The sequence below is a fragment of the Streptomyces sp. NPDC014995 genome (genome assembly GCF_043080745.1).
GTDB lineage: Bacteria > Actinomycetota > Actinomycetes > Streptomycetales > Streptomycetaceae > Streptomyces.
Genome location: NZ_JBIBVX010000001.1, coordinates 724173 through 780625, shown reverse-complemented (window position 1 = coordinate 780625; position 56453 = coordinate 724173). Strand labels below are relative to the sequence as shown.

Annotated in this window: 50 protein-coding genes and 1 pseudogene (2 of these 51 cut by a window edge); 29 read left to right on the top strand and 22 right to left on the bottom strand. The window is 71.2% G+C overall.

Features of this window, described 5'->3' with window-relative positions:
- Positions 1–1009, bottom strand: partial view of a mandelate racemase/muconate lactonizing enzyme family protein gene (locus ACF1A1_RS03535; protein WP_391644993.1) — the 5' portion only. 152 nt of this gene lie to the left of the window's left edge; only the first 1009 of its 1161 coding nucleotides appear in the window; the start codon lies at positions 1007–1009; the stop codon falls past the left edge of the window.
- Between the two features lie 394 nt (positions 1010–1403).
- On the opposite strand from ACF1A1_RS03535, the gene ACF1A1_RS03530 reads away from it, so the two are divergent.
- From ACF1A1_RS03530 to yjfF, 6 genes are all read left to right on the top strand, one after another.
- Positions 1404–2099, top strand: a complete 696-nt coding sequence (locus ACF1A1_RS03530; protein ID WP_391644991.1) for a hypothetical protein — start codon at positions 1404–1406, stop codon at positions 2097–2099.
- A 549-nt stretch (positions 2100–2648) separates the two neighbouring features.
- The gene (locus ACF1A1_RS03525) at positions 2649–3695 is read left to right on the top strand and encodes a LacI family DNA-binding transcriptional regulator (RefSeq protein WP_391644989.1); all 1047 of its coding nucleotides are present in this window, start codon (positions 2649–2651) and stop codon (positions 3693–3695) included.
- A gap of 135 nt (positions 3696–3830) precedes the next feature.
- Positions 3831–4838 (top strand): ABC transporter substrate-binding protein, encoded by a 1008-nt coding sequence (locus ACF1A1_RS03520; protein WP_391644987.1) that lies wholly within the window; start codon positions 3831–3833, stop codon positions 4836–4838.
- Between the two features lie 95 nt (positions 4839–4933).
- A complete protein-coding gene (locus ACF1A1_RS03515; protein WP_391644985.1) occupies positions 4934–6472 on the top strand; it encodes a sugar ABC transporter ATP-binding protein in 1539 nt (512 codons plus the stop codon).
- Positions 6473–6483: 11 nt separating this feature from the next.
- Positions 6484–7593 (top strand): ABC transporter permease, encoded by a 1110-nt coding sequence (locus tag ACF1A1_RS03510; protein ID WP_391645326.1) that lies wholly within the window; start codon positions 6484–6486, stop codon positions 7591–7593.
- A complete protein-coding gene (gene yjfF / locus ACF1A1_RS03505) occupies positions 7593–8615 on the top strand; it encodes a galactofuranose ABC transporter, permease protein YjfF (RefSeq protein WP_391644983.1) in 1023 nt (340 codons plus the stop codon). The genes ACF1A1_RS03510 and yjfF overlap by 1 nt, the downstream gene beginning before the upstream one ends.
- A gap of 277 nt (positions 8616–8892) precedes the next feature.
- Here the strand turns inward: yjfF and ACF1A1_RS03500 are convergent, their stop codons facing one another.
- Positions 8893–9162 carry a hypothetical protein gene (locus tag ACF1A1_RS03500; RefSeq protein ID WP_391644981.1) on the bottom strand — a complete coding sequence of 90 codons (270 nt, stop codon included), beginning with the start codon at positions 9160–9162 and terminating at the stop codon, positions 8893–8895.
- 441 nt (positions 9163–9603) lie between these two features.
- On the opposite strand from ACF1A1_RS03500, the gene ACF1A1_RS03495 reads away from it, so the two are divergent.
- Together ACF1A1_RS03495 and ACF1A1_RS03490 are read left to right on the top strand one after the other, a co-directional pair.
- Positions 9604–12162 (top strand): M14 family zinc carboxypeptidase, encoded by a 2559-nt coding sequence (locus tag ACF1A1_RS03495; RefSeq protein WP_391644979.1) that lies wholly within the window; start codon positions 9604–9606, stop codon positions 12160–12162.
- Complete coding sequence (locus tag ACF1A1_RS03490) at positions 12159–13310, top strand: serine hydrolase domain-containing protein (protein ID WP_391644977.1); 1152 nt, start codon at positions 12159–12161, stop codon at positions 13308–13310. The genes ACF1A1_RS03495 and ACF1A1_RS03490 overlap by 4 nt, the downstream gene beginning before the upstream one ends.
- A 181-nt stretch (positions 13311–13491) precedes the next feature.
- Here ACF1A1_RS03490 and ACF1A1_RS03485 read toward each other — a convergent pair whose 3' ends face one another.
- Positions 13492–14511, bottom strand: a complete 1020-nt coding sequence (locus ACF1A1_RS03485) for an NADP-dependent oxidoreductase (RefSeq protein WP_391644975.1) — start codon at positions 14509–14511, stop codon at positions 13492–13494.
- A gap of 89 nt (positions 14512–14600) precedes the next feature.
- Between ACF1A1_RS03485 and ACF1A1_RS03480 the strand changes: the two genes are divergently transcribed.
- Together ACF1A1_RS03480 and ACF1A1_RS03475 are read left to right on the top strand one after the other, a co-directional pair.
- On the top strand, positions 14601–15071 hold the full coding sequence (locus tag ACF1A1_RS03480) for a MarR family winged helix-turn-helix transcriptional regulator (protein ID WP_391644973.1): 471 nt from the start codon (positions 14601–14603) through the stop codon (positions 15069–15071).
- A gap of 45 nt (positions 15072–15116) precedes the next feature.
- Positions 15117–15914, top strand: coding sequence for an EI24 domain-containing protein (locus ACF1A1_RS03475; protein WP_391644971.1), 798 nt, complete (start codon positions 15117–15119; stop codon positions 15912–15914).
- A gap of 81 nt (positions 15915–15995) precedes the next feature.
- On the opposite strand, the gene ACF1A1_RS03470 is transcribed toward ACF1A1_RS03475, so the two are convergent.
- Together ACF1A1_RS03470 and ACF1A1_RS03465 are read right to left on the bottom strand one after the other, a co-directional pair.
- The gene (locus ACF1A1_RS03470) at positions 15996–17222 is read right to left on the bottom strand and encodes a pyroglutamyl peptidase (protein WP_391644969.1); all 1227 of its coding nucleotides are present in this window, start codon (positions 17220–17222) and stop codon (positions 15996–15998) included.
- 73 nt (positions 17223–17295) lie between these two features.
- Positions 17296–18252 carry a LysR family transcriptional regulator gene (locus tag ACF1A1_RS03465; protein ID WP_391644967.1) on the bottom strand — a complete coding sequence of 319 codons (957 nt, stop codon included), beginning with the start codon at positions 18250–18252 and terminating at the stop codon, positions 17296–17298.
- 49 nt (positions 18253–18301) lie between these two features.
- Here ACF1A1_RS03465 and ACF1A1_RS03460 point away from each other — a divergent pair, with 49 nt between their 5' ends.
- Positions 18302–18691: a RidA family protein gene (locus ACF1A1_RS03460; RefSeq protein WP_391644965.1), complete on the top strand. Its 390-nt coding sequence runs from the start codon at positions 18302–18304 to the stop codon at positions 18689–18691.
- A 60-nt stretch (positions 18692–18751) separates the two neighbouring features.
- Here ACF1A1_RS03460 and ACF1A1_RS03455 read toward each other — a convergent pair.
- The 3 genes and pseudogenes from ACF1A1_RS03455 to ACF1A1_RS03445 form a co-directional block, all read right to left on the bottom strand.
- Positions 18752–18886, bottom strand: a pseudogene (locus ACF1A1_RS03455) (TetR family transcriptional regulator); the annotation flags it as partial.
- Between the two features lie 169 nt (positions 18887–19055).
- The gene (locus ACF1A1_RS03450; protein ID WP_391644963.1) at positions 19056–20030 is read right to left on the bottom strand and encodes an aldose epimerase family protein; all 975 of its coding nucleotides are present in this window, start codon (positions 20028–20030) and stop codon (positions 19056–19058) included.
- A gap of 15 nt (positions 20031–20045) precedes the next feature.
- A complete protein-coding gene (locus ACF1A1_RS03445; RefSeq protein ID WP_391644961.1) occupies positions 20046–20939 on the bottom strand; it encodes an SGNH/GDSL hydrolase family protein in 894 nt (297 codons plus the stop codon).
- A gap of 278 nt (positions 20940–21217) precedes the next feature.
- Between ACF1A1_RS03445 and ACF1A1_RS03440 the strand changes: the two genes are divergently transcribed.
- The gene (locus ACF1A1_RS03440) at positions 21218–21712 is read left to right on the top strand and encodes a DUF3145 domain-containing protein (protein WP_391644959.1); all 495 of its coding nucleotides are present in this window, start codon (positions 21218–21220) and stop codon (positions 21710–21712) included.
- 94 nt (positions 21713–21806) lie between these two features.
- Here ACF1A1_RS03440 and fabF read toward each other — a convergent pair whose 3' ends face one another.
- The 5 genes from fabF to ACF1A1_RS03415 all read right to left on the bottom strand — a co-directional run bounded on the left by fabF (position 21807) and on the right by ACF1A1_RS03415 (position 26739).
- Positions 21807–23078 (bottom strand): beta-ketoacyl-ACP synthase II, encoded by a 1272-nt coding sequence (gene fabF / locus ACF1A1_RS03435; RefSeq protein ID WP_391644957.1) that lies wholly within the window; start codon positions 23076–23078, stop codon positions 21807–21809.
- Positions 23079–23161: 83 nt separating this feature from the next.
- Positions 23162–23410, bottom strand: a complete 249-nt coding sequence (locus ACF1A1_RS03430) for an acyl carrier protein (protein ID WP_029384719.1) — start codon at positions 23408–23410, stop codon at positions 23162–23164.
- A 101-nt stretch (positions 23411–23511) separates the two neighbouring features.
- Positions 23512–24513 carry a ketoacyl-ACP synthase III gene (locus tag ACF1A1_RS03425; protein WP_391644955.1) on the bottom strand — a complete coding sequence of 334 codons (1002 nt, stop codon included), beginning with the start codon at positions 24511–24513 and terminating at the stop codon, positions 23512–23514.
- Positions 24514–24529: 16 nt separating this feature from the next.
- Positions 24530–25444 (bottom strand): ACP S-malonyltransferase, encoded by a 915-nt coding sequence (locus ACF1A1_RS03420; RefSeq protein ID WP_391644953.1) that lies wholly within the window; start codon positions 25442–25444, stop codon positions 24530–24532.
- Positions 25445–25533: 89 nt separating this feature from the next.
- Positions 25534–26739 (bottom strand): PucR family transcriptional regulator, encoded by a 1206-nt coding sequence (locus ACF1A1_RS03415; RefSeq protein ID WP_391644951.1) that lies wholly within the window; start codon positions 26737–26739, stop codon positions 25534–25536.
- A 96-nt stretch (positions 26740–26835) separates the two neighbouring features.
- Between ACF1A1_RS03415 and ACF1A1_RS03410 the strand changes: the two genes are divergently transcribed.
- On the top strand, positions 26836–27492 hold the full coding sequence (locus ACF1A1_RS03410) for a pirin family protein (RefSeq protein ID WP_391645324.1): 657 nt from the start codon (positions 26836–26838) through the stop codon (positions 27490–27492).
- Positions 27493–27499: 7 nt separating this feature from the next.
- On the opposite strand, the gene ACF1A1_RS03405 is transcribed toward ACF1A1_RS03410, so the two are convergent.
- Both ACF1A1_RS03405 and ACF1A1_RS03400 read right to left on the bottom strand, forming a co-directional pair.
- Positions 27500–29251: a serine/threonine-protein kinase gene (locus ACF1A1_RS03405; protein WP_391644949.1), complete on the bottom strand. Its 1752-nt coding sequence runs from the start codon at positions 29249–29251 to the stop codon at positions 27500–27502.
- A gap of 126 nt (positions 29252–29377) precedes the next feature.
- Complete coding sequence (locus ACF1A1_RS03400; RefSeq protein ID WP_391644947.1) at positions 29378–30196, bottom strand: serine hydrolase domain-containing protein; 819 nt, start codon at positions 30194–30196, stop codon at positions 29378–29380.
- 75 nt (positions 30197–30271) lie between these two features.
- On the opposite strand from ACF1A1_RS03400, the gene ACF1A1_RS03395 reads away from it, so the two are divergent.
- Both ACF1A1_RS03395 and ACF1A1_RS03390 read left to right on the top strand, forming a co-directional pair.
- A complete protein-coding gene (locus ACF1A1_RS03395) occupies positions 30272–30763 on the top strand; it encodes a MerR family transcriptional regulator (RefSeq protein WP_391644945.1) in 492 nt (163 codons plus the stop codon).
- A complete protein-coding gene (locus tag ACF1A1_RS03390; RefSeq protein ID WP_391644943.1) occupies positions 30760–31776 on the top strand; it encodes an aldo/keto reductase in 1017 nt (338 codons plus the stop codon). The genes ACF1A1_RS03395 and ACF1A1_RS03390 overlap by 4 nt, the downstream gene beginning before the upstream one ends.
- On the opposite strand, the gene ACF1A1_RS03385 is transcribed toward ACF1A1_RS03390, so the two are convergent.
- From ACF1A1_RS03385 to ACF1A1_RS03375, 3 genes are all read right to left on the bottom strand, one after another.
- Complete coding sequence (locus ACF1A1_RS03385; protein WP_391645322.1) at positions 31777–32631, bottom strand: DUF4429 domain-containing protein; 855 nt, start codon at positions 32629–32631, stop codon at positions 31777–31779.
- A 57-nt stretch (positions 32632–32688) separates the two neighbouring features.
- The gene (locus ACF1A1_RS03380; protein ID WP_391644941.1) at positions 32689–33906 is read right to left on the bottom strand and encodes an alpha/beta hydrolase; all 1218 of its coding nucleotides are present in this window, start codon (positions 33904–33906) and stop codon (positions 32689–32691) included.
- Positions 33907–33998: 92 nt separating this feature from the next.
- On the bottom strand, positions 33999–34694 hold the full coding sequence (locus ACF1A1_RS03375) for a TetR family transcriptional regulator (RefSeq protein WP_391644939.1): 696 nt from the start codon (positions 34692–34694) through the stop codon (positions 33999–34001).
- A 116-nt stretch (positions 34695–34810) separates the two neighbouring features.
- Here ACF1A1_RS03375 and ACF1A1_RS03370 point away from each other — a divergent pair, with 116 nt between their 5' ends.
- Positions 34811–36430 (top strand): MFS transporter, encoded by a 1620-nt coding sequence (locus ACF1A1_RS03370; RefSeq protein ID WP_391644937.1) that lies wholly within the window; start codon positions 34811–34813, stop codon positions 36428–36430.
- A 283-nt stretch (positions 36431–36713) separates the two neighbouring features.
- The gene (locus ACF1A1_RS03365) at positions 36714–37022 is read left to right on the top strand and encodes a small hydrophobic protein (RefSeq protein WP_391644936.1); all 309 of its coding nucleotides are present in this window, start codon (positions 36714–36716) and stop codon (positions 37020–37022) included.
- A gap of 80 nt (positions 37023–37102) precedes the next feature.
- On the opposite strand, the gene ACF1A1_RS03360 is transcribed toward ACF1A1_RS03365, so the two are convergent.
- Together ACF1A1_RS03360 and aceE are read right to left on the bottom strand one after the other, a co-directional pair.
- Positions 37103–37840: a potassium channel family protein gene (locus tag ACF1A1_RS03360; protein ID WP_391644934.1), complete on the bottom strand. Its 738-nt coding sequence runs from the start codon at positions 37838–37840 to the stop codon at positions 37103–37105.
- A gap of 86 nt (positions 37841–37926) precedes the next feature.
- Positions 37927–40674, bottom strand: a complete 2748-nt coding sequence (gene aceE, locus ACF1A1_RS03355; protein WP_391644932.1) for a pyruvate dehydrogenase (acetyl-transferring), homodimeric type — start codon at positions 40672–40674, stop codon at positions 37927–37929.
- Between the two features lie 419 nt (positions 40675–41093).
- Here aceE and ACF1A1_RS03350 point away from each other — a divergent pair, with 419 nt between their 5' ends.
- The 6 genes from ACF1A1_RS03350 (at position 41094) to ACF1A1_RS03325 (ending at position 45586) form a co-directional block, all read left to right on the top strand.
- The gene (locus ACF1A1_RS03350; protein ID WP_365454746.1) at positions 41094–41531 is read left to right on the top strand and encodes a DUF3052 domain-containing protein; all 438 of its coding nucleotides are present in this window, start codon (positions 41094–41096) and stop codon (positions 41529–41531) included.
- A gap of 171 nt (positions 41532–41702) precedes the next feature.
- Positions 41703–42161, top strand: a complete 459-nt coding sequence (locus ACF1A1_RS03345; protein ID WP_391644930.1) for a peroxiredoxin — start codon at positions 41703–41705, stop codon at positions 42159–42161.
- Positions 42162–42301: 140 nt separating this feature from the next.
- Positions 42302–42877, top strand: coding sequence for a TerD family protein (locus tag ACF1A1_RS03340; protein WP_391644928.1), 576 nt, complete (start codon positions 42302–42304; stop codon positions 42875–42877).
- Between the two features lie 100 nt (positions 42878–42977).
- Positions 42978–43556: a TerD family protein gene (locus ACF1A1_RS03335; protein WP_391644926.1), complete on the top strand. Its 579-nt coding sequence runs from the start codon at positions 42978–42980 to the stop codon at positions 43554–43556.
- A 49-nt stretch (positions 43557–43605) separates the two neighbouring features.
- Complete coding sequence (locus ACF1A1_RS03330) at positions 43606–44751, top strand: DUF475 domain-containing protein (RefSeq protein WP_391644924.1); 1146 nt, start codon at positions 43606–43608, stop codon at positions 44749–44751.
- Positions 44752–44848: 97 nt separating this feature from the next.
- Entirely contained in the window at positions 44849–45586 is a 738-nt protein-coding gene (locus ACF1A1_RS03325) for a Tellurium resistance (RefSeq protein ID WP_391644922.1), read from the top strand.
- Positions 45587–45620: 34 nt separating this feature from the next.
- Here ACF1A1_RS03325 and ACF1A1_RS03320 read toward each other — a convergent pair whose 3' ends face one another.
- A complete protein-coding gene (locus ACF1A1_RS03320) occupies positions 45621–46382 on the bottom strand; it encodes a TerD family protein (RefSeq protein WP_391644920.1) in 762 nt (253 codons plus the stop codon).
- A 196-nt stretch (positions 46383–46578) separates the two neighbouring features.
- Here ACF1A1_RS03320 and ACF1A1_RS03315 point away from each other — a divergent pair, with 196 nt between their 5' ends.
- The 3 genes from ACF1A1_RS03315 to ACF1A1_RS03305 all read left to right on the top strand — a co-directional run bounded on the left by ACF1A1_RS03315 (position 46579) and on the right by ACF1A1_RS03305 (position 51264).
- Positions 46579–47745, top strand: a complete 1167-nt coding sequence (locus ACF1A1_RS03315; protein ID WP_391644918.1) for an HpcH/HpaI aldolase/citrate lyase family protein — start codon at positions 46579–46581, stop codon at positions 47743–47745.
- 94 nt (positions 47746–47839) lie between these two features.
- Positions 47840–50455: a phosphoribosyltransferase gene (locus ACF1A1_RS03310; protein WP_391644916.1), complete on the top strand. Its 2616-nt coding sequence runs from the start codon at positions 47840–47842 to the stop codon at positions 50453–50455.
- Positions 50455–51264 carry an HAD family hydrolase gene (locus ACF1A1_RS03305; RefSeq protein WP_391644914.1) on the top strand — a complete coding sequence of 270 codons (810 nt, stop codon included), beginning with the start codon at positions 50455–50457 and terminating at the stop codon, positions 51262–51264. Before ACF1A1_RS03310 ends, ACF1A1_RS03305 begins: the two co-directional genes overlap by 1 nt.
- 55 nt (positions 51265–51319) lie before the next feature.
- Here ACF1A1_RS03305 and ACF1A1_RS03300 read toward each other — a convergent pair whose 3' ends face one another.
- Positions 51320–51541 carry a zinc ribbon domain-containing protein gene (locus ACF1A1_RS03300; RefSeq protein ID WP_391644912.1) on the bottom strand — a complete coding sequence of 74 codons (222 nt, stop codon included), beginning with the start codon at positions 51539–51541 and terminating at the stop codon, positions 51320–51322.
- A gap of 285 nt (positions 51542–51826) precedes the next feature.
- Here ACF1A1_RS03300 and ACF1A1_RS03295 point away from each other — a divergent pair, with 285 nt between their 5' ends.
- From ACF1A1_RS03295 to ACF1A1_RS03285, 3 genes are all read left to right on the top strand, one after another.
- Positions 51827–53977 carry a transglycosylase domain-containing protein gene (locus ACF1A1_RS03295; protein WP_391645320.1) on the top strand — a complete coding sequence of 717 codons (2151 nt, stop codon included), beginning with the start codon at positions 51827–51829 and terminating at the stop codon, positions 53975–53977.
- A gap of 48 nt (positions 53978–54025) precedes the next feature.
- Complete coding sequence (locus tag ACF1A1_RS03290; protein WP_391644910.1) at positions 54026–55306, top strand: hypothetical protein; 1281 nt, start codon at positions 54026–54028, stop codon at positions 55304–55306.
- A 115-nt stretch (positions 55307–55421) separates the two neighbouring features.
- Positions 55422–56453, top strand: the 5' portion of a protein-coding gene (locus ACF1A1_RS03285) for an amidase domain-containing protein (protein WP_391644908.1). Its footprint extends 144 nt past the window's final position; 1032 of the gene's 1176 nt are visible here — the first part of the coding sequence; its start codon is at positions 55422–55424; its stop codon lies beyond the right edge, outside the window.

Sequence of the window (56453 nt, the reverse complement as noted above, 5' to 3'; positions counted from 1 at the left end):
CTTCCGGCGCTCCCTTGACGACCTTCTTGATCTCCGCGTCCGCGAAGTCGTTGAAGTGCTCGAGGATCTTGAAGTTGGGGGAGGTGAAGCCGACCTGGAGGGAGGCGGCGGTGAGGACCGGGCCGCCGACGTTGTGCGGGGCGACGAGCATGTAGTGGGTCTCGGCGGTCGCGGCGAGCTTCCGGGTCTCCCAGATACCGCCGATGTGGCCGACGTCCGGCTGGATGATGTCGACGGCCTGGCTGTCGAAGAGCTCGCGGAACTCGATGCGGTCGTGGATCCGCTCACCGGTGGCGACGGGGATGTCGACCTTGGCGGCGACCTTCTCCAGCGCCTTGAGGTTCTCCGGCGGGCAGGGCTCCTCGAGCCACGCGGGCTTGAAGGGCGCCATCTCCTTGGCGAGCCGGACCGCGGTCGCGGGCGAGAACCGGCCGTGCATCTCCAGCATCAGCTCGGCGTCCGGCCCGATGGCGTCGCGCACGGCCTCGATGAGGGAGACGGCGTACAGGGTCTGCTGGTGGTCCAGCTCGAAGTGCCCGGTCCCGAAGGGGTCGATCTTGAGCGCCTTGTACCCGCGCTCCATGACTCCCTGAGCGGCCTTGTGGTACGCCTCCGGAGTCCGCTCCGTCGTGTACCAGCCGTTGGCGTAGGCCTTGACCTTGTCCGTCACCTTGCCGCCGAGCAGCTGCCAGACCGGCACCCCGAGGGCCTTGCCCTTGATGTCCCAGCAGGCCATCTCGACGACCGCGATGCCGGACATGACGATCTCGCCGGCCCGCCCGTAGTCGCCGTACTTCATCCGGCGCGTGAGGTCCTCGACAGCGAACGGGTCGGAGCCGAGAATGTGGTTGGCCTCGGCCTCCTTCAGGTAGCCGATCAGTGCGTCGGTGTGACCCAGCATGCGGGTCTCGCCCACGCCCGTGATTCCCTCGTCGGTGTGCACCAGGACGTAGGTCAGGTTGCGCCACGGCGTCCCGACCACATGTGTGCTGATTCCGGTGATGCGCACGGAAGTTACCTTTCGGCTGTTCGAGATTTCGTCACATGTTCGAAATGCTGGGCAGACAGTAAGGACGGCGCCAGGGGAGTGTCAATGGGTCGAACACTTAACGCTTTCGGTACCTTCGCCACCCCTTTCGCGTGCCGACGTGCGGCGGTGTGTGACAGGTCACTCAAGATGCTGCGCCGGTATGGCCGGTTTCCCACACAACTTTCACAGGCGGACCTGGGAACGTGACCGTCCGGGAACCTAGTCTTCCCGCGTCATGGACTACTGCCACCCGTGCCGACGGCACCTCAACGGCGCTCTCGCCTGCCCGGGGTGCGGCGCCCCTGCCGAACCGCCACGCGCGTTTCCGCAGGACGCGTCCGAGGCGGAGCCGTACGGCGACCCCCACGCTCCAGTGGATCACGACGATCACGGTGATCGTGACGATCAGGACGACCACGGCGGCCGCGGTGATCACGAGGGTGACGGCGCCGAGCCGCGGGGCCGCGCGGCGCGCCGCCGCGAGCAGGGCCGGGGCGGACGGCGGGGCCAGACGGGTACGGCCGCCGCGCCGGACGCGAGTCGCCGCGACCGCAAGGCCGCGGTCCACCGCCGGCGCCGCAGACGCACGGTGCTGATCACCGTCGGCTTCGTCCTGGCGGCGGGCGGCCTGAGCCTGGCCGAACTCGGCGTGGACGCGCCGTTCTCCTCCTCCCCGAACCCGGCGCCTGCCGGGGGCGAGTCCTCCGAGATCGACGGCTCGACGGCGGAGCCGACCGCGTCCGGGCGGCCCCTGGACGACGGCACGGACGGGGGCGGCGACACGTCCTCGTCCTCCCCCGGCGCCTCCGCCTCCCCCGACGCCTCGGACTCCGCCTCGCCGTCCCCGTCGGCGTCGGCGTCCCCGGGCGACGACGACGCCTCCCAGACCCCGGACGGGGACACCCAGTCGGCCACCCGACCCGGCTCCGCCGACTCGACGGCCCCGTCGGACGACGACTCCGACTCCGGCTCCGGCTCGGCCCCGACCACCGAGCCGACGCCGTCGGACGCGCCTGCGGAACCGTTGCCGTCGGAGACCTGTACGCGCTTCCTGTGGTGGTGCTCGTAGCGCTCCGGTGGGACGCCTCGCGCTTCTCCCGAGCCGGGAGGGTGCCCGTCGTGTGAGCCGTTGCGCGGGCGGTGGCCCGTCCTGGACGGGCCCGTCCAGGACGGCGCCGGACCCCTCCCGGTACCGCCGGCATCCCCGCCGGGGCGTGCGGTTCGGCACGCCCCCGCCACTGGGCCCGCCGTCGGGCCGCCGGCCCGGCGCGGGCACCTCGAACCGCCGGTGAACGCGGCCCGTACCGGGCGGAATGTGCCGCCGTGGCCGGCCGTGTTCTCAACCCCGGCCGCCGGCCGCGTTATTCAACCGTGACGACGTTCCGGCGCAGACCCCTTGACCGCCATGAATTGTTAGCGCTCACAATGACCTCCGCATTCACCAGTCAGCGTCCAACGCCAGCAGGGGAGGTATGAGCGTCATGTCCGAAGAGCCCCAACCCGCCCTCCCGGCCGATGGCGTCGGGCTTCCCGGACCCCCGGCGTGACGCCGGCGGCGCGGGATCATCCGCCCACATCACAGGCCTTATCGGCAGACGACCGCCAAGGAGGTGCGGCCGTGACCCACGCACAGCTCCGGCCGCCCACCATGGCCGACGTGGCACGCCTGGCCGGCGTGTCCCACCAGACCGTGTCCCGCGTCCTGGGGGATCACCCCAATGTGCGCGAGGAGACAAGGGCCAGGGTGCTGCGCGCGATCGAGGAGATGGGCTACCGTCGCAACTCCTCCGCACGGGCCCTGGCGACCCGGCGCACCCGGACCCTGGGTGTGGTCGCCTCCGACACCACCCTCTACGGACCGGCCAGTACGTTGTTCGCGCTCGAGGAGGCGGCGCGTGCCGAGGGATATCTCGTCTCGACGGTCAGCCTGCGCGAACTGACCACGGAGAAGCTCTCCGAGGCCCTGGACCACCTCAGCGAGGGCGGGGTGGAGGGAGTGGTCGCCATCGCCCCGCAGCGGTCGGCGGTGGACGCCCTGGCCGAACTGCGGTATCCCTTCCCGGTAGTGGTCGTGGGCAGCGGGTCGGGCACGGGCATCCCCGGCGTCGGCGTGGACCAGCACCTGGGAGCACGACTGGCCACCAGTCACCTGCTGGCGGCCGGCCACCGAAAGGTCTGGCACCTCGCCGGACCCGAGGACTGGCAGGAGGCGGCCGACCGGGCCGCCGGCTGGCGGGAGACCCTCGAAGCGGCGGGTGTCGAGCCGCCCATGCTGCTGCGGGGCGACTGGAGTCCGCTGTCGGGCTACCGGGCGGGCCAGGAACTGGCCGGCTGGGTGGGCCGGGGGCTGACCGCCGTCTTCGTCGCCAACGACCAGATGGCACTGGGGGTGTTGAGGGCCCTGCGTGAGGCGGGGGTCCGAACTCCCCAGGACGTCGCGGTGGTCGGCTTCGACGACATCCCGGAGTCGGAGTTCTTCGCTCCTCCGCTGACCACCGTCCGGCAGGACTTCTCGACGGTGGGCAAGCGAGGGATCGCACTGCTGCTGGAACTGATCGAGGGGCGGCCACCCGAGACCGCGCCCCGGATCGCGATCGAACCCCAACTCGTCGTCCGTGCGAGTACCTTCCCGTACGCCGCTCAACCCGAGGGCGTACGCCTCTGACGAACCGACTGGCCGTACTCGCCCAGCAGTGCGGCCGATATGCCGAACGATGATCGACAGGCTGGACGCAGTACGGCCGGTCCCCTCGAGTACCAGCGGGTCCGTCCCCGGGCCGGCTCTTCAAAGGAGAAGAACATGCTCAACAGAAGAAACTTCCTCACCGCGGCGGTCGGCGTGGCGGCCGCGGGTGGCCTGGCGGCCTGCGCCAAGAAGGACGAGGGCGCTTCCAGCTCCTCCTCCGGGGGCGGCAGCAAGACGATCACGCTCGGCTTCTCCCAGGTCGGCTCGGAGAGCGGCTGGCGCAGCGCCAACAGCGACTCGGTGAAGTCGGCGGCCAAGGAGGCGGGCTACACCCTCAAGTTCTCCGACGCGCAGCAGAAGCAGGAGAACCAGATCTCCGCGATCCGCAGCTACATCGCGCAGAAGGTGGACGTCATCGCCTTCTCGCCGGTGGTCGTCACCGGCTGGGACGCGGTGCTCAGGGAGGCCAAGGCCGCCAAGATCCCGGTGGTCCTCACCGACCGCTCCGTCGAGACCTCCGACGAGTCCCTGTACGCGACCCTGGTCGGCTCCGACTTCACGGACGAGGGCCGGCGCGCGGCCAGGATCCTGGAGAAGGTCCTGGCGAAGGCCGGCCACAAGGGCGCCGTGAAGATCGCCCAGCTGGAGGGCACCACCGGTGCCGCCCCGGCGATCGAGCGCGCCAAGGGCTTCAAGGAGGTCATGGACGCCGAGCACAAGGACGACTGGAAGATCGTCGTCAGCCAGACCGGTGACTTCACCCGCGCCGGCGGCAAGCAGGTCATGGCGGCCTTCCTGCAGTCCAACCCGGACATCAACGTCCTCTTCGCGCACAACGACGACATGGCCATCGGCGCCATCCAGTCCATCGAGGCGGCCGGCAAGAAGCCCGGCAAGGACATCCTCATCGTCTCGATCGACGGCGTGAAGGACGGCTTCGTCGCCATGTCCGAGGGCAAGATCAACGCCATCGTCGAGTGCAACCCGCTGCTCGGCCCCCAGCTGATGGAGGTCGTGAAGAAGGTCAAGGACGGCGAGACGGTCGAGCGCTGGATCAAGACCGAGGAGAGCGACTTCATGCAGGACCAGGCCGCCGCCGCGCTCCCGAACCGCAAGTACTGACCGACCGCACCCACCGGCAGGGAGCCTCCGGCCGACCGATCCGTCGGTCCCGGGGCTCCCTGCGGGCCTGAACCAATCCCATGAGGAGCGCTGCCATGGCAGAGCCGCGGCCCGTCCTGGAAATGACGGGCATAGTCAAGGAGTTTCCGGGGGTACGGGCTCTGTCGGACGTCGACTTCCGGCTCTTCCCCGGCGAGATCCACGCCCTGATGGGCGAGAACGGTGCCGGGAAATCCACCCTCATCAAGGTGCTGACCGGGGTCTACTCCCTGGACGGCGGCACCATCACCCTCGACGGCAGGTCCGTACGGTTCGGCAGTCCGCTGCACGCGCAGCAGGCCGGCATCAGCACGGTCTACCAGGAGGTCAACCTCTGCCCCAACCTGTCGGTGGCGGAGAACATCTTCATCGGGCGCGAACCGACCCGCATGGGCCGCATCCAGTGGAAGCGGATGCGCAAGGAGGCGGCGGAGCTGGTGGACCGGCTCGGCCTCGACATCGACGTCACCGCGCCCCTGTCCTCGTACCCGCTGGCCGTGCAGCAACTGGTCGCGATCGTGCGGTCGGTGGGCACCGGCGACAGCGACGGCCAGGGCTCGGGCACCAAGGTGCTGGTCCTGGACGAGCCGACGTCCAGCCTCGACCGCGACGAGGTCCAGGAGCTGTTCCGCCTGATGCGGCGGCTCAGGGACGAGGGCGTGGCGATCCTGTTCGTCTCGCACTTCCTCGACCAGATCTACGAGATCTGCGACCGGATGACCGTCCTGCGCAACGGCACTCTCGTCGGTGAGCACATGGTCGGCGACCTCGACCAGGTCGGGCTGATCCAGCTGATGATCGGCAAGGCCCTGGACCAGCTGGAGGAGCTCCACGACCAGCAGCTGCACGCGGACGTCGGCGAGACGCTGCTGCACGCGGACGGCCTCGGCAGGACCGGCGGCATCGCCCCCTTCGACCTGGAGATCAAGAAGGGCGAGGTGCTCGGACTCGCCGGTCTGCTCGGATCGGGCCGTACCGAGCTGGCCCGGCTGCTGTTCGGCGCCGACCAGCCCGACAGCGGCAAGCTGGCCATCGGCGGCAAGCAGGTCTCGCTGAGCGCCCCCAACGACGCCATCGGCGCCGGCGTCGCGTTCTGCTCGGAGAACCGCAAGACCGAGGGCCTGGTCCCCGATCTGACGGTGCGGGAGAACATCATCCTCGCGCTCCAGGCGGCCCGCGGCTGGACCCGGCCCATCCCGGTCTCCCAGCGCGACGAGCTCGTCGCCAAGTACATCAAGGCGCTGGACATCCGCCCCGCCAACCCGGAGGCCCGCGTCGGCCAGCTCAGCGGCGGCAACCAGCAGAAGGTCCTCCTGGCCCGCTGGCTGATCACCCAGCCGAAGCTGCTGATCCTGGACGAACCGACGCGCGGCATCGACATCGGCGCCAAGGCGGAGATCCAGAAACTCGTGGTCTCGCTCTCCGAGGACGGCATGTCCGTGCTGTACATCGCGGCCGAGCTGGAGGAGGTACTCCGGCTCAGCCACACCATCGGAGTGCTGCGCGACCGCCGGCTGGTGGCGCAGCTCGCCAACGGGCCCGAGATCACCACCAGCCGGATCATGGAGACCATCGCGAGCGGAGAGCACCAGTGAGCACCCCCTCAGTGACCACACCGTCCCGATGGCGAGCACTGACGCACCACCACCTGTTCTGGCCGGTCGCGGTCCTGGTCGTCCTGCTGCTCGTCAACGTTCCCTTCACGCCTGACTTCTTCTCGGTCAAGATGACGGACGGCCACCTCTACGGCAGCCTCGTCTCGATCGTGCTGTTCGGCTCGCCGCTCATCCTGGTGGCCGTCGGCATGACGCTCGTCATCGCCACCGGCGGCATCGACCTCTCCGTCGGCGCGGTGGTCGCCATCACCGGAGCGCTGGCCTGCTCGTACATCAGCGACCAGGCCGACCAGAGCGCCCTGTCCGGGGTGCTGCTCGCCATGGGCCTGGGCCTGCTGGCCGCGGTCGTCTGCGGACTGTGGAACGGCTTCCTGGTCGCCCGGATGGGCATCCAGCCGATCATCGCCACGCTGATCATCATGGTCGCCGGTCGCGGTGTCGCCCAGCTGATCACCGACGGCCAGATCATCACCATCAACAGCGAGCCGTACAAGCTGATCGGCGGCGGCTACTGGCTGACGCTGCCCTTCTCCATCTTCGTGGTGGCCGTGGTCGTGGCCGTCACCGTGGCGCTGACCCGCCGCACGGCGCTCGGGCTGCTCGTCGAGGCGGTCGGCGGCAACGCCGAGGCCAGCCGCCTGGTCGGCATCAGGTCCCGGCGCATCAAGATCATGGTCTACATGTTCTGCGCGCTGTGCGCGGGCATCGCGGGCCTGATGATCAGCTCCAACACCTCGGCCGCCGACGGCAACAACGCCGGCCTGTGGATCGAACTCGACGCGATCCTCGCCGTGGTGATCGGCGGCACGTCACTGCTGGGCGGCCGGTTCTCCATCGGCGGCACGGTGGTCGGCGCGCTCGTCATCCAGACCCTGACCACCACGATCTACACCATCGGCGTGCCGACCCAGACCAACCTGGTCTTCAAGGCCGCCGTCGTCATCGTCGTCTGCCTGCTCCAGTCCCCGAAGTTCCGCGCCAAGGTCTTCGGCGCCAGGTTCGGCGCCGGGTCCGGCGCGAAGGGAAGCGCCAAGCCGGCCGCGGCCCCGGCGGACACCGCCGCGGCGACCGAGCCCGCTCCCAAGATGGAGGTGTCGTGATGACCGCGACCACCCAGAGCCCCACGGCCCCGGACAGCCGTACGACGTCCAAGGCCGCGCGTCTGCTCGGCGACCGGCGCCTGCCCGTCGTGGCGACGGCCCTGCTCTTCCTCGTGATGTACGGCGTGGGCCTGGGCCGCTACCAGTACTACGGGTTCGCCGAACCGCAGGTCTTCCTGAACCTGTTCATCGACAACGGCTATCTGCTGGTCGCCGCCGTCGGTGTCACCTTCGTCATCCTGTCCGGCGGCATCGACCTGTCCGTCGGCTCGGTGATCGGCTTCACGACGATGTTCACGGCGTGGCTGGTGGAGCGCCAGGGGCTGCCGCTCCCGGTGGTGATCCCCATAGCGCTGGCCGTGGGCGCCTTCGGCGGCTTCCTGATGGGCTACGTGATCCAGAACTTCGAGATCCAGCCCTTCATCGTGACCCTCGCCGGTCTCTTCCTCTTCCGCGGCCTGTGCCTGGTCATCAGCAAGGAGTCGATCTCCATCAGCGACGCCTCGGTGAGCAGCATGGCCCAGGCGCAGGTGTCGCTGGGGATGGGCTTCCTGTCGATCGGCGCGATCGTGGCCCTGGTCGTCCTCGCCGTGGCGTTCTACGTCCTGCACTACACCCGCTTCGGACGCCGGGTGTACGCCGTCGGCGGCAACGAGCAGTCGGCCATGCTGATGGGTCTCCCGCAGGGCGGCACGAAGATCGCCGTCTACACGGTGAGCGGGTTCTGCTCGGCGCTGGCCGGACTGCTCTTCACCCTGTACATCCAGTCCGGTGACCCGCTGCACGCCACCGGTATGGAACTCGACGCGATCGCCGCGGTCGTCATCGGCGGCACACTGCTGACGGGTGGCTCCGGGTATGTGCTGGGGACCCTGTTCGGTGTGCTGGTGCTGGGCCTGATCAAGAGCATCATCCAGTTCGAGGGCACGCTCAGCTCCTGGTGGACGAAGATCGCCACCGGTGTGCTGCTGTGCGCGTTCATCCTGATCCAGCGCTTCATGACGAGCCGCAAGAAGACCTGAGCCGACAGGGACGTTCCGGTCGGAGCGGTCCGGCGCACGTACACCCCGTGCGCCGGACCGCTCTTCGTTCTCGTCACGGCGGCGTACGTGACGCCTCGCGCCGGCCACCCCTGGTCCTGCGGCAGCCGGCCACCGCGGCCCGGGACACCGGGTGGGCGATCGGCCCTCCTGTCCCGCACGTCGACCAGGCTCCCGCGATCCGCTCCCGAGTGTCCTTCTCCCGGTGCGCGTCGGTCTCCGTTCCGGCCGAACCCGCCGAGACGGACGCGCTGTGCGGCTACCTGACCGGCGTGACCGGCGTGACCGTCGTGACCGTCGTGACCGGCGTGACCGGCGTGACCGTCGTGACCGTCGTGACCGGCCCCGGCCCGGCGCCGTCCCCGGACCCGTCCCCCTGCGGGGGCCGGGCGCCGAGGAGCGTGAGCGGGCGGCCCGGCGACCGGACGCGGCCGGCGCGTCGCCCCCGGAGCAGCGACTGCTGCGCGTCCTGGGCGACGACGACCGGCAGGCCTCCGACGAGGCTCCGGCGGACCGGCCCGTCGAGCACCGCGAGGGCGTGGGAGCCGGCCCGGAACCCAGGAGCCTGCCGCCGGTGGGTCTCCTCACCCCGCCACCCCGGCCCACGGTTGGCGGGTGGGCGTCCGCTCCGGATGTCCGCCGGAGGCCGTGCTGCGCATGCCGCGGCGGTACGCGTGAGGTGCCGTACGGGAAGCGGGGCCGGGCGGCGCGGTCACCGTGGCCGGCGGGCGCCCGCCTCGGCGCGGGCCCGATAGGCCTGACTGAAAGTCAAGTGACGTCGGGCAGTCATGAGTTGGGTCGGGTCCCGGCCTGTCGAGTGCCGCGCCGGCCGCCCCGCTCCCGTCGGCCCCGTAGGCCATCCGGGCTATCGGTGACACCAACCCCCTCTTGTTGCAGTTGAGTCGAACAGGTACACCTCGCCGTACCGATCTCCGGCAGCACCGATCGCAGGAAGTCAGAGGAGGTACGCGTGCATTCCACGAGAACCACCCCGGCCCGACTCGTCCTGATCGCCGCCCTCGCCCTCACCACCACGGGCGCTCTCCCGCTCGGCCCCCACACCGCCACCGGCGCCGAACCCGGCCCCGCCACCCGCGACCGCGACACCACGGCCACCCCCGCCCACCACCCGGCGAGCTCCGCCCGCCGGGCCCTGACCGCCCCCACGCCCGAGTTCACCGCGCCCCGCGGTTACCCCCGGCAGCAGGTCCTCGCCCCCGACCCCGAGAACCCCGCCGACACGTCCCTCAAGCTCGGCCTCACCCCGTACCACGCCCTCGCCCCCAAGCTGAACGCCCTCCAGGCCCTCGGCGACCGGGTGAGCGTCGAGGTCGCGGGCCGCTCGGCGGGCGGACACCGGCTCTACCTCGTCACCGTCACCGCCCCGGAGACCGCCCCGCAGGCCCGCCAACAGGAGCGGATGCGCGAACTCATCGAGAACGCGCCCGCCGTCGCCGCCAAGGACCCCTTACTGAAGGCGGCCTACAAGACGCCCGTCTTCTTCAACAGCAACATCCACGGCAACGAGTGGGAGGGCACCGACGCCTCCCTGAAGCTCATCGAGCAGCTCGCCACCGCCGGCGACCGGAAGACCAGGGACCTCCTCGCCCACAGCCGCCTGTACTTCAACATCACGGCCAACCCGGACGGCCGTATCGCCGGCACCCGCGCCAACGCCAACGGCTTCGACCTGAACCGGGACTTCGTCACCGCCTCGCAGCCCGAGGCGCGCACGATCCGGCGGATCGGGATCGACAAGCAGCCGGCCGTCATGCTCGACCTGCACGGCTACGTCAACGGCACCCTCATCGAGCCGGCCACTCCGCCGCACGGCGAGAACTACGAGTACGACCTCTTCCTGAAGAACACCTACGCCAACGCCCTCGGCATGGAGGCCGCCGTCAACGGCCTCGGACACACCGCTGAGAAGGACGGCGTGCGGCCCGCGCAGATCCCGTTCCGGGACCAGGAGGAGGGCTGGGACGACTGGCCCCCGATCTTCACCCCGCAGTACGCGGCCTTCCACGGCACGGTCGCCGCGCACACCGTGGAGATCCCGCTCCAGGTGAACAACGCCGCCTACACCGGCCTGCCGGAGAGCGAGCTGCGGCGCCGTTCCGCCATCAACGTGGAGGTGGCGGGGGCCGCCCTCCGCGCCACTCTGGACTTCGTCCGGACCAGGCGGTCCGCCCTCCTCGCCGACCAGATCGAGGTGTTCCGGCGCGGGGCCGCCGGCGCCGCGCAGGTGCCGGTGTCGGCGCGGACCGTCCCGGGGGTCCCGGGCATCGGGCCGGAGGACGTCTACACGACCACCTTCCCGCGCGCCTACGTCCTCCCGGCGGGGACCACCGCCACCGCCCGCCTCGTCGACCACCTCCTCGCCAACGACGTCCGCGTCACCCGCGCCACCCGCCCCTTCCGGCTCGCCGGACGGACGTACCCGAAGGGCTCCTACGTCGTGGACATGCGCCAGCCCAAGCGGGGGCTGGCGAACGCGCTGCTCGCCGACGGGCGGGACATCAGCGACAAGGTGTCGGTGATGTACGACATCTCGGGGTGGAGCCTGGGACGGCTGTGGGGGGCGGAGGTGGTGGCCGTCCAGGGCGGCTCCCCGGCCGCGCTCCCACTGCGGCCGGTCACCGAGGCCGCACCGGTCGGCACGGTCCCCGCACGGGGCGACCTGCGGCTGCGGCTGGACGACCCGAACGCGGTCGCGGCCCTCAACTCCCTCCTGCGGCAGGGAGTTCGGGTGCAGCGGGCCGCGGACGGGAGCGTGCGCGTCCCCGCGTCGGCACGCCGGCAGGCCGCCGGGCTCGCCCGTACGTACGACGTCCTTTTCACGGCGGCCCCGGCCTCCGCCACCGGTACCACCCCCCTGCACCGCGTCCGGGTCGCCGCGGCCGTCACGCCGGGTGAGCTGTTCGCGCTGCGCGAGATGGACTTCGACGTCACACCGGTCTCCACGGCCGTCCTCAACGCCGGCTTCGACTGGTCGTCGGTGGACGTGCTGTTCGTGTCGACCGGGCTGAACCGGGCCGCCCTGAACGGCACGGCCCGGACCGCCCTCGACACCTTCCTCGCCGGGCACGGCCTGGTCGGGCGGGGCGCCACCGGGGCCGCGCTCGGCACCGGTGCCGGGCTGCTGGACGTGACGGTCGTCGAGGGCAACGAGGACGCCAACGGCGTCGTCCGGACGGTGAACTCGGGCCCGGTGACGGCCGGCGCCCCGGACCACGGCTTCGTCTACGCGCCGGTGTGGTTCACCGGGCTGGGGCCCGGGGTGCGCGTGGAGCGGTCGTACGCCGCCGGGAACCCGCTCGTCTCCGGCCACTGGCGGGCCCTGGCCGACGGCTCGGGCGGTCCCGCGGCCGCCGCCGGACGGCCCGCGGTCGTGAGCGGCCCGCACGCCGTCCTGTTCGGCACGGAACCCCTCTTCCGGGCCCATCCCAAGGGGGAGTTCCCGCAGGTCGCACAGGCTTTGATCACCATGGGACACGCAAGCAGCGGTCTTGTTGAGGAGAGCGGATGACGCAAGAGATCCACGGCACCGTCGCGGACGGTTTCGAGGCGGTGCGGGAGGAGTTCGCCGCGTTCGTCGCGGAGGAACGGCCCGACTACGAGGGCCAGTTGTGCGCGTACGTGCACGGCCGCCAGGTCGTCGACCTGTGGGCCGGGGACGGCGCGGGCGCCGACTCCCTCTACGGCGTGTTCTCCTCCACCAAGGGCGCCGCGTACCTGGTGGCCGCGCTCCTCGTCCAGGAGGGCACCCTGGAGCTGGACCGCAAGGTCACCTACTACTGGCCGGAGTTCGCGTCCGAGGGCAAGGGCGCGCTGACCCTGCGCGAGCTGCTCGCGCACCGGGCCGGGGTGGTGGGCGCCGACACCGGGTTCTCGGCGCGGGAGCTGGCCGACGACCGGCAGATCGCCGAACGCCTCGCCGACCAGCGACCGTTCTGGCGACCGGGCACCGCCTTCGGCTACCACGCGCTGGTCATCGGCGCGCTCATCGGCGAGGTCGTGCGGCGCGCGACGGGCCGTACGCTCCAGGAGGTGTACGAGGAGCGGGTGCGCGCCCCGTACGGCCTGGACTTCTTCCTCGGCCTGCCGGCCGCGCACGAGCCCCGCTTCCGCAGCGCGCGGCCGATGGCGCCGACCGCCGAACAGCGGGCGCTCCTCGACTCCCTGCCCCGGGGGCCGCACACGCTCACCGCCATCGCCTTCAACCGGCACGGCGCCGAGCCGACCGACCTCGAACTCCTGCCGAACGATCCCCAGGTCCGCGCCAAGGGCCCGGCGTCGGTGGGCGGGGTGGCGTCGGCCCGCGGGCTCGCCGGGATGTACGCGGCGGCGATCAGCGAGGTCGACGGGAAGGCGCCGCTGCTGAAGGAGGACACGGCGGCGGAGCTGGGACAGTTCCACTCCGTCGGCTACGACCTGGTGGCCCGCGCCCACAGGTCGTACGGGGTGGGGTTCCAGGCGACCGCGGACGCCTGGTACCCGTTCCTGGGCGCCGGGGCGTTCGGGCACAGCGGGGCGGGCGGCTGCCAGGCGTTCGCGGACCCGCGCAGCGGACTCGCCTACGGCTACACCCGGCGCCGGTTCGCCTTCCCGGGCGGTGCGGCACCGGAGAACGACCGGCTGGTGGCGGCGGTGCACACGGCGGCGCTGGCGAGCTGATGGCCGTACGGACGACGGCGGTCACGGGTGAAGGCCGCACCCCACGTCCAGGGGTGCGGCCTTCGTCGTGGGCAACGAGCGCCGTCGGACGGGCGTCACGGTGATGCCGCCGCGGGCCGCCCTCGAGCGGGGGCGGACCTGGTGGGTCCGCCCGACCACCGCGGGGAAGCCCTCCGCCGTCCTACAGCTTGACGATCATCTTGCCGGTGTTGTCGCCGCGCAGGACCCCGAGGAACGCCTCCAGGTTGTTCTCGATGCCCTCGACGACCGTCTCGCGGTACTTCAGCTCGCCGGAGCGGACCCAGGCGCCGACCTCCTGGACGAACTGCGGCTGGAGGTCGTAGTGGTCGCCGACCAGGAAGCCCTCGATGCGGCCGCGGGTCTGGATGAGGCGGGCGAGGTTCTTCGGCCCGGGCGCGGGCTCGGTGTTGTTGTAGACCGAGATCATGCCGCAGACCGCGATCCGGCCGCCCTGGTTGAGGCGGCCGATGGCGGCCTCCAGGTGGTCGCCGCCGACGTTGTCGAAGTAGACGTCGACGCCGTCCGGCGCGGCGTCGCGCAGCTGCTCGCTCACCGGCCCGTTCCGGTAGTTGAAGGCGGCGTCGAAGCCGTACTCCTCGACGAGCAGCTTGACCTTCTCGTCGGAGCCGGCGGAGCCGACGACCCGGGAGGCGCCCTTGAGCCGGGCGATCTGGCCGACCTGGCTGCCGACGGCGCCCGCGGCACCCGACACGAACACCGAGTCGCCCTCCTTGAAGGACGCGGTGCGCAGCAGCCCGGCGTAGGCGGTGAGACCGGTCATGCCCAGGACGCCGAGGTAGGTGGATAGGGGCGCGGCCTCGGGGTCGACCTTGACGGCCTGCTTGGCGTCGAAGGTGGCGTACTCGCGCCAGCCGCCGAAGTGCAGGACGTGGTCACCGGGGGCGATGCCCTCGGCTTCGGAGGCGACGACCTCGCCGACCGCGCCGCCCTGCATGGCCTTGCCCAGCTCGAAGGGGGCCACGTAGGACTTGGCGGCGCTCATCCGGCCGCGCATGTAGGGGTCCACGGAGAGGTACTCGTTGCGGACGAGCACCTGGCCCGGGCGGGGCTGCCGGATCTCCGCCTCGGCCAGCTCGAAGTCCTCGGGCTTCGGCCAGCCGACGGGGCGGCTGAGCAGACGCCATTCGCGGCTGGTGGCGGGGAGGACCGAGTCAGTCATGGAGGGCTGCCTTTCTAATGTTTCACTACCTGAAACAACCATGCTCCTGAATATTTCAGGATGTCAAGCAAGCCGGGTACCCTGAGACCATGGCCACCTCACAGCGGACCGCCCTCCCCGACACCCTGACCATGGAAGTCGTCGAACTGATCGGCGAGGTCGTGGCCCGCTTCCACGAGGACTACGAGGAGGCCGCCGCCGGCTACGCCCTCACCGGCGCGCAGGCCCGACTGCTCAGCCTGCTCTCCCTGGAACCGCTGCCCATGCGGAAGCTGGCGAACCGGCTGAGATGCGAACCGTCCAACGTGACCGGCATCGTGGACCGCCTGGAGGCCCGGGGCCTGGTGGAGCGCCGCCCCGACCCGGCCGACCGCCGGGTGAAGCTCGCGGCGGCGACCGAGGAGGGGCGACGGGTGGCCAAGGGGCTGCGGGTGTCGCTGCGGTTCGCCCGGGAGCCGCTGGCGGGGCTCGCGGAGGAGGAGCGCGTGGTGCTGCGGGGGCTGCTGCGGCGGATGCTGGGGGTGCAGGCGGGTGCGGACGCGGGTGCGGCGGACGCCTGACCGTCCGTGACCGGGGGAGGCGCGCCCGCCCGATAGAGTTCCCCCATGCGCGATCTCGGGGCGGGTTTCAGGTTCCTCCTGGAGGGCCAGCGGTGGGTGGCCCGGCACGGTAAGCAGTACGGCTTCGGGCTTCTGCCCGGGCTGATCACACTCGTCCTCTACGTGGGCGCGCTGGTGGCGCTCGCGGTGTGGGGCGCGGACTTCGTGGCCTGGGCGACGCCGTTCGCCGACGACTGGTCGAGCCCGTGGCTGGGCCTGTTCCGCGGGTTCCTCACGGTCGTGCTGTTCGCCCTCGGCCTGCTCCTGTCCGTGCTCACCTTCACCGCGGTCACGCTGCTCATCGGGCAGCCCTTCTACGAGAACCTCTCCGAGACGGTCGACCGGGACGTCTCGCCCGACGGCACGGCACCGGAGTCGGGGCTGCCGCTCTGGCGCGAGCTGTGGATCTCGGCGCGGGACAGCCTGCGCATCGTGGGCCGGGCACTGCTGTGGGCCGTGCTGCTGTTCGCCCTCGGGTTCGTGCCGTTCGTCGGTCAGACGGTCGTCCCGGTGGTCGGCTTCTTCGTCACCGGCTTCTTCCTCACCGAGGAGCTCACCGCCGTCGCCCTCCAGCGCAGGAACGTCGCCCTGCGCGACCGCCTCGCCCTCCTGCGCTCCCGCAAGGCCCTGGTCTGGGGCTTCGGCACGCCCTTGGGCCTGGCCTTCCTGGTCCCCTTCGTCGCGGTGTTCCTGATGCCGGGCGCGGTCGCGGGCGCGACGCTCATGGCGCGGGAGCTGCTGGGGGAGGAGACCGGGGACGGCGACAGCGCCGGCGGCCGGGAGAAGGAGAACGCCGCACCGTGACCGGGACGCCCGCCGTGACCGTCATCTGATCCGGTCCCGGCCGGCCGCCCCGGGCCCTCGACCGCGCCGAGGTGTTTTCGCCTACTCGCCGGCGGCCACGGTCAGGATCGCCCGCACCTGCGCGACGATGTCCAGCCGGTTGCGCACGAACTCCGGATCGCTCACCTCGCCGGTGTTCCCGGCGCCGAACTGCAGCACGGGCGTGTGCACATGCCCGCCCGGCAGGCTGTCGTGGAGGCCGAGCCGGTCACGCAGGAGGGTCGCCCGGTAGGCGATCTCGTTGGACAGGTAGTTCCCGCCGCCCCCGGCCCGCGCGGTGGACCCGGGCGTGGGCCCGTCCGGCCGCACCACGGGGTCCGTCCCGCCCGCGGGGATCTCGGTCACGCTCGTGTTGTCGTACACGGGGAACCGGCCGGTGTCCGCCGCGACGATCTCCGCGTACGGCAGGGTCGTGGTCGTCCACTGCGGCTGCGAGGCCGGGTCGGTGACCGGGATCGTCTCCGTGCGGCCGATGTTCTCGTTGTCGGGGAAGCCGCCCCGCCAGGCCCCGTTGGCGCGCTCCACGTCGAAGCGGCCGACGCGCCCCTGGCTGACGGTCGCGAACAGGTCGACGTGCGGGAGATACGGCCGCAGGGTGCGCTCCACCGTCCCGTCCGCGAAGTCCTCCCAGCGCACCGGGAACACGGCGGTCTCCACCCGGGCGGGCCCGTCGGCCGTCTCGATCACCGTGCCGTCGAGGGCGAGGGCACTCGCCCCGGAGGGATTGGAGATGCGGATGTCCCGGTCCAGGGTGAACGGGTCGAAGCCGGTGACCAGGACGCGCTTCAGCCCCTTGGCCGCGTGCGGGTGGCCGATGTCGGACTGGCCGCGCGAGGCGCGCTCCAGGGAGTCGAGCAGCGCGGTCCGCTGACGGTCGCTGATCGCGAACTCCGGCGTCCAGGTGCGTACTTCGCGCGTCATGCCGAGCCGCGCCCAGTACAGCGGCCGGTCGTCGTCCCGGCTCAGGTCACCGCCGGCCGGGCCCCGCCCCTGCGCCCGGTCCACGGCCCGCCGCCACAGGGCGGCGCCTTCGCGGACGACGACCCGGTGGGCCTGCGCGTAGGAGTGAGCGGCCGTCAGCAGCCGGGTGAAGCGCGGGGTCACCGTGTCGAACCCGGAGCGGGCGAGGATCTCCCGAGGGACCGCCCGGTCGAGCCGCTGCTCCTCGACGGTGGGCGCGGGGGCGGCGTCGGCCGCGGCCGCCGGAGCCGAGAGGCAGGCCGTCAGGGCCATGCCGAGGACGCCGACGCGAACGCGTATCGCGGACATGGGGGATGGGGTCCTTCCGTCGCTGTGGGGCGCGTTGGTGCGGAAGGCGGAAGTATCGCGTGCCGGGTGTGGTCTACGCCATGGGGCGCGGTACCGTCCCGGCCGCTTCCCGCAGGGCGGTGACGAACGCGTCCTCCGCGGGTGTCGGCGACCGTCCGGGCAGGGTCGCCGCGTACACCGCCCGCGCCGGCGCCCCCTCGTCCAGGACCGGCAGCAGGACGACGTCCGGCCGGACGGCCGTGGCGGCGAGCGCCGGGACCAGGGTCACGCCGAGACCGGCGGCCACGTACCCCTGCTTGGCCGTCCACTCGCCGACGACGTGCGCGACGCGCGGCCGGAAGCCCGCCCGCAGGGCCGCGTCGAGCAGGGTGCCCTCGGGCCGGGCGCCGCCGGAGATCCAGTCGGCGTCGGCGAGTTGGCCGAGCCGGACCGGTCCGTGGTGGCCGGCCAGGGGATGGGCGGCCGGGACGGCGACGTACAGGGACTCGTCGAGGAGGTGGTGCAGGGCGTACGCCTCCAGCGGGGCGCGGCCCGTCGTCGACACCACGGCCACGTCCAGGTGGCCCGCGGCCAGCCGGTCCAGCAGGGCGGGGGTGAGGCCCTCCTCGCGGATGAGGCGGACGCCGGGACGGCGGGCGCGGAAGGCGGCCAGGGCGTGCGGCACCAACGCCGCGTCGGCCGTCGCGAACGCCCCGAACCGCAACCGGCCCCCGGTCCCCTCCCGCAGCGCCGCCAGGTCCCGCCCGGCTCCGCGCAGCGTCCCGGCGACGGACTCCGCGTACGGCGCCAGCACCCGCCCCGCCTCCGTCAGCCGCACGCCCCGCGGCAGCCGGTCGAAGAGCGGGCCTCCGCCCAACGCCGCCTCCAGCGAGGAGATCTGCCGGGAGACCGCGGACTGCGTCCAGCCCAGCCTGCGCGCGGCGACCGTGAACGAGCCGTGCCGGGCGACCTCAAGGAACGCGCGCAGCCAGACCGTGGACAGGTCGGGCACGGCGGAGAGGTCGTCATGCGGTTTCGGCATGACGGCCATGCTAGACATTCGCTTGTCGCATCACGGAGGCGGTCCTAGCGTCGACGGCATGGAGATCACCCTCGGCAGCCCCGCCTCCGCGCCCCAGCCCCTGAGCCCGTACTACTCCCAGGTCGCCCGCGTCCAACAGGCCGACGGCGGCGCCCTGTTGTTCCTCTCCGGTCAGATCGCCGAGGGCGACACCCTCGCCGAGCAGACCCGGGGCGTCTTCGAGACGATCGACGCCCTGCTGAAGGCCCACGGCGCCACCCTGGCCGACGTCGTCAACATCCGCACGTACCTCACCGACATCACCGGCCTCGGCGAATACGCCGCCGTACGCGGCGAGTTCCTCACCGGCACCCCGCCCACCAGCATGACCTTCGAGGTGCCGCGGCTGTTCCGGCCGGAGGCGCGGGTGGAGGTCGAGGTCGTGGCGGCGGTGGCCGCCCACGGGTGACACGCGCCGCTCGGAGTGCCGGGACGCCGAAGCGTGAAGCGGTGGCCCTCGGTCCACCGGCTCGCCGAGCAGTCGCCGGAAGTCCCGGAACGCGCCGGGCATGTCCACCGGCTCCGGATCCAGCGGCCCCTGGTACCGCAACCCGTCCATCACCGCCACCAGCAGGGGAGCGGACCGCTCCGGAGTGAGGCCGCCCACCGTTGGTTCTTTGTGAAGGGTTCGTACGAAATCCAGGTGGGTAGGTCGATCGCGGACCGCAGGATCACCGCGACGGTTACCGTCTGACGCGGGACTCCTCGCCCCACGAGCAGCCCCGGTCCGGGACCTGACCCCTGGACCGGGGCTCATCCCTTCCCGCCGGTGCCTACCGCACCGAGAACGCGTACACCGTCTCCGACCGGTACACCCCGCCCGGCCGCAGCTCCGTGCTCGGGAACTCCGGGCGGTTCGGGGAGTCGGGGAAGTGCTGGGTCTCCAGCGCGATGCCGTCGCCCGGCGCGAAGGGCTCGCCCAGGTGGTCCGCCGTGTACACCTGGAGGCCCGGCTCGGTCGTCGCCACCGTCAGCACCCGCCCGGACGCCGGGTCGTGCAGCTCGGCCACCTCCACGGGCCCGTCCGTGACGCCCTTGTCGAGCACGAAGTTGTGGTCGTAGCCGGCGCCGACCTCGCGGGCCGTACGGAAGTCGAAGCGGGTGTCCGCCACCTCCGCCACCCCGGTCGGGATCAGGTCCGCGTCCACCGGTGTGTACCGCGAGGCCGCCAGCCGCAGCTCATGGCCGCCCGCGCCACCGCTGCCGGGGCCGCCCAGGCCGAAGTAGCTGTGGTTGGTCAGGTTCACCACCGTCGGCGCGTCCGTGACCGCCTCGTACGCGATCCGCAGCGCCCCCGACGCCTCCAGCGTGTACGTCGCCGAGACCTCCAGGCGGCCCGGGAAGCCCTCCTCGCCGTGCGGGCTGACCCGGGTCAGCCGCAGCCCGTGCGCGACCGGCTCCACCTCCCACACCCGCTTGTCGAAGCCGCGCTCACCGCCGTGCAGGGAGTTGGGCGCGTTGTTCGGCGCGAGCGGGTACGTCACCCCGTCCAGCGCGAAGCGGGCGTGCGCGATCCGGTTCGCGTACCGCCCGACCAGGGCACCGAGGTAGGGCCCCGGATGCGCGAGATAGCCGTCCAGGTCCGCGAACCCCAGCACCACGTTCGCCGTCCGACCTGCGCGGTCCGGGACCTCCACCGACTGCACGATCCCGCCGTACGACAGGACCCGGACCCGGACGCCCGCCCGCTCCAGGGTCCAGCGGCGCACCGGGGTGCCGTCGGAAAGTGTTCCGAAGTGTTCGCTCATGGGCGAAACCCTAAGTCACGCGCCGCGGGCCGTGATCTTCCGGTAGGCGATCTCCGCCAGTCGCGCCTGACCGTTCTTGCTCGGATGGAACCAGTCCCAGGGGCTCAACTGGTCGGTCCCGAACCGGTACTCGTACACCGCGCCCCCGTCGAAACGGCACCGCAGGTCCTTCGCGCAGACCTCCCTCAACACCGTGTTGTAGTCCTCCACCCGCTTCCGCACCGTCTCGCGGCGCAGGTTCGCCGCCGAGTCCAGCGCGTCCGCGTCGCCCAGCATCGACGGGCAGATCCCCAGCTTCCACACCTGCTTGCCCAGCACATTGGTCCGGCCCTGCGACCACAGCCGCTTCAGGTTCGGCACGCTCGCCACGTACACCTGCGTCTTCGGCGCCGCCCGGCGCAGCGTGCGCATCGCCTCCTCGAACTCCGCGCGGAAGTCCGCCACCGACGTCATCGCGTCCGTGGAGTCCCGGCACGCGTCGTTCGCCCCCGCCATCACCGTCACCAGCTCCGGCCCGCGCGCGGCCGCCTGCGACATCTGCGCCGGCAGGTCCGCCATCCGCGCCCCGGTCGCCGCGTAGTTCCAGCTGTGCGTCACCGCCTTCGACGCCCCCAGCAGCCGTACGGCCAGACTCCTCACCTCGGCGCTGGCACCGGTCGCCCAGGACACCTCCGGGCAGTCCGTCAGGACCGAGCAGGCGTCGAAGCCACGCGTGATGGAGTCGCCCACCGCGGCGATCGAGGCCGGGCTGCTGTCCCACACCGGCGTCGGCGAGGGTGTCGCCCGGCGCGCCTGCGAGGCCGACGCCTCGGGGCCGTCCCCGCCCACGACGTCACAGCCGGCCGCGCCCAGCACGGCGGCAGCCGTGACCGCGACGACGGCCCGCGAGCGGTGGCCTCGCTTCCGCATCCCCTGGTGTCCCCTCGGTCGTCCGGCACGCCTGCGGCCGGACGAGTCGCCGGCCCCACCCATGACAACGTCCGGGAGTTCCCGAGCCCCACAAGAAGCAACTGAACGTACCCGCACAGGCGTCCTGCCGGGTGAATGGCGGGCGTTTCGCGGCACCGGGACCGACGGTACGTCACACTCCTTGCGCCGCCGCACGGTAGCCTCGCCATCAACGTGGCTGCCCTGCCACCGCCGCCATGCCAGCCCGCCAGCCTGTCCCGCTCTGCCCGGAGGTCCCGGTGACGACACGTGGAGTCCTGTACGTGCACTCCGCGCCGCGCGCGATGTGCCCGCACGTCGAGTGGGCCGTCGCCGGGGTGCTCGGCACGCGCGTCAACCTCGACTGGATCCGGCAGCCCGCCGCCCCCGGCACCTGGCGTTCGGAGTTCTCCTGGCAGGGCGAGGCCGGCACCGCCTCCAAGCTCGCCTCCGCACTGCGCGGCTGGCACCTGCTCCGCTTCGAGGTCACCGCCGAACCCTGCGCCACCGCCGAGGGCGAGCGCTACAGCTGCACCCCCGACCTCGGCATCTTCCACGCCGTCACCGGCATCCACGGCGACATCCTCATCCCCGAGGACCGTCTGCGCGCGGCCCTGCTGCGCAGCCAGCGCGGGGAGACCGACCTGGAGGCCGAACTCTCCAAGCTCCTGGGCAAGCCCTGGGACGACGAACTGGAGCCGTTCCGGTACGCGGGCGAGGGAGCGCCGGTGCGCTGGCTGCACCAGGTGGTGTGAGGTCCGTCCGGCACACCGAAGGGGCCCCCACCGATCGGTGGGGGCCCCTTCGGGTACGCGGCCAGGTGCGTACGGACGCTCTCCGGCAGGTCTCTCAGACCGTCCGGAACGCCAGCACCACGTTGTGCCCGCCGAACCCGAACGAGTCGTTCAGGGCCGCGATGCGGCCCTCGACCGGCAGCTTCCGGGCCTCGTCGCGCACGATGTCCGCGTTGGCCTCGGCCTCGGGGTCGAGGTTCTCGACGTTGATGGTCGGCGGGGCCACCCGGTGGTACAGCGCGAGGACCGTCGCGACGGACTCGACGCCGCCCGCGCCGCCCAGCAGGTGACCGGTCATCGACTTGGTCGCCGAGACCGCCATGTGGTCGGCGTCGTCGCCGAACACCTTGCGCAGCGCCTTCAGTTCGGCCACGTCACCGGCGGGCGTCGACGTCGCGTGCGCGTTGACGTGCACGATCTCCGCCGGGTCCAGGTCGGTGTGGTCCAGCAGGTGCTGGAGGGCGTGCGCGATGCCGCGGCCCTCCGGCTCCGGCTGCACGATGTCGTGGCTGTCGGCGGAGATGCCCTGCCCGACCGCCTCGGCGTACACCCGCGCCCCGCGCTTGGCGGCGTGCTCGGCGGACTCCAGGACGATCACGCCGGCGCCCTCGCCGAGGACGAAACCGTCGCGCGCGGTGTCGTAGGGACGCGAGGCGCCCTGCGGGTCGTCGTTGTTCTTGGACATCGCCATCATGTTGCCGAACGCGGCGATGGGCAGCGGGTGGATCGCCGCCTCCGTACCGCCGGCGACGACGATGTCGGCACGGCCCGTACGGATCATCTCGATGGCGTAGCCGATGGCCTCGGCGCCCGACGCGCAGGCGGAGACCGGCGTGTGCACGCCCGCGCGGGCGCCCACGAGCAGGCCCACGTTGGCGGACGGGCCGTTCGGCATCAGCATGGGCACGGTGTGCGGGGAGACGCGGCGGACGCCCTTCTCCTTCAGCACGTCGTACTGGTCCAGCAGGGTCGTCACACCGCCGATGCCGGAGGCGATGACCGCACCGAGCCGGTCCGGGTCGACGGAGGCGTCCTCACCGGCCCTGCCTTCGAATCCGGCGTCCTTCCACGCCTCCTGGGCCGCGATCAGCGCGAACTGCGCCGAGCGGTCCAGCCTGCGGGCCTGCGGCCGCGGAATGACCTCGGTGGGCTCCACGGCGACCGGGGCCGCGATACGGACGGCCTGCTCGGCCGCCCACTCCTGCTCCAGGGGCTTGACACCGGACTTGCCGGCGACCAGACCCTCCCAGGTAGAGGCTGCGTCGCCACCCAGCGGTGTGGTTGCGCCGATACCGGTGACGACCACGGTGCGATTGGTCGGGCTCACGGGAATTCTTTCTCCAACGATCGGGATTCAGCGGCGCCACCGCCGGGTGGCGGGGCCGGTCAGCGTCCGGCCCGAGCAGGGACTCAGGCCTGGTGCTTGAGGATGTACTCGGTCGCGTCGCCGACCGTCTTGAGGTTCTTGACGTCCTCGTCCGGGATCTTGACGTCGAAGCGCTCTTCGGCGGCGACGACGACCTCGACCATGGACAGGGAGTCGACGTCCAGGTCGTCGGTGAAGGACTTGTCCAGCTGGACGTCCTCAACCGGGATCCCGGCGATCTCGTTCACGATCTCCGCGAGACCGGCGACGATCTCTTCCTGAGTGGCGGCCATGTGGCGCTCCTTCGTTGGTGTTCCAGAGGGTGTGGCGCCCACCGCGGCAGCGGCAGGTGGTGCATTTCGCGCGCCGGACCGGATGATCCGGCACGGAGTGCCTAGGGGAGGGTAACGACCGTCGCGGCGTACACGAGACCCGCCCCGAATCCGATGACGAGCGCGGTGTCGCCGCTCTTCGCCTCGCCGGTCGCCAGGAGCCGCTCCATCGCGAGCGGAATCGAGGCGGCCGAGGTGTTGCCGGTGGTGCGCACGTCACGGGCGACCGTGACGGACTCCGGCAGCTTGAGAGTCTTCACCATCGAGTCGATGATCCGCTCGTTGGCCTGGTGCGGGATGAAGACGTCCAGGTCGCCGGAGGTGATCCCGGCCGCGTCCAGCGCCTGCTGGGCGACCTTCGCCATCTCGAACACGGCCCAGCGGAAGACCGCCTGGCCCTCCTGGGTGATCGCCGGGAACTTCGCGACCTCGCCGGTGCGGTAGTCCGTCCACGGCACGGTCTGCTTGATGGTCTCCGACTTGTCGCCCTCGGAGCCCCAGACCGTCGGGCCGATCGCCGGCTCCTTCGACGGGCCGACCACGACCGCGCCCGCGCCGTCGCCGAACAGGAAGGCGGTCGCCCGGTCCTCCAGGTCCGTCAGGTCGGACAGCCGCTCGACGCCGATGACCACGACGTACTCGGCGGAACCCTCGACGACCATGCCCTTGGCGAGCGTGAGGCCGTAGCCGAAGCCCGCGCAGCCGGCCGAGATGTCGAAGGCGGCGGCCCGGTTCGTGCCCAGCTTGTCGGCGATCTCGGTGGCCACGGCCGGCGTCTGCTTGAAGTGCGAGACGGTGGAGACGACCACGGCGCCGACCTGCTCGGAGGTGATCCCGGCGTCGGCGATCGCCTTGCCGGCCGCCTCCACCGACATGGCGGCGACGGTCTCCTCGTCGTTCGCCCAGTGCCGGGTCTCGATGCCGGAGCGCGAGCGGATCCACTCGTCGGACGAGTCGATCGTCTCGAGGATCACCTCGTTGGGCACCACACGGGTGGGCCGGTAACCGCCCACGCCGAGGATGCGCGCGTACGGGGCGCCCTTGCTGGGCTTGATCTTCGACATGACCGTCGGCTCCTTGTCAGGCACTGTGCTCGGCGATGACCTCGCGGGCCGCGTCGAGATCGTCGGGGGTCTTCAGCGCGAGCGTCCGCACACCGGGCAGGGCGCGCTTGGCGAGACCGGTGAGGGTGCCGCCGGGGCACACCTCGATCAGCGCGGTGACGCCGAGCTCCTTGAAGGTCTCCATGCACAGGTCCCAGCGGACCGGGTTGGCGACCTGGCCGACGAGACGCTCGAGGACCTCGGCGCCGGTGGCGACGGTCCGCCCGTCCTTGTTGGAGACGTAGGGGACGGTCGGGTCGCCGGGCGTGAGCTCCTTGGCCGCGGTGGCCAGCGTCTCGACCGCGGGGGCCATGTGGTGGGTGTGGAAGGCGCCGGCGACCTTCAGCGGGACGACCTTGCGGACGCCCTCGGGCTTGTCCTCGTTCAGCGCGGCGAGCTGCTCCAGCGTGCCCGCGGCGACGATCTGGCCGGCGCCGTTGACGTTCGCCGGGGTCAGGCCCAGCTTCTCCAGGTGCGCCACGGAGACCTCGGGGTCGCCGCCGAGCAGCGCCGACATACCGGTCTCGGTGACGGCGGCGGCGTCGGCCATCGCCAGGCCGCGCTTGCGTACGAGGGTCAGCGCGGCGGTGTCGTCGAGCACACCGGCGAAGGCGGCGGCGGTGATCTCACCGACGCTGTGCCCCGCGACCGCGCCGGGCGCCATGTCACCGAGTGCCGCGGCGGACAGGATTCCGGCGGCGACGAGCAGCGGCTGGGCCACCGCGGTGTCCCGGATGGCGTCCGCGTCGGCCTGCGTCCCGTAGTGGGCGAGGTCCAGTCCGATGGCGTCCGACCACGCGGCGACGCGGTCGGCGGCGCCGGGCAGTTCGAGCCAGGGGGTCAGGAAGCCGGGCGTCTGGGCGCCCTGGCCGGGAGCGACGAGTACGAGCACTCTCACACTCTCTCTTGAGGGCGGCCCGCGCCGCCCGTGGGGACAAGGACGAAGAACGGCAGGGGGTTTTGTGGGCCCCCGACAAAACGTTAGCTCTGGGGATCTCCATCGACCAGACGCCCCAGGATCAGCGCGATGCGCAAGGTGAACGCCGAGCGTACATCCGAAGGCGACCAGCCGGTGACGTCAGTCACACGTCGAAGCCGGTAGCGCACGGTGTTGGGATGCACGAACAGCATCCTGGCCGCACCCTCCAGACTGGACGCCTGTTCGAGATAGACGGAGAGCGTTTCCAGGAGCGCGGACCCCGCCTCCTCCAGCGGTCTGTAGATCTCCTCCACCAACTGCTCGCGCGCGCTCGGGTCACCGGCGATGGCGCGTTCCGGAAGCAGGTCGTCCGCCAGGACCGGCCGCGGGGCGTCCTGCCAGGCGGAACACGCCTTCAGCCCGGCCGCGGCGGCCTGCGCGGACCGGGTCGCGGCGAGCAGGTCGGGCACGACGGGCCCGGCGACGACCGGCCCCGCGGCGAACGGCCCGATCAGCGACTTGGCCACGGCGAGCGGATTGTCGCTGCCCCCCGCGATGACCACGAGCCGGGAGCCGAGCACCCCGGTGAGCACCTGGAGCTTGGCGTGGCGCGAGGCCCGCCGGATGGCTTCCACCGTCAGCTCGGAATCCCCGTCCGGAGCGGTCCCGAGGACGACGCAGACATGCTCGGGCGAGTTCCAGCCGAGCGCCGCGGCCCGGCTGACGGCCCCCTCGTCGGCCTCCCCGCTGAGCACGGCGTTGACGACGAGCGACTCGAGGCGGGCGTCCCAGGCACCGCGTGCCTCGGCGGCCTGGGCGTAGACCTGGGCGGTGGCGAAGGCGATCTCACGGGCGTAGACGAGGAGCGCCTCGCGCAGCACCCTCTCGTCGCCCGGAGCGGCGACCTCGTCGATCGCGGACTCCATGACCTCGATGGTCGTGCGCACCATCTCGACGGTCTGGCGGAGGGTGATGGCCCGGGTCAGCTCGCGGGGCGCGGTGCCGAAGACGTCGGTGGAGATGGCCTGCGGGGCGTCGGGACGCCGGAACCACTCCGTGAAGGCGGCGATACCCGCCTGGGCGACCAACCCGATCCAGGAGCGGTTCTCCGGGGGCATCGCCCGGTACCACGGCAGGGTCTCGTCCATGCGCGCGATCGCCTGGGCGGCGAGGCTGCCGGAGGACTTCTCCAGTCGCTTCAGCGTCGCGGAGTGCGCGTGGACGGCGTGTGCTGCGGCTGCGGTGTTGCGGGCTTCGGGTTGGGGCACGGGGACAAGACTGCCTTATCGGGACGGGAGCATGCGTGGGCGGGTCGCAGGTGGGGGCTCCGCGCGGGCGGCCGCGGGTCTACCGTGGTCTGCGTGATGGACGTACGGCGCGCCGACGAGCGCTACCGCGGCGGGGACCCGGCGGCCGGGATCGAGACCCGTCACGCCTTCTCCTTCGGCCCCCACTACGACCCCGGCAACCTCCGCTTCGGCGCGCTGATCGCCTGCAACGAGGAACGCCTGGCCCCCGGCGCCGGCTTCGACGAACACCCCCACAGCCACACGGAGATCGTGACGTGGGTGGTCGAGGGCGAGCTCACCCACCGCGACACCGGGGGCCACGAGACCCGGGTGCGCCCCGGCGACGTGCAGCGGCTCAGCGCGGCGGCCGGCGTGCGGCACGTCGAGCGCAACGACGGCGACGCGCCCCTGACCTTCGTGCAGATGTGGCTGGCCCCGCTGGAGCCCGGCGGCGACCCCGCCTACGACCTGGTGCGCGGCATCGCCGACTCCACGCCGTACGCCGTCCCCGGGGCGGGCGCGATGCTGCACGTGCGGCGGCTGGCCGCGGGGGAGCGGAGCGCCGTGCCGGACGGCGCCCACGTGTATGTGCACGTGGTGCGCGGCACCGTCCGGCTCGGGCCGTACGAGCTGCGGCCGGGGGACGCGGTGCGCGCCGCGGACGAGAAGGACCTGGAGCTGACCGCGGCCGCCGACCCGGCCGAGGTGCTGGTCTGGGAGATGTCGGCGTGAGTGACGCTCACCCCTCGGAGCTGGGATCCTCCGCGTTGCGCCAGATCGTGAGGTCCAGCGAGACGTAGTCGCTCGGGTCGCTCTGCGCGGCGGTGCCCCGGAAGGTGACCAGGGCGATGTGGCCGGAACCGGTGTGCACGCAGAACTGCGAGCCCTTGGACAGCTGGGAGAGCGAGACGCTCTCGGCGTACCGGGTCTCCTCGCGGCAGGTCTTCAGGGAGCCCTGCTGGGCGTTGTTCAGCAGGACGATCTTGTCATCGGAGCTGCGCAGCTGGTCGTCGTAGTAGTACAGGTCGCTGTAGTAGATGTCGACGTCGTCGTTCAGCGGCTTGGGCGGGGAGTCCGCGAACTGCACGTAGTAGCCGTCGGGGATGTTGATGCCCTGGTAGCTGACCGGCTTGGGGTCGGGCAGCGGCTCGGCGCTCGCGGAGCCCGAACCGCCGCCGGCGGCGTTCGCGGAGCCGGCCGACGAGTCGTCGAGGCCCCTGATGAACGAGGCGCAGCTGCCGAGCCAGAACAACCCCATCACCACCCCGACCGTCACCCCGATCCACTTGCCGACCTTGTTCTGCTTCGGCGGCTGCACCGGGTGCGGCCGCCAGCCGGGCTGCTGGACGAAGGGCGGCCGGGGCACGGTCGGCGGCCCGTACGACGGCTGGAACGGGGGCTGCGGCCGGAGCGGCGGCTGGGGCGGCGGGACGGGGGGCCCGAACGAGGGCGCCGACGGGAGGTGGGCGGCCGCCGCCGTGGGCGCCGCGTGCATCGGCGCCGACGGCGGGGTCACGTCGGGCCGGGTGACCGGCGCCGTGGGCGAGGGGGCGGCCGGAGCGACCGTCGGGGCCGCCGCCAGCGCGGCCGAGGCCGACACCCGCTGCGTGATCTGCGCGGTGATCGCCTCCGGCAGCCACGATCCGGACTGGCGCAGCGGCGTGGGCGACGCCTCTTGGCACAGGGAGATGATCTCGGCGGGGGAGGGACGCTCGGCCGGGTCCTTGGCCAGGCAGCGCGCGATGAACCCGAGCTGCGCGGGGAGGCCGGTGAGATCGGGCTCCTCGTGGACGATCCGGTACAGCACCGCGTGCGACGGCCCGTCCCCGTACGCTCCGGTGCCGCGCCCCGCGAACACGGCGACCTGGCCGAGCGCGAACACGTCCGACGCGGGCGTGACCGGCTTCCCGGCGGCCTGCTCCGGCGACATGAAGGCGGGGGTGCCGATGGAGACGCCGGTGCCGGTGAGCGCCGTGGCGTCGGCGGCCCGCGCGATGCCGAAGTCGATGACGCGCGGGCCGTCCGAGGCGAGCAGCACGTTGGACGGCTTGAGGTCGCGGTGGACGATGCCCGCCCCGTGGATGACCGACAGCGCCTCGGCCATCCCCGCGAGCAGCAGCAGGACCGACGGCACCGGCAGCGGCCCGTGCTCGGCGACGGCCGAGGACAGCGAGGGGCCGGCCACGTAGGCGACGGCCAGCCACGGCTGGGTGCCCTCGGTGTCGTAGTCGATGACCGGGGCGGTGTAGAGGCCCTGCACACGCTGGGCGGCCTTGACCTCCTGCTGGAACCGGCGGCGGAACTCGGGGTCCTCGCTCAGCTCCGGCCGGATGGTCTTCAGGGCGATCGGGTGCCCGCCGGGCGTGTACGACAGGTACACCGTGCCCATCCCGCCCGCACCGAGCCGCGCCGCCAGCCGGTAGCCCGCCACCGCCGTCGGGTCGCCGCTCTCCAAGGGGCGGAACTGACCGCCCGGTTGTGCCCCTGCCATGCTCTCCCCCGAGATCCGTATGGGTGGTGTGGAAGGGGAGGTTAGCCGAGGGGGCCGGCACCCCGGCGCCCGAGCCCCCTCGCCCCGGGTCCGCCGTCCGGATCAGGCCGCGGGAATCGACAGCCCCTAGGGCAGCTCCGCGAGCACCGCGTCGGTGAATCCGGGCCACGCCTCGATCGCCCACGGCCCGAACGCCCGGTCCGTCAGCGCCACCGCGGCGACCCGGACGTCGGGGTCGACCCACAGGAACGTACCGGACTGCCCGAAGTGCCCGAACGTCCGCGGCGAGGACGAACTCCCGGTCCAGTGCGGCGACTTGGAGCCGCGGATCTCGAAGCCCAGTCCCCAGTCGTTGGGGTTCTGGTGCCCGTAGCCCGGCAGGACGCCCTTCGTACCCGGGTACTGCACGGACATCAGCTCCGCGACCGTCCGCGGATCGAGCAGCCGCGGCGCCTGCACCTCCGCGGCGAACCGCAGCAGGTCCTCGACCGTCGACACCCCGTCCTTCGCCGGGGACCCCTCCAGCGAGGTCGCCGTCATGCCGAGCGGCTCCAGTACGGCCTGCCGCAGGTACTCCGCGAAGGGAATGTCCGTCGCCTTCGCGATGTGGTCCGCGAGCTGCTCGAACCCGGCGTTGGAGTACAGCCGCCGCTCCCCGGGCGGAGCCGTCACCCTGTGCTCGTCGAAGGCGAGCCCGGAGGTGTGCGCGAGCAGATGACGGACCGTCGCCCCGGGCGGCCCGGCCGGCTCGTCCAGCTCGATCGCCCCCTCCTCGTACGCGACGAGCGCGGCGTACGCGGCGAGCGGCTTGGTGACCGAGGCCAGCGGGAAGCGCTGCCCGGCCGGGCCGTGGGTGCCCAGGACCGTACCGTCGGCCCGGACGACGCCCGCCGCGGCGGAGGGAACCGGCCAGTTCTCGATCAGCGCGAGACTCTTCAGCGACATGCCATGAGCCTACCTTCGGACTTCTTACCGTTTTCGCTTGCTTGGAGCGCACTCCAAGGTCCTAGCGTGGAGCCCATGACGGTGTTGCAGACCACGCCCGTGACCCCCGGACAAGCCCCCAGCCCCGCAGACGTCTGCTCCGCCCCGCCACGGCGGCACCCCCGCCCCGACGGGCAGGACAGCTACACGATCAGCGAGGTGGTCGCCTTCACCGGCCTGACGGCGCACACCCTGCGCTGGTACGAGCGGATCGGGCTGATGGCCCACGTCGACCGCTCGCACACCGGCCAGCGCCGCTACAGCAACCGCGACCTGGACTGGCTCGACCTCGTCGGCAAGCTGCGGCTGACCGGCATGCCGGTCGCCGACATGGTCCGGTACGCAGAGCTGGTCCGCGAGGGCGAGGGCACGTACCACGAGCGGCGCGAGCTGCTGGAGGAGACCCGCCGGGACGTGCGGGCACGGATCGCCGAACTCCAGGACACGCTCGCGGTACTCGACCGGAAGATCACGTTCTACTCGGACGCCACGCGCGTCCACCCCCTGCAAGCGGAGAGGACCCGATGAACGACAGCAGGATCCCGACGGCACGACTCGGCGACGGCGGACCGGAGGTCGGCGTCCAGGGCCTCGGCTGCATGGGCATGAGCTTCGCCTACGGCCCCTCCGACGCCCGCGAGTCCCGGGCCACGCTGGACCGCGCGCTGGAACTGGGCGTCACCCTGTACGACACTGCGGACGCGTACGGCGCCGGCGAGAACGAGCGCTTCCTCTCCCCGTTCTTCAGGGCGCACCGCGACGAGGTGGTCATCGCCACCAAGTTCGCCCTCTCCATCCCGCCGGACGACCCGACCCGGCGCGTCATCCGCAACGACCGCCCCTACATCCGCCAGGCCGTCGAGGCGAGCCTGAAGCGCCTGGACGTCGACGTCATCGACCTCTACTACATGCACCGGCGCGATGTGGACATACCGATCGAGGACACCGTCGGCGCGATGGCCGAGCTGGTGCGCGAGGGCAAGGTCAAGCACCTCGGCCTGAGCGAGGTCACCGCCGCCGAACTGCGCGCGGCCCAGGCGGTCCACCCCATCGCCGCCGTGCAGTCGGAGTGGTCGCTGTTCAGCCGGGACATCGAGGACCGGGTCGTCCCGGCCGCCCGGGAACTGGGCGTCGCGCTCGTGCCGTACTCCCCGCTCGGCCGCGGTTTCCTCACCGGTTCCTTCGCCGACGCCGACCAGGACCTCACCCCCGACGACTTCCGCCGTCAGCAGCCCCGTTTCACCGGCGACAACGCGGCCGCGAACGCCGCCCTGCTGGAGCCGATCCGCGCGGTGGCCCGCGCCCACGACGCGACGCCGGCCCAGATCGCCCTGGCCTGGGTGCAGCGACAGGCCCGCGTCCACGGCCTCCCGGTCGTCCCGATCCCGGGCACGCGCAAGCCGGGGAGGGTCGAGGAGAACGCGCGGGCGGCGGCCATCGAACTGACGGAGGAGGAACTGTCCCTGCTGGAGCCGATCGCGGGCAAGGTGTCGGGCGACAGGTACGCGGACATGACGTTCACCTCCGCCGGACGCGAGTAGCTACAGCTCCGCGAGCAACTCGGCCTTCTTCACCGAGAACTCCTCGTCCGTCACCAGCCCGGCTCTGTGCAGCTCACCGAGGTGCCGGATCCGCTCGGCGACATCCGCGGGGTCCCGGCGCGGCGCGGCCGCGGCCGGGACGGCCGCCACCGCCCCGCGCGAGCGGACCGCGGCCAGGACGGCGGCGGCGAACGGCAGCGACTCGTGAACCGCCCCGTACCCCAGCCCGAACACCACGGCAGCCGGATCCTGGTCCGGCTGCTCCGGTGCTTCCCCGCCGCGGAGCAAGCGCAGATGCCCCTCGAAGACCTCCGGTGACCGCCACTCCACGCCGCTCAGCCCGGACACCGGAAAGCTCTGGTCGCCGGCCTTCCACTTCGCCGAGGACGCCCCCGTCCAGAACCACCGGAACCGCACGGTCCGCCCGTCGAAGGACGCCTTCGCGTCGTACGCCTTGAACGACAGCGGAGCCTCGGGCGCGGCCACCAGGAACCTCTCCGCCGGACCGGACTCGCTCAGCCCCGCCCGCAGCTCGTCGGCGTAGTACTCCGCGAGGATCTCCCGCTCCGCGGGCAGCACCAGCCGGTACGGGTCGCTCGTCTCCCGCAGCTGCCCCGCCGCCGCCTCGATCAGCGGATCGGCCCCCGGCCGCGGCTCGACGCGCAGCACCACGGTCCCCCGCTTGCCGGGCTCGAGCGTCACACCCGCGATCGCCGCCAGCGGGATCCGGCGCTCCCCGAGCGCCGAGAACAGCTTGGATGTGCGCATGCCCCGTTCGTAGCGGATGAGGACGGAGTCGGACTGGAACTCCCAGGCGGCATGAAATCCGGCCAGTACGTCACCCATGCGGCTCATCGTATGCGGCACACGCTCCTTCGTCCCCTCCTCGCACACGCCGCGGTTCCCGCGCCTCTACGCGCGTCCGCCCGCCGTCGCGTCGGACAGACCGGTCCGGCAGGCGCCGATGCCGTCGGCACACCGCACCGCCAGGTAGGCGCCGGTGCCGATGCCGGCGAAGTTGCGCAGGCTGTCGGTGCCGGGCTCGAAGTAGCCGCCGTGCCCCCTGGCGTCCCGCGCCGACAGCACCCGCGCGCCGAACGCGGCCGACACCGGGTCCGCGCCGTGCCCGAGGCCACCGAGCTCCAGGTAGGGCACGTCCTGCACCCAGTCGTCGGCGTCCCGCATCGCCCACACCCGGGCGGAGGTGCGCAGCTGCGCGGCACTCTCCACCCGCATGCCGGGGCTTCCGGCGACGGCTATGTCCGTCACCCGCAGCGGCAGCGCGTGCGCGGCGACCCCGCACACCACCGAGCCGTAGCTGTGGCAGAACAGGGAGACGGGCGCGCCGCCGGGCAGGGCGCGCAGCAGCGCGGTGAGCCGTACGGCGCCGTACTCGGCGCGCATCGCGGTGGCCGAGTCGATGCCGAGGCCGGCCGGGGAGGTGTAGTCGGCCCAGGCGATCACGGCCGTCCTCGTCGAGGGGCTCACCTCGTGCTCGGCCGCGTACAGGGCCTCGGCCATGCCGACGGGGGCGGAGTACTTGCGCTGGGTGCGCTGGAAGGTGAGCAGCGCGGTGTCGACACCGGGGACGACGACGGAGATCCGCTCGGCCCGGCCGAGGTCGCCGAAGACCTCGGCGGCACGGCCGGAGCCCTCCGGGTCGAAGGCGAGGATCTGCCGCTGGGCGCTGCTCATGGCCTCGAAGCGCTGCATGCGCCGGCCGGCCTCGTGCTGTCCGGCGGGCGAGAGCCGGCGGTCGCGCATGCGGGTGCGTTCGATCGTCGCCTGCTCGCGGAGCGCGATGCGGTTGGCGCGGTAGCGCAGCTCGACGGGGGCGCCGTTCATGTTGCCGACCGCGAGCGGGTAGCGATCGGCGAGCTCGGTGCGCTGCGGTGCGGACAGCGAGGCGAAGAACCGGGCGAGCCGGGCGGGCGCCGTCTGCGGGTCCGGCAGCCGGTGTCCACCGATCCGGCCGTCCTTCCAGGCCGAGAGCGAGGCGCGCAGCGGGCTGCTTCCCCGGTCCTGGCGTACGGCGGTCCACCCGGTGGTCGCCAGCATCACGAACACCACGGCCAACGCGAGCAGCGCGCGCCACGCGTTCAGTTGCGGGGAGGTGTCGAAGGAAGTCACTGGGAGGACACACTAGGAGAACGGGAAGGTCTCAAGTGGCCTGAGTGACAGGGATCACGTTTCGATAACCGTGGTGATGGTCATAGGACTCCTTACGGCCCAGTCCCCGGACCCTCGGTCGAGCGCCAGCTGCCCAGCAGGGCCGGCCCCACCTGGTCGAGATACCGGGACGTCAGCGCGTGGATGCCCGCCACGCTGAAGTCCTGGCCCAGGCTCCACTGCCGTTCCGTCACCCGCATCACCCCGCCGAAGACGGCCACCGCCACCCGCGGCCGGGGGTCGGCGTCCACGTCGAGCCCCTCGCGCTCCGCGAGCACCCGCGCGACCTCCTCCTCGGTCTCCACCGAGCGCCGCAGATGGGCGGCGAGCAGGACCGGGGTCGACTCGATCACCCGGTACATGCGCAGATGCACGTCGATCGGCACCACGGACTCGACGACCTGGTTGATCGAGTACCAGCCCTCCAGGACGGCCTGGCGCAGCGCCTCCATCGGCGCCTCGTGGGGCGGGCGGGCCCGCACCGCCTCGACGAACCGCTCCACCGTCATCTCCACCAGGGCGAGCGCGGCCTCCTCCTTGCCGGCGAAGTAGCGGAAGAAGGTGCGCTGCGAGACGTCGACGGCCTCGGCGATCTCGTCGACGGTGGTCTCCTCGTACCCCTGCGAGGTGAACAGTTCCAGGGCGGCCCGCAGCAACGCGTCATGGGTGCGCCGCTTCTTCCGTTCGCGCAGACCCGTCCTCGGGCCCGTCGTCCGCAGGCCCGGCGTCCCTGGCGTCTTCGTCTCCATGGACACCCTCATTCCTGCCGTTTCGCCCAGCTCGTGCCGAGCGGCGAATGACGTGACAGTTACCGACTAGTGAATTGGTTTGTCAACTGTCAGTGGCTGTCACTAGCCTCGAACGCATGACTAGTCAGACCACCATCGACACGACGGGGCCGGGGGGCAAGCCGCCGCTCACTCCGCCGGACCAGCCGCCGGCCAAGGGGCTGCGCGGCCACCCGTGGTTCACGCTCATCACTGTCGCCGTCGGGGTCATGATGGTGGCCCTCGACGGCACCATCGTGGCCATCGCCAACCCGGCGATCGCCAGCGACCTGGGCGCCACCTTCGCCGAGGTGCAGTGGATCACCAACGCGTACTTCCTCGCCCTCGCGGTCTCCCTGATCACCGCGGGCAAGCTCGGTGACCGCTTCGGCCACCGCCAGACCTTCCTGATAGGCGTCGTCGGCTTCGCCGCCGCCTCCGGCGCGATCGGTCTGTCCGACAGCATCGCGCTGGTCGTCACCTTCCGTGTCTTCCAGGGCCTCTTCGGCGCGCTGCTGATGCCGGCCGCGCTCGGCCTGCTGCGCGCGACCTTCCCGGCCGAGAAGCTGAACATGGCCATCGGCATCTGGGGCATGGTCATCGGCGCCTCCACCGCCGGCGGCCCGATCCTCGGCGGAGTCCTCGTCGAGCACGTCAACTGGCAGTCGGTGTTCTTCATCAACGTGCCGGTCGGCGCCGTCGCCCTCGTCCTGGGCGTCCTGATCCTGCTCGACCACCGCGCCGAGAACGCCCCGCGCTCCTTCGACCTGCTCGGCATCGCTCTGCTGTCGGCGGCGATGTTCTGCCTGGTCTGGGCCCTCATCAAGGCCCCGGAGTGGGGCTGGGGCGACGGCAAGACGTGGGCGTTCCTGCTCGTCTCCGTCGTGGGCTTCGCCCTCTTCGCCGTCTGGGAGACGAAGGTCAAGGAACCCCTGATCCCCCTGGCGCTGTTCCGCTCCGTCCCGCTGTCCGCGGGTGTCGTGCTGATGGTGCTGATGGCCATCGCCTTCATGGGCGGCCTGTTCTTCGTGACGTTCTACCTCCAGAACGTGCACGGCATGAGCCCGATCGACGCCGGTCTGCACCTGCTCCCGCTCACCGGCATGATGATCGTCGGGTCCCCGCTGGCCGGCGCGATGATCACCAAGCTGGGACCGCGCATCCCGCTGGCCGGCGGTATGGCGGCCACCGCGATCGCCATGTACGGCATGTCCACGCTGGAGACGGACACCGGCAGCGGCATCATGTCCGTCTGGTTCGCCCTCCTCGGCCTCGGCCTCGCCCCGGTCATGGTCGGCGCCACCGAGGTCATCGTCGGCAACGCCCCCATGGAGCTCTCCGGTGTGGCCGGCGGTCTCCAGCAGGCCGCGATGCAGATCGGCGGCAGCCTCGGTACGGCCGTCCTGGGCGCCGTGATGGCCTCCAAGGTGGACAGCGACCTGCCCGTCAACTGGAAGGACGCGGGCCTGCCCGAGCTCACCCCCACCCAGCTGGACCAGGCCGCCGAGGCCGTCCAGGTCGGCGTGGCGCCGGTGGCGAAGGGCACCCCGGAGCCGGTCGCCGCGCAGATCACGGACGTCGCCCACGACACGTTCATCTCCGGCATGAGCCTCGCGTCGCTGGTCGCGGCCGGTGTGGCGGTCGTGGCCGTCTTCGTCGCCCTGCTCACCAAGCGCGGGGAGAACGCGGAGACGGGCGCGGGGGTCGGTCACATCTGAGGGGCCCGCAGAGCCTGGTGGAGCCGGTCGGAATCTGACGAGATTTCAACCGGGTTCCCCTATCAGGGTGACAACGCTAAAGGTCCCTCGCCTCCGGCACGCGCCACAGGTCACAGTGGGTCAAGTCCTCCGGATGGGAGGACGGCCAGGGCTGCGGCGCGCTGCCGGAGGGGGACAGCGCGCCGACGGCCCGGGCCGGTCGCAGGCATAACCGCCGCACGTGGGGTACCCGGAACACCGAACCCCGAGTCACCTTCAACTAACCCCGGGGTTCAGGGAGTTGATGATGGCGGGCTTCGGACACGGAACGCGCAGGTACCCCCGCTCACGTGGCCGGATGGGGTCACGGACCGGGCCGGATCGCGCGACGCTCGGAATCATCGGAGTCATCTGCGCGATCGCCGGGTTCTTCGTGCTGGGGATCATCCTCGGCCCGGTGGCGATCGTCTGCGGCTGGCTCGCCATGGGCCGCACCTGGGCGGGCGACCGCCCGGTCCCGGCCCTGGTCGCCTTCGTGCTGGGCGCCATCGACACGCTGCTGGCGCTCATCTGGCTGACGGGGACGGCCGGCCCCGGCAACGGCTTGCTGTAAGCCGTCGATCCGCGGGCAGGCGTGCCGCTGGGGTGCGCGACACACACCCCCAGCGGCACCCCCGATCACTTCTGGGCCGATCACTTCTCGGCGGGGTGTCGCCGCAGCGCCGCCACCTCGGCACGCAGCGCCCGCACCTCCTCGGTCAGCGCCAGGATCGCCTCCGTCTGCTGCCGCTCCTCCGCGTCGTCCTTCTCGAACCGCTCGATGAACCAGGCGGCGATGTTCGCGGTCACGACACCCAGCAACGCGATCCCGGAGAGCATCAGCCCCACCGCGATCACCCGCCCCAGGCCGGTCGTCGGCGCGTGGTCCCCGTACCCCACGGTGGTCATCGTCGTGAAGGACCACCACAGGGCGTCACCCAGCGTGCGGATGTTCCCGTCCGGCGAGTCCCGCTCCACCGACAGCACGGCGAGCGACCCGAACACCAGCAGACCGAGGACCGCCCCCGCGACGTACGTCGTCACCTGGATCTGCGAGGCCATCCGCGCCCGCTGCCCCACGAGCAGCAGCGTCGACACGAGCCGCAGCAGCTTGAGCGGCTGGACCAGCGGCAGCAGGACCGCGCACAGGTCCAGCCAGTGCGTACGGACGAAGGCCCGCCGGTCCTGCGCCAGAGCCAGGCGCACCCCGTAGTCCACGGCGAACGCCGCCCACACCGTCCACTCGACCGCCACGCACACGGCGGTCAGCGACCGCCCGGCCGACGTGTCCACGATCGGCACGGCGTAGGCGACGGCGAACACCACGGCGAGTGCCAGCAGAGGCCGCTGCGTCCGCTGTTCCCACCGCTCCTGAGCCGTTGGTTCACGCATGCCCGCATCGTAAAGAACCTGTGTACGCCGAAGGGCGGCGAGGCCGAACCCCACCGCCCCTCGAGCGCGGGCCGAGACCCGCGGAACTACGCGTCGCCGCCCGCCGCCCCGGGGTCGGCCGCCGCGACGTCCAGCAGCCGGTACCGGTCGACGGCCTGCTTCAGCGCGGACCGGTCGACCTTGCCCTCCTTCGCCAGCTCGGTCAGCACCGCCACGACCACCGACTGCGCGTCGATGTGGAAGTACCGCCGCGCCGCCCCGCGGGTGTCCGCGAAGCCGAATCCGTCCGCGCCCAGCGACTGGTACGTCCCCGGCACCCAGCGCGCGATCTGGTCCGGCACCGACCGCATCCAGTCCGAGACGGCCACGAACGGCCCCTCTGCCCCGGCGAGCTTGCGCGTCACGTACGGCACCCGCTGCTCCTCCTCCGGGTGCAGCAGGTTGTGCTCCTCGCACTCCACGGCCTCGCGCCGCAGCTCGTTCCAGGAGGTCGCCGACCAGACGTCGGCGCGCACGTTCCACTCCTCGGCGAGGATCTTCTGCGCCTCCACCGCCCACGGCACCGCGACGCCCGAGGCGATGATCTGCGCCGGGATGGAGCCCGACGTGCCCTCGCTGAAGCGGTGGACGCCCTTGAGGATGCCCTCGACGTCCACGTTCTCCGGCTCCGCCGGGTGCTGGATGGGCTCGTTGTAGACCGTGAGGTAGTAGAAGACGTCCTCACCCGGCCTGCCGTCGGCGGTCTCGCCGTACATCCTCCGCAGACCGTCCTGCACGATGTGCGCGATCTCGAAGCCGAACGCCGGGTCGTAGGCGACACAGCCCGGGTTCGTGGAGGCGAGCAGCTGCGAGTGGCCGTCCGCGTGCTGGAGGCCCTCACCGGTCAGCGTCGTACGGCCGGCCGTCGCACCCAGCACGAAACCCCGCGCCAGCTGGTCGGCCATCTGCCAGAACTGGTCACCCGTGCGCTGGAAACCGAACATCGAGTAGAAGACGTACACCGGGATGAGCGGCTCGCCGTGCGTGGCGTACGCCGAGCCGGCCGCGATCAGCGAGGCGGAGCAGCCGGCCTCGGAGATGCCGTCGTGCAGCATCTGCCCGGTCGGCGACTCCTTGTACGCGAGCAGCAGCTCACGGTCGACCGACTCGTACTGCTGGCCCAGCGGGTTGTAGATCTTCGCGCTCGGGAAGAACGAGTCCATGCCGAACGTGCGGTACTCGTCCGGTGCGATCAGCACGAACCGCTTGCCGAGTTCCTTGTCCCGCATGAGGTCCTTGAGCAGCCGCACGAACGCCATGGTCGTGGCGATCGACTGCTGGCCGGAGCCCTTCTTCACGCTCGCGTACGTCTTGTCGTCGGGCAGCGGCAGCGGTTTGGCGCGCACGACCCGGGTCGGCACGTAGCCGCCGAGCCCCTTGCGCCGGTCGTGCATGTACTGGATCTCCTCCGAGTCCCGGCCCGGGTGGTAGTACGGCGGCAGGCCGGACTCCAGCTCCTTGTCGGAGATCGGCAGGTGCAGCCGGTCGCGGAAGTGCTTGAGGTCGGCGACCGTCAGCTTCTTCATCTGGTGCGTGGCGTTGCGGCCCTCGAAGTTGGGGCCCAGCGTCCAGCCCTTGATGGTCTTGGCGAGGATGACCGTCGGCTGGCCCTTGTGCTCCACGGCCGCCTTGAACGCGGCGTAGATCTTGCGGTGGTCGTGACCGCCGCGGCCCAGGTGCAGGATCTGGTCGTCGGTCATGTTCTCGACCATCGCGCGCAGCCGCTGGTCGTCGCCGAAGAAGTGCTCGCGGATGTAGGCACCGGACTCGGTGGCGTACGTCTGGAACTGGCCGTCCGGGGTGGTGTTCATCTTGTTGACGAGGATGCCGTCCCGGTCCTGCGCGAGCAGCGGGTCCCAGGTGCGGTCCCAGATCAGCTTGATCACGTTCCAGCCGGCGCCCCGGAACACCGACTCCAGCTCCTGGATGACCTTGCCGTTGCCGCGCACCGGGCCGTCGAGGCGCTGGAGGTTGCAGTTGACGACGAAGGTCAGGTTGTCCAGGCCCTCGCGCGCGGCGATGGTCAGCTGGCCGAGCGACTCCGGCTCGTCCATCTCGCCGTCCCCGAGGAACGCCCACACGTGCGACTTCGAGGTGTCGGCGATCCCGCGCGCGTGCATGTAGCGGTTCATCCGCGCCTGGTAGATCGCGCCGATCGGGCCGAGGCCCATCGACACGGTCGGGAACTCCCAGAAGTCCGGCATCAGCCGCGGGTGCGGGTAGCTGGACAGGCCGTGGGGCGCCTTCGACTTCTCCTGGCGGAACGCGTCGAGGTTCTGCTCGCCGAGCCGGTCGAGCAGGAACGCGCGCGCGTAGATGCCCGGGGAGGCGTGGCCCTGGAAGAAGACCTGGTCGCCGCCGTCGCCCTCGTCCTTGCCGCGGAAGAAGTGGTTGAAGCCCACGTCGTAGAGCGACGCGGAGGAGGCGAAGGTGGCGATGTGGCCGCCGACGCCGATGCCCGGCCGCTGGGCGCGCGAGACCATCACGGCCGCGTTCCAGCGGGTCGCGTTCAGGATCTTCCGCTCGATCTCCTCGTTGCCGGGGAAGAACGGCTCGCTCTTGGTGGGGATGGTGTTGACGTAGTCCGTGCTGCGCATCTCGGGCACGGCCACGCGCTTCTCGCGGGCCCGCTCGATCAGGCGCAACATGAGATAGCGGGCCCGCTCGCGGCCGCGCTCGTCGATGGCGGCGTCGAGGGAGTCGAGCCACTCCTGGGTTTCCTCGGGATCGAAGTCAGGAACCTGACTCGGAAGGCCGCCAATGATGATCGGGTTGCGATCGGATCCGGAAGCCACGCTGTTCCTTACCTGTCAGAGGGCTGTGTGGGGCTGGGTGTGGGACTGTGTCTCGCTGGGTGTTCCGCTCGGTGTTCCGCTGGGTGTCGCGCTGCGTTCTCCGTCTGCCTGCACCGATCCCCATCGTGTACCTCGGACGCGCAAACGTCATCTCTACCGAGAGGTAACCGGTATCTGTTCGAAACTCGTACCCGTACACGGTTCCCAAATACACAAACCGGGCAGATGGGTGTGGTGCACGTCACCTATGACCCGGATTGTGCGCCAGGAGTTGCGTCGACACGGCCAGGATCGTCACCGTTTCGGCGGTCTGAAACGCCGGGTACTTGCGCGATCCGTCCCGCCCGTGTGGACTACGGCCAATGCTTCGCGCACGCGCGTGGCTGAGTTATTCCCGAAACATGATCAGGAGGCAACCCGTGAGCGCGACCGCGGACCACGCGGAGGAGCGGACTAGCCCTGCCGTCAGGCTGGGGTTCCAGCCCGAGCAGGTGGTCCAGGAGATCGGCTACGACGACGACGTCGACCAGGAGCTCCGCGAGTCCATCGAGGAAGTCATCGGCAGCGACCTGGTGGACGAGGACTACGACGACGTGGCCGACGCCGTGGTGCTGTGGTTCCGCGACGAGGACGGTGACCTGACGGATGCGCTGGTGGACGCCACCACGTACATCGAAGAAGGCGGCTCGATCCTCCTCCTCACGCCCAAGACCGGCCGTGCGGGGTACGTGGAGCCGAGTGACATCTCTGAAGCCGCGACGACGGCGGGTCTGTCGGCCAGCAAGAGCGTCAGCGTGGGCAAGGACTGGAGCGGCAGCCGGCTGGTGACGCCCAAGGCCGCCAAGTCCAAGAAGTGACCCCGTCGGGGTAGAACCCCGGTCTCATCACCGCGGACGGGCCGATCGGTCGGCCCGTCCGCGAGTGCGTCGTGATCGCTGCGTAGGGTGTTCCCCGGCGTTCCCGGGCGGTGTTCTCACCCGAACGTCGTAACGGCCCCAGCGAAGCCCCAGCGAAAGGGTTCCACGACGATGGCGATCCAGGTCGGCGACAAGGCCCCCGACTTCGAGCTCAAGGACAACCACGGCGCCACCGTGAAGCTGTCCGACTTCCGCGGCGGCAAGAACGTCGTCCTGCTCTTCTACCCCTTCGCCTTCACCGGTGTGTGCACCGGCGAGCTGTGCGAGGTGCGGGACAATCTGCCGAAGTTCTCCGACCGCGACACCCAGGTGCTCGCCGTCTCCAACGACTCCATCCACACCCTGCGCGTCTTCGCCGAGCAGGAGGGCCTGGAGTACCCGCTGCTGAGCGACTTCTGGCCGCACGGCGAGGTCTCCCGCGCCTACGGCGTCTTCGCCGAGGACAAGGGCTGCGCGGTGCGCGGCACCTTCGTCATCGACAAGGAGGGCGTCGTGCGCTGGACCGTCGTCAACGCGCTGCCCGACGCGCGTGACCTCAACGAGTACGTCTCGGCACTCGACACCCTCTGACCCCGAGCCGGCCCCGACACCCTGTGATTCTTCGGCTCCAGGGCCTGCGTGGGGCGGGAACCCGTCACTAGGATCGACTCGTTGATCCGATATCCAACGCACGACGGGGCTCCCCGCCCCTGGACACCAATGGAGGACTCGTGGGAGTCAGCCTCAGCAAGGGCGGCAACGTTTCGCTGACCAAGGAGGCCCCGGGCCTGACCGCGGTCATCGTCGGTCTGGGGTGGGACGTGCGCACCACGACCGGCACCGACTTCGACCTGGACGCGAGCGCACTGCTGCTGAACAACTCGGGCAAGGTCGCGAGCGACGCGAACTTCGTCTTCTTCAACAACCTCAAGAGCGCCGACGGCTCGGTGGAGCACACCGGTGACAACCTCACCGGTGAGGGCGAGGGCGACGACGAACAGATCAAGGTGAACCTGGCGGGCGTCCCGGCGGACGTCGAGAAGATCGTCTTCCCGGTGTCGATCTACGACGCCGAGAACCGCCAGCAGTCCTTCGGCCAGGTGCGCAACGCGTTCATCCGCGTCGTCAACCAGGCCGGCGGCACCGAGATCGCCCGGTACGACCTCAGCGAGGACGCCTCGACGGAGACCGCCATGGTCTTCGGCGAGCTGTACCGGCACGGCGCGGAGTGGAAGTTCCGCGCCATCGGTCAGGGGTACGCCTCGGGCCTGCGCGGCATCGCGCAGGACTTCGGCGTCAACGTCTGATCCGAGCCGACCCGCTCACCGTCCGGCGCCGCACCGTTTACGGGCGGCGCCGGACGCGCAGGACAACCGAAGAAGCAAGACCTAGGGGAGGACCAGCATCATGGGCGTCACGCTCGCCAAGGGAGGAAACGTCTCCCTGTCCAAGGTCGCGCCGAACCTCACTCAGGTGATGGTCGGCCTCGGCTGGGACGCGCGCTCCACCACCGGAGCCCCCTTCGACCTCGACGCCAGCGCGCTGCTGTGCGGCGCCGGCAACCGGGTCCTGGGCGACGAGTGGTTCGTCTTCTACAACCAGCTCAAGAGCCCGGACGGCTCCGTGGAGCACACCGGCGACAACCTCACCGGCGAGGGGGACGGCGACGACGAGTCGCTCCTGGTCGATCTCTCCGCGGTCCCGGCCCACTGCGACAAGATCGTCTTCCCGGTCTCGATCCACCTGGCCGACGAGCGCGGCCAGACCTTCGGCCAGGTCAGCAACGCCTTCATCCGCGTCGTCAACCAGGCCGACGGCCAGGAACTCGCGCGTTACGACCTGAGCGAGGACGCCTCCACCGAAACGGCCATGATCTTCGGCGAGCTCTATCGCTACCAGGGCGAATGGAAGTTCCGAGCGGTCGGACAGGGGTACGCGTCGGGCTTGCGGGGCATCGCTCTAGACTTCGGAGTCAACGTTTCGTAAAGCCGAGTACGGCGCGGGGGAGACCCGTACATACAGGATTGGGTAGCCAGTGGTTCTGAAAACCTTCGGCTGGTCGTTCGCGGTCACCGCGCTCGGCCTCGTCGCGGCGGTTCTCTACGGGGGGTGGACCGCTTTCGGTATCGTGGCGATCCTCTCCATCCTCGAGATCTCGCTGTCCTTCGACAACGCAGTGGTCAACGCCGGAATCCTGAAGAAGATGAGTGCCTTCTGGCAGAAGATCTTCCTCACGATCGGCATTCTCATCGCCGTCTTCGGCATGCGACTGGTCTTTCCCGTCGTCATCGTCGCGGTCAGCGCCTCGATGGGCCCGATCGAGGCCGTCGATCTCGCCCTCACCGACAAGGACCGCTACCAGCAACTGGTCACGGACGCCCACCCGTCGATCGCCGCGTTCGGTGGCATGTTCCTGTTGATGATCTTCCTCGACTTCATCTTCGAGGACCGGGACATCAAGTGGCTGGGCTGGCTGGAGCGGCCCCTGGCCAAGCTCGGCAAGATCGACATGCTGTCGGTCTGCATCGCGCTGATCGTCCTGATGATCTCCGCCATGACCTTCGGGGCCCATGCCCACCAGCACGGCGGCACGCACGCCGACAAGGCCGAGACGGTCCTCCTCTCCGGTGTCGCCGGTCTCATCACCTACATGATCGTGGGCGGCCTCTCGGGCTTCTTCGAGGACAAGCTCGAAGAGGAGGAGGAGCGCGAACACGAGGCGGAGGAGGAGGCCGTGCGGGCCGGCAAGCCCCGCTCGGCGGTCGTCCTGGCCGGCAAGGCCGCGTTCTTCATGTTCCTCTACCTGGAGGTCCTGGACGCGTCCTTCTCCTTCGACGGTGTGATCGGCGCCTTCGCCATCACCAACGACATCGTGCTGATGGCCCTCGGCCTCGGCATCGGCGCCATGTACGTCCGGTCGCTCACCGTCTACCTGGTGCGCCAGGGGACCCTGGACGACTACGTCTACCTGGAGCACGGCGCCCACTACGCCATCGGTGCCCTCGCCATGATCCTCCTGGTCACCATCCAGTACGAGATCAACGAGATCATCACCGGCATGATCGGCGTCGTCCTGATCGGCTGGTCCTTCTGGTCCTCGGTGCGCCGCAACCGCGCCCTGGCGGCCGCCGAGGGGAAAGCGGACTCGGACGACAAGAGTGAGGTCTCGTCCGGGGTGTGATCAGCTTTCCGATGAGGAACGCTCTGTGCGGGGCGGCCGTCGAGGACGTGTCCTCGGGCCGCCCCGCCGGTCTTTGTCAGCGCAACTGGGGGCGGGAATGGGCTTTTTCGACGGACTCCGGCCCGGTCGGGCCGCCGACTTCGACTCGGGCAACGCGGCGACCAACGCGATCGAGCTGACCAAACGGCACAGCCAGGTCTCCCTCACCAAGCAGGACGCCGCCACCGGGCACCTGCGCGTCAACCTGGCCTGGCGGATGCGCACGTCCGACATCGGCGGCGCCCACCGGGAGAGCCTGCTGCGCCACCCCTTCAAGGCGCTGCGCCCGCCGGAGGTCATGGGACACAGCCAGAGCATGGTCAACGTCGACCTCGACCTCGGCTGCCTGTACGAGCTGGCCGACGGCACGAAGGGCGTCGTACAGCCGCTGGGCGGACTGCTCGGCGACGTCAACGCACCGCCGTACGTGAAGCTCAGCGGGGACGACCGGTTCGGGTCGGGGTCCGGGGAGACGATGTACGTCAACCTCGACCACCGGGAGGCCATCAAGCGGCTGCTGGTGTTCGTCTACATCTACGACCAGACGCCTGCGTTCGACCGTACGCACGCGATCGTCACGCTGTACCCGAGCAACGGGCCGCGGATCGAGATAGGTCTCGACGAGCGGCATCCGCAGGCCCGGTCGTGCGCGGTGGTGATGATCGAGAACGTGAAGGGGGAGATGGTGGTGCGGCGCGAGGTGAAGTTCGTGTACGGGTTCCAGGCGGAGCTGGACCGGCTGTACGGGTGGGGGCTGCAGTGGGGACGCGGTTACAAGACGAAGGCGCAGAAGTAGCGCCCGCCCGCTTCCCGCGCCCCGGTGACCCGTTCTAGCGCCCGATGAACTGCGGCCCCTGCGGCGGCATGCGGAACTCCTGGGCGGGCGCCCCTGTGGGCTGGGGCGCGTCCGGGTAGCCGTAGCCGTACGTCGGGAGGTTCGCCGGGTAGCCGTAGGACGCGGGGGGCTGCGGGGGGACCGCCGTGGTCGGCTGCTCCGGGGGGAGGGGCTGGGAGAGGCTGGGCGTGGGGTCGGGGGTCCGGGCCTCCTCCGACTCGTCCACCGAGATGCCGAAGTCGGTCGCCAGGCCCTTGAGGCCGTTGGAGTAGCCCTCGCCGAGGGCGCGGAACTTCCAGCCCTCCCCGCGGCGGTACAGCTCGCCGCAGATCAGCGCCGTCTCCTCACCCGTCTCCGGGCGGATGTCGAAGGTGGCCAGGGGCTCACCGTCGGCGACCGCCGCGTCGTACAGCAGGATGCTGAGGGAACGTACGCGGTCGAAGGCGACGCCGTCCGCCGAAGCGACCAGGAGAATCTGGCTGACGCCGGACTCGACACCGGCCAGATCTGTCTGGATCGTATCGGTGAGGCCCTCGGCGCCCCGTTTCTTGCCGAGCCGCCAGACCTTCCCGGAGGGATGCCGGGGCTGGTTGTAGAAGACGAAGTCCTCGTCGGAGCGCACACGACCGTCGGGGCCGAGGAGCAGCGCGGAGGCGTCGACGTCCGGGACCCCCTGCCCGGGTGTCCAGCGCAGCACGGCGCGCACCGTGGTGGCCTTCAGCGGGACGTTCGACCCCTTCAGCATCGCGTGCGTCATGCGGCCATCCTGCCCTCTCGGTTCTGCTCACGACAACGCGGGGTACACGGGGTACCGGGTGGCCAACCCCGCTGTGCCGCCCCGCGTTACCTGAAGTTCATGACCGGTGGGAACCCCGGACACGGGTCTCTACGTACTATTACCGGCCACCTCTTGCCGAAATCCACAGCCCTACCTCGCTCCACGGGGGAGTTTCATGCGTCATTTCGGGCACCTCGCCCCTGAGGTGCGGGAGCGCCTCTTCCACCGGGAGCCGTGCGTGTTCGACGCCGACTCCCCGGCCCGTCTGCTCTCCGCGGCCCTGGGGGCCACGCTCTACAGCCCGGCCACCCGGTCCCGGCTGGCCGACGACATCCTCAAGCAGGCCGGACGCGGCGTGGTGTCCATGGTGCTGTGCCTGGAGGACTCGATAGGTGACGAGGACGTCGCGGAGGGCGAGGAGAACCTCGTCCGGCAGTTCACCGACCTCGCGGGGCGCACGGGCGCGGAGCCGCCGCTGCTCTTCATCCGGGTCCGCGCGCCCGAGCAGATCCCCGACCTGGTCCGGCGTCTGGGCCCTGCCGTGCGGCTGCTGAGCGGGTTCGTGTTCCCGAAGTTCACCGAGGAGAGCGGCATCCCGTTCCTGGAGGCGCTGGCGGGTGCCGAGGTGGCGAGCGGGCGGCGGCTGTTCGGCATGCCCGTGCTGGAGACGCCCGAGCTGATGTACCGGGAGTCGCGGGTCGACGCCCTGGAGGGCATCGCCCGCTCGGTCGAGAAGTACCGCAGCCGGGTCCTCGCGCTGCGCCTCGGGGTGACCGACTTCTGCTCCTCCTACGGCCTGCGCCGGGCCCCCGACATGACCGCCTACGACGTGCAGATCGTCGCCTCCGTGATCGCCGACGTGGTGAACATGCTGGGGCGGGCCGACGGCAGCGGGTTCACGGTGACCGGGCCGGTGTGGGAGTACTTCCGGGTTCCGGAGCGCATGTTCAAGCCCATGCTGCGGCACAGCCCCTTCCTGGAGGGACAGGCCGTCGAGCTGCGTGAGAAGCTGATCGAGCACGCGATGGACGGGCTGCTGCGCGAGATCTCCCTCGACCACGCGAACGGCCTGCTCGGCAAGACCTGCATCCATCCCTCGCACGTGCCGGCGGTGCACGCGCTGTCCGTCGTCAGTCACGAGGAGTACAGCGACGCGGCGGACATCCTGCGGCCGGAGCGCGGCGGCGGGGGAGTGCTGAGGTCGGCGTACACGAACAAGATGAACGAGGTGAAGCCGCACCGCGCCTGGGCCGAGCGGACCATGCTGCGGGCGGAGGTCTTCGGCGTCGCACGGGAGGACATCAGCTTCGTCGATCTGCTCGCCGCGGGCCTGCCCGCCTGATCACCTCACCACACAGGGCTTCACGACACAGGGCTTCACGACACAGGGCCTCACGACACAAGGCACCGCACAGGGCCTCACGACATAGGGACGCATGAACAACGCAGTGAACAACGGGGTCTGGTCAGGGAGCTGGGTCGCCGAGCGGCTCGGGGTCCAGCTCGCGGGCGACGACGAGCTGACGGACCTGCTGGGGCTGGCGCTGCGCCGCAACCCCAAGCGGGCGCACCTGCTCGTCTCCAACGTGCTGGGCAAGCACGTCCCGCAGTCGCCGTCCGTGGTGTACGGCTACGGTTTCGCCCTGGGCCGCCGGGTGCGCGACCTGCTGGGCGAGGAGGCCGGGACGGCGGTCGTCCTCGGGTACGCGGAGACCGCCACCGGGCTCGGCCACTCCGTCGCCGACGGCGTCGGATCGGCCCCCTACCTGCACTCCACCCGCCGCCCGGTCCCCGGCGTCGCCCAGGCCGGCGGCTTCGAGGAGTCCCACTCGCACGCCACGTCCCATCTGCTGCTGCCGGAGGACCCGGCGCTGCTGGTCGGCGACGGCCCGCTGGTCCTGGTCGACGACGAGTTCTCCACCGGCAACACGGTCCTGAACACCATCCGCGACCTCCACGAGCGCTACCCCCGGCGCCGGTACGTCGTGGTCGCCCTGGTCGACATGCGCTCCTCGGCCGACGCGGGCCGCCTGGAGGAGTTCGCCCGCGAGATCGGCGCCCGAGTGGACCTGGTGGCGGCCGCCTCGGGCACGGTGCTCCTGCCGGAGGGCGTCCTGGAGAAGGGCCAGGAACTGGTCGCGCGCCACGAGTCGCCCACGACCGGCGCCTCCGGGGGCGCGGCACCCGGGGACTCCGGGGCGCCTTCCGCGTCCGGTGACACCGCGGGCGCCGGGCCGGCCGCGGCACGGGGCGCCGAGGTCGCCCCGGCCGACGGCGGCCGAACGCCTGACGGGACCGCGGAGGCCCTCCCCGCCGCCGGGGCGGCGCAGGCCGCGCCGTCCGCGGCGGCCGGCCGGGTGGTCCGCGTCGACCCCTGCTGGCCCCACGGGCTGCCCGACGGCGGCCGGCACGGGTTCACGCCCCGTCACCGGGCCCGGCTGGAGGCGGCCCTGCCCGCGATGGCCGCCCGGCTCGCCGAGGCGATACCCGAGGGCGCCCACCGCGTGCTCGTGCTCGGCTTCGAGGAGCTGATGTACGCGCCGCTGCGGCTGGCGCGCGAGCTGGAGCAGGTCGTGGCGGCCGAGGTGCGCTACTCCACCACCACCCGCTCGCCCGTCCTCGCGGTCGACGACCCCGGCTACGCGATACGCAGCCGCATCGTCTTCCCCGCGCACGACGACCCGGCCGACGGCCCCGGCGAGCGCTATGCCTACAACGTCGCGGGCGGAGGCTTCGACGCCGTCGTCGCCGTCGTGGACTCCGTCGCCGACACCGGGGAGCTGCACGCCCCGGGCGGCCTCCTCTCCCAGCTCGCCGCCCACACCCCGCACGTCGTCCTCGTGGTCGTCCCCTCGTACGTCCCCGAGCCCCTGTACGTACCCGAAAGGCCAGCCATGCTGCCCGAGCCCCTCCGTGGTCCCGCCTTCTCCTCGTACGCGCCGGAGGAGGTCGGCTGGCTGCTCCAGGACCTCTCGGAGGTCACGCTGGAGGCGCCGACCGAGGAGCGCGAGGAGGCCATCCAGAGCGGCGGCGCGCACTACGCGGAGTCGCTGCCGGTGGAGTACCAGCCCAGCGAGCAGTACCAGGAGCTGTTCCACACGGCCCTGGAGATGTCCGCGGCGCGGCTGGCGCAGGCGGTGGGCGTGGTCACGGAGACCGTGATCGCCGAGTGCTCGCCCCGGCCCGTGCTCGTCTCCCTCGCCCGCGCCGGCACCCCGGTCGGCGTGCTGATGCGGCGCTGGGCGCGGTTCCGGCACGGCCTGGACCTGCCGCACTACGCCGTCTCCATCGTGCGCGGCCGCGGCATCGACGCCAACGCGCTGCGCTGGCTGGCCGAGCACCACGACCCGCGGGACGTCGTCTTCGTCGACGGCTGGACCGGCAAGGGCGCCATCAGCCGGGAACTGGCCGTGGCGATCGAGGAGTTCGAGGCGGCGGGCGGCGCGGCCGGCTTCAACCCGGAGATCGCGGTGCTGGCCGACCCGGGCTCCTGTGTGCGCACGTACGGCACCCGGGAGGACTTCCTCATCCCCTCCGCCTGCCTCAACTCCACGGTGTCGGGCCTGATCTCGCGGACGGTGCTGCGCGCCGACCTGGTCGGCCCGAACGACTTCCACGGCGCGAAGTTCTACCGCGAACTCGCCGGGACGGACGTCTCCAACGTCTTCCTGGACGCCGTCGCCGCCCGCTTCCCGGAGGTGGCGGACGCGGTGGACGGCGCGGTCAAGGAGCTGCTGGCGAGCGACCGCACGCCGACCTGGGAAGGCTGGGCGGCGGTGGAACGCATCAGCGAGGAGTACGGCATCCACGACGTGAACCTGGTCAAGCCGGGGGTCGGCGAGACCACCCGGGTGCTGCTGCGCCGGGTCCCCTGGAAGATCCTCGCGCGGGCCGGGGCGGGCGCCGACCTGGACCACGTCCGGCTGCTCGCCGACCAGCGAGGGGTTCCGGTGGAGGAGGTCGCGGAGCTGCCGTACACCTGTGTGGGGCTGATCCACCCGCGCTACACGCGCGGTGCGACGGGTGCCGACGGCAAGGCGGTGGCGGTCTGATGCCGGTCATGGTGGCGAGCGACCTCGACCGTACGCTCATCTACTCCGCGGCGGCCCTCGCGCTGACCATGCCGGACGCGCGGGCGCCCCGGCTGCTGTGCGTGGAGGTGCACGAGAGCCGGCCGCTGTCGTTCATGACGGAGACGGCGGCGCGGCTGCTCACCGAGCTCGGGGACGCGGCGGTGTTCGTGCCGACGACCACCCGGACGCGCAAGCAGTACCAGCGGATCAATCTGCCGGGTCCGGCGCCGACGTACGCGATCTGCGCGAACGGCGGCCATCTGCTGGTCGACGGCGTGTCCGACCCGGACTGGCACGCGTCCGTGACCGCGCGGCTCGCCGACGAGTGCGCGCCGCTCGCGGAGGTGCAGGCCCATCTGGCGGCCTTCGCCGACCCGGTGTGGCTGCGCAAGCAGCGCATCGCGGAGGACCTGTTCGCCTACCTCGTCGTGGAGCGCGAGCTGCTGCCCGAGGAGTGGGTGAAGGAGCTGGCGGTCTGGGCGGAGAACCGCGGCTGGACGGTGTCCCTCCAGGGCCGCAAGATCTACGCCGTGCCGAAGCCGCTGACCAAGAGCGCGGCCGTGCGCGAGGTGGCCCGCCGCACGGGCGCCGAGCTGACGCTGGCGGCGGGCGACTCCCTCCTGGACGCCGACCTGCTGCTGGCGGCGGACGCGGGCTGGCGGCCCGGGCACGGCGAGCTGGCCGACGCCGTGTGGACGGCGCCGCGGATCACGGCCCTGCCCGAGCGGGGTGTCCTGGCCGGGGAGCGGATCCTGCGGGAGTTCCTGAGGGGAGCCCGCGAGAGGTAGCCGTGGGCGGCCGCCGCGGCACCCGTGCCGTGCGCGGCCGCCGGCACCCGTGCCGTCAGCCGCAGCAGCCCCCGCCGCAGCAGCCGCCTCCGCCGCCTCCGCCGCCCGTTTGGGGGGCGGGGGCGGAAACCGTGCCGCCTACAGCTACCGTTGACAGAAGCTTGACCGTGTCGTCGTGGCCGACGGGGCAGGCGGCCGGGGCGGAGGACTCCGCCATGGGGCGGCTCAGTTCGAAGGTGTCGCCGCAGGTCCGGCAGCGGTACTCGTAACGAGGCATGCCCCCAGGTTAATGCCCGTGCGGCCGGGCGCGATTCCGACAGTTTGGACTGTGTTGGCTTCTGTCGAATTCTTATGTGGAGGATTTGCGAAGAGCGCTGGTAATTTGAGAGCGCCGCGATGAACCGCGAGGTCGGGGGATTCAGGGTTTGCGGCCGTTCTCACGGCAACCATGTCAAACCCTCGTACGTCTGTACGTCTGCCTACGCGAGCAACACCGAGTGCGGAGGGAGGCATCGTGACCCAGGCGGGGCATGGGGAGGAGCCCCAGGAGCCGGAAGCCACCATGCAGTTGAAGGTCCCGGCCACGTTCAAGGCCGACGAGACCATGCAACTGCGGGTACCCGAACAGGGCATACCCCGCGGTGCGGAAGAGCACCGAATACCCGAGATATCCCGGAACCCGGGAAACCGGCGCAAAGCACCCCGGCCTTCACTCCCTTCCCGTCTGGCGCCCCTGCTCGCCTTCCTCGCCCCGCTGACAGCACGTGTCACGCCGTACGCCCGCCGGATGCGGCCGCAGTACCCGCGGCCCGGACGCACCGGCTGGCGCCGCTGGATGCCCTCCTGGCGCCAGTGGCTGGGGGCCGTACTGGCCTCCCTGGGGCTGAGCACCGTGTTCCTGGTCGTCGCCTACGCGGCCACCGACATCCCGGACGACCTCAACACGTACGCGACCCAGCAGGACAACGTGTACTTCTGGGCCGACGGGACGCCGATGGCCCGTACCGGCTGGGTGCAGCGGCAGGCGATGCCGCTGAAGGACATACCCGAGGACGTCCGCTGGGCGGTGCTGGCCGCCGAGAACGAGAGCTTCTACAGCGACCCCGGCATCTCCTTCAAGGGCATCAGCCGTGCCCTGTTCCGCACCCTCGGCCAGGGCGACACCCAGGGCGGCTCCACGATCACCCAGCAGTACGTCAAGAACGTCTACCTGAACCAGGACCAGACGGTCCGCCGCAAGTTCACCGAGGCGATGATCGCCCTCAAGCTCGACAACCAGATGAGCAAGGACGAGATCCTCGAGGGCTACCTCAACACCAGCTGGTTCGGCCGCGGCACCTACGGCATCCAGCGCGCCGCCCAGGCCTACTACGGCAAGGACGTCAGCGAACTCAACGCCAGCGAGGCCGCGTTCCTCGCCGCCCTGCTCAAGGGCGCCGGCCTGTTCGACCCGACCCTGAGCAGCGTCAACCGGGCCCGGGCCGTGGAGCGCTGGACCTGGACCCTCGACCGCATGGTCGCCATCGGCAAGCTGTCGAAGTCCGAGCGGGCCTCGTACCGGACGTTCCCCGAGCCGCTGAAGAGCAACCCGCTGTACGACACCGGTGAGCAGAGCGACTACCTGGTCGAACTCGCCTCGCAGTACGCCAAGAAGGCCGCGGAGATCTCCGACAAGGACTTCGACCTCGGCGGCTACCAGATCTACACGACCTTCGACCGCGAGCGGGAGGCCCAGCTCACCGACGCCGTCACCAAGGCCCGCAAGCAGGCCTTGAAGGACGACCCGAAGACCGCGAAGACCGCGCACTACGGGGCCGCCTCGGTGACCGCCGACGGCCGGATTCTCGCCGTCTACGGCGGCCCCGACCACCGTACGCAGGGCTACAACGAGTCCAACGCCACCACCGTCCCGGCCGGTTCGGCGTTCATGCCGTTCGTGTACGCGGCCGGCCTGGAGCACGGCGTCCACAAGACCCGCGACGGGGAGGCCACCCCGGTCACCGGGGAGTCCCTCTACAACGGCGACGACGACGTGCCGGTGACCACACCCGAAGGGCCGTACTGGGACCGCAGCGGCCGCAAGGTGGCCGCCAGCAACGACGGCGACCGGTCGTACGGCCAGATCTCGCTGCACCGGGCGCTGGAGCTGTCCGTGAACACGCCCTTCATGCAGCTCGGGATGGACACCGGCCTGGACAGGGTGCGCTCCACCGCCGTGGCGTCCGGACTGCTCCCGTCCAGCATCGGGGCACGGGTGCCCGCGCTGTCCCTGGGCAGCTCCACCCCCAGCGCCATCCGCATGGCCAGCGGCTACTCCACCTTCGCCGCGGCCGGCAAGCACACCGAGCCGTACTCGGTGCGGCAGATCACCCACAACGGCACCAAGGTCCCGCTGGACCTGCCCACCCCGCGCCGGGCGGTCGGCGCGGACGTGGCCGAGGAGGTCACCTCCGCGCTCACGGACTCCTTCCGCACCGCCCACCCCGACGCCGCGCCCGCCACCGCCGAGGTGGCCGGGAAGGCCGGGACCACGCAGAACGACACCGCGGCCTGGTACGTCGGCACGCACCGGTCCGTCTCCACGGCGGTCGTCGTCTACCGCATCGACCTGGCCAAAAGCCTCGAACCACTGCCGCTGGAGGGCATCGCCGGCACCGCCGACGACAGCGTCCCCTACGGCATCTGGTCCGGGGCCATGAGCCCGCTCGGCTGACCACCGACGGGTCCCGCAGTCACCGACCGCTTGGAGAATGAGCCGCACATGAAGTCACCGTCGGGCCGCCGCCGCAAGGCTCGGGCACCGCGCCGTCCCGCCGCCCATCCGGGGTTCCTGACCCTGGCGGCGTTCCTCGTCGTCGCTTCCCTGACGGCGGGGTACCTGGTGCTGAACCGCACGGACGACACCGCGCCGACCGCGTCCTCGGGGGAACAGAGGAAGACGGCGGCGACGGCCACCAAGGAGCCGGAATGGGACGGGAAGACCAAGGTCCTGGGGGACGGCTCCACCTCCTACACCGGCCCGCAGAAGGGCGGGTTGAAGGCCGAGCCGCTCAAACCGGGGGAGAAGCCGCCCCAGTTCGTCGTCTTCTCCTGGGACGGGGCGCTGGCGGGCGACGACGAACTCTTCCAGCACTACCGGGAGATGGCGAAGAAGTACGACGCCCACATGACGTTCTTCCTCACCGGCATCTACCTGCTGCCCAAGAGCAAGGCCGACCTCTACGAGCCGCCGCAGCACCCCAAGGGCTCGGCGGCGATCAGCTTCCCCACCGACGAGCACGTCCGCACCACGGTCGAGCAGCTCGGCAAGGCGTGGGAGGAGGGGAACGAGATAGGCACCCACTTCAACGGCCACTTCTGCGGTGAGAAGGGCGGCGGCGACTGGAGCGTCGCGGAGTGGAAGAGCGAGATCGACCAGTTCTTCGCCTTCGCGGAGAAGTGGAAGACCAACACCGGCTACACCGACATGGACCCGCTGCCGTTCGACTTCAGGAAGGAGGTCGCCGGCGGCCGCGCCCCCTGCCTGGAGGGCCAGGCGAACCTCCTGAAGGCCGCCAAGAGCTACGGCTGGCGCTACGACGCCAGCTCCGCGGGCGACTTCCAGATCTGGCCGGCCAAGAAGAACGGCATCTGGGACTTCCCGCTCCAGATGCTCCCGTACGAGGGCGGCAAGTACCAGGGCCTGTCCATGGACTTCAACTTCCTCTACAACCAGTCCGAGGGCGAGACCGAGGGCGACCCGGCGCTGTACCCGCAGTGGCAGCAGGAGACCGTCGACGCCTACATGGCCGGCTTCAACCGCGTCTACTACGGCAGCCGGGCCCCGCTGTTCATCGGCAACCACTTCGAGCAGTGGAACGGCGGCATCTACATGAAGGCCGTCGACGAGCTCATCGAGACCGTGTGCACCAAGAAGGACGTCAAGTGCGTGTCCTTCAAGGAGCTGGCCGACTGGATGGACGCGCAGAAGCCCGCCACGCTGGAGCGGCTGCGCACCCTCGACCCGGCGCAGTCCCCCGACTGGTCGACGGTCGTGCAGTGACGGTCCGATAACTCCCGCGCCCTGGCTGCCGTCCCCCTCTTCACAATGGCCACACATGGCATGCAAAGATGCGCTACCCCGGCATCCCTCCGCCGGGGCAAGAGGGGAAACATCAGTGAAGTCAAGGAAATTGAGCCGTACGCGCCGGCGCGCCGCCATCCTCGGGGCCGCCGCCACCTCCGTCGTCGCCGGAGTGGCGCTGCTGCCCAACTGGAGTGCGGGCGCCGCGGTCGTCGACGACCCCACGGTGGACGCCAGGACCAAGGCCACCTTCCAGCGGCTGGCCGACGCGGTCTTCACCGACCGCACGGACGCTCTGGTCGACGGCAAGCAGGGCGACCGGGACAAGCCGCTGACCGACGGCTTCTCCGGGGACGTCCGGCTGTCCTCCGGCGCGGCCCGCGGCGAGGACGCCGCCCTGTCGGCGCTGGACCAGCGCAAGGACCGCCTCGCGAAGCTCGGCGAGAAGTACAGCAAGGCCAGCACCCGCGTCACCCTGGACGCCACGCGCGTGAAGGGCCGCAAGGCCACGGTCGCGGTCACCGAGACCACGACCCTGACCTACGCCGCGGTCCGCGGCGACGAGCCGAAGACCACCGGCTTCCAGGCCCACCACGAGCTGACGTTCACCGCGGACCGGCAGGGCAACTGGCAGCTGACCGGCATCCGCGACACCGACGAGGGCCTCGCGGTGAACCAGACGGCCAGGCCGTCCGTCGCGCCCAGGGTCGCGACCACCACCAGCACCACGCCCTCGGCGCCCAAGGCGTCGACGTCGTACCCCGGCCCGGCCAACGCGAAGAACTTCACCGCCAGCGGCCTGGACTACAAGGCGATGGCCGCGTACGCGAAGCAGTACTGGTCGACCTACAACCCCGCCTACCCGGACTTCAACGGGCAGGGCGCCGGCGGCGACTGCACCAACTTCGTCAGCCAGTCCCTGAAGGCGGGCGGCTGGAAGCACGTCCCCGGCTACGTGTACGACTACACCAGGTGGTTCGGCAACGCCGACATCCAGTCGCACTCGTTCATCGGCGTCAACGAGTGGTCCTGGTTCGCCCAGAACTCCAAGCGCACGACCAGCCTCGCCAACGTCTACCAGATGGACGTCGGCGACGTGCTCCAGGTGGACTTCGACAAGGACGGC

Excerpts from the sequence above, each read along its gene's own strand:
- ACF1A1_RS03480 (WP_391644973.1), top strand. The coding sequence starts at position 14,601 with ATGGCCACCTCACAGCGGACCGCCCTCCCCGACACCCTGACCATGGAA.
- ACF1A1_RS03445 (WP_391644961.1), bottom strand. The coding sequence starts at position 20,939 with ATGCGGAAGCGAGGCCACCGCTCGCGGGCCGTCGTCGCGGTCACGGCT.
- ACF1A1_RS03345 (WP_391644930.1), top strand. The coding sequence starts at position 41,703 with ATGGCGATCCAGGTCGGCGACAAGGCCCCCGACTTCGAGCTCAAGGAC.
- ACF1A1_RS03490 (WP_391644977.1), top strand. The coding sequence starts at position 12,159 with ATGACGCAAGAGATCCACGGCACCGTCGCGGACGGTTTCGAGGCGGTG.
- ACF1A1_RS03315 (WP_391644918.1), top strand. The coding sequence starts at position 46,579 with ATGCGTCATTTCGGGCACCTCGCCCCTGAGGTGCGGGAGCGCCTCTTC.
- ACF1A1_RS03370 (WP_391644937.1), top strand. The coding sequence starts at position 34,811 with ATGACTAGTCAGACCACCATCGACACGACGGGGCCGGGGGGCAAGCCG.
- ACF1A1_RS03385 (WP_391645322.1), bottom strand. The coding sequence starts at position 32,631 with ATGAGCCGCATGGGTGACGTACTGGCCGGATTTCATGCCGCCTGGGAG.
- ACF1A1_RS03485 (WP_391644975.1), bottom strand. The coding sequence starts at position 14,511 with ATGACTGACTCGGTCCTCCCCGCCACCAGCCGCGAATGGCGTCTGCTC.
- ACF1A1_RS03375 (WP_391644939.1), bottom strand. The coding sequence starts at position 34,694 with ATGGAGACGAAGACGCCAGGGACGCCGGGCCTGCGGACGACGGGCCCG.
- ACF1A1_RS03450 (WP_391644963.1), bottom strand. The coding sequence starts at position 20,030 with ATGAGCGAACACTTCGGAACACTTTCCGACGGCACCCCGGTGCGCCGC.
- ACF1A1_RS03320 (WP_391644920.1), bottom strand. The coding sequence starts at position 46,382 with ATGACGCACGCGATGCTGAAGGGGTCGAACGTCCCGCTGAAGGCCACC.
- ACF1A1_RS03390 (WP_391644943.1), top strand. The coding sequence starts at position 30,760 with ATGAACGACAGCAGGATCCCGACGGCACGACTCGGCGACGGCGGACCG.
- ACF1A1_RS03305 (WP_391644914.1), top strand. The coding sequence starts at position 50,455 with ATGCCGGTCATGGTGGCGAGCGACCTCGACCGTACGCTCATCTACTCC.
- ACF1A1_RS03520 (WP_391644987.1), top strand. The coding sequence starts at position 3,831 with ATGCTCAACAGAAGAAACTTCCTCACCGCGGCGGTCGGCGTGGCGGCC.
- ACF1A1_RS03400 (WP_391644947.1), bottom strand. The coding sequence starts at position 30,196 with ATGTCGCTGAAGAGTCTCGCGCTGATCGAGAACTGGCCGGTTCCCTCC.
- yjfF (WP_391644983.1), top strand. The coding sequence starts at position 7,593 with ATGACCGCGACCACCCAGAGCCCCACGGCCCCGGACAGCCGTACGACG.
- ACF1A1_RS03335 (WP_391644926.1), top strand. The coding sequence starts at position 42,978 with ATGGGCGTCACGCTCGCCAAGGGAGGAAACGTCTCCCTGTCCAAGGTC.
- ACF1A1_RS03290 (WP_391644910.1), top strand. The coding sequence starts at position 54,026 with ATGAAGTCACCGTCGGGCCGCCGCCGCAAGGCTCGGGCACCGCGCCGT.
- ACF1A1_RS03425 (WP_391644955.1), bottom strand. The coding sequence starts at position 24,513 with ATGTCGAAGATCAAGCCCAGCAAGGGCGCCCCGTACGCGCGCATCCTC.
- ACF1A1_RS03430 (WP_029384719.1), bottom strand. The coding sequence starts at position 23,410 with ATGGCCGCCACTCAGGAAGAGATCGTCGCCGGTCTCGCGGAGATCGTG.
- ACF1A1_RS03310 (WP_391644916.1), top strand. The coding sequence starts at position 47,840 with ATGAACAACGCAGTGAACAACGGGGTCTGGTCAGGGAGCTGGGTCGCC.
- ACF1A1_RS03475 (WP_391644971.1), top strand. The coding sequence starts at position 15,117 with ATGCGCGATCTCGGGGCGGGTTTCAGGTTCCTCCTGGAGGGCCAGCGG.
- ACF1A1_RS03300 (WP_391644912.1), bottom strand. The coding sequence starts at position 51,541 with ATGCCTCGTTACGAGTACCGCTGCCGGACCTGCGGCGACACCTTCGAA.
- ACF1A1_RS03465 (WP_391644967.1), bottom strand. The coding sequence starts at position 18,252 with ATGGCCGTCATGCCGAAACCGCATGACGACCTCTCCGCCGTGCCCGAC.
- ACF1A1_RS03365 (WP_391644936.1), top strand. The coding sequence starts at position 36,714 with ATGATGGCGGGCTTCGGACACGGAACGCGCAGGTACCCCCGCTCACGT.
- ACF1A1_RS03295 (WP_391645320.1), top strand. The coding sequence starts at position 51,827 with ATGCAGTTGAAGGTCCCGGCCACGTTCAAGGCCGACGAGACCATGCAA.
- ACF1A1_RS03470 (WP_391644969.1), bottom strand. The coding sequence starts at position 17,222 with ATGTCCGCGATACGCGTTCGCGTCGGCGTCCTCGGCATGGCCCTGACG.
- ACF1A1_RS03360 (WP_391644934.1), bottom strand. The coding sequence starts at position 37,840 with ATGCGTGAACCAACGGCTCAGGAGCGGTGGGAACAGCGGACGCAGCGG.
- ACF1A1_RS03515 (WP_391644985.1), top strand. The coding sequence starts at position 4,934 with ATGGCAGAGCCGCGGCCCGTCCTGGAAATGACGGGCATAGTCAAGGAG.
- ACF1A1_RS03460 (WP_391644965.1), top strand. The coding sequence starts at position 18,302 with ATGGAGATCACCCTCGGCAGCCCCGCCTCCGCGCCCCAGCCCCTGAGC.
- ACF1A1_RS03395 (WP_391644945.1), top strand. The coding sequence starts at position 30,272 with ATGACGGTGTTGCAGACCACGCCCGTGACCCCCGGACAAGCCCCCAGC.
- ACF1A1_RS03405 (WP_391644949.1), bottom strand. The coding sequence starts at position 29,251 with ATGGCAGGGGCACAACCGGGCGGTCAGTTCCGCCCCTTGGAGAGCGGC.
- ACF1A1_RS03325 (WP_391644922.1), top strand. The coding sequence starts at position 44,849 with ATGGGCTTTTTCGACGGACTCCGGCCCGGTCGGGCCGCCGACTTCGAC.
- ACF1A1_RS03410 (WP_391645324.1), top strand. The coding sequence starts at position 26,836 with ATGGACGTACGGCGCGCCGACGAGCGCTACCGCGGCGGGGACCCGGCG.